The organism is Streptomyces montanus (assembly GCF_005786655.1).
GTDB classification, from domain to species: Bacteria; Actinomycetota; Actinomycetes; order Streptomycetales; family Streptomycetaceae; genus Streptomyces; species Streptomyces sporangiiformans.
This window is the reverse complement of record NZ_VBZC01000046.1, coordinates 31,152-81,849: the sequence shown is the minus strand read 5'-3', so window position 1 is coordinate 81,849 and position 50,698 is coordinate 31,152. Positions and strand designations below refer to the sequence as shown.

Annotated in this window: 45 protein-coding genes and 2 pseudogenes; 16 read left to right on the top strand and 31 right to left on the bottom strand. The window is 70.0% G+C overall.

The genetic code is table 11. From position 1 onward, the window contains the following. The 8 genes from FE633_RS33160 to hemL all read right to left on the bottom strand — a co-directional run. The coding region (locus FE633_RS33160; protein WP_281291304.1) for an RNA polymerase sigma factor at positions 1–295 on the bottom strand (295 nt) is incomplete at its 3' end. A 132-nt stretch (positions 296–427) separates the two neighbouring features. Then, entirely contained in the window at positions 428–1,510 is a 1,083-nt protein-coding gene (gene ccsB / locus FE633_RS33155; protein ID WP_138048872.1) for a c-type cytochrome biogenesis protein CcsB, read from the bottom strand. Continuing rightward, on the bottom strand, positions 1,507–3,489 hold the full coding sequence (resB, locus tag FE633_RS33150; protein WP_138048871.1) for a cytochrome c biogenesis protein ResB: 1,983 nt from the start codon (positions 3,487–3,489) through the stop codon (positions 1,507–1,509). The genes ccsB and resB overlap by 4 nt, the downstream gene beginning before the upstream one ends. A gap of 3 nt (positions 3,490–3,492) precedes the next feature. Then, the gene (locus FE633_RS33145; RefSeq protein ID WP_138048870.1) at positions 3,493–4,254 is read right to left on the bottom strand and encodes a cytochrome c biogenesis CcdA family protein; all 762 of its coding nucleotides are present in this window, start codon (positions 4,252–4,254) and stop codon (positions 3,493–3,495) included. A 6-nt stretch (positions 4,255–4,260) separates the two neighbouring features. Continuing rightward, on the bottom strand, positions 4,261–4,902 hold the full coding sequence (locus tag FE633_RS33140; protein ID WP_138048869.1) for a TlpA family protein disulfide reductase: 642 nt from the start codon (positions 4,900–4,902) through the stop codon (positions 4,261–4,263). Between the two features lie 66 nt (positions 4,903–4,968). Further along, positions 4,969–6,294, bottom strand: coding sequence for a polysaccharide deacetylase family protein (locus FE633_RS33135; RefSeq protein ID WP_138048878.1), 1,326 nt, complete (start codon positions 6,292–6,294; stop codon positions 4,969–4,971). Positions 6,295–6,900: 606 nt separating this feature from the next. Next, entirely contained in the window at positions 6,901–7,575 is a 675-nt protein-coding gene (locus FE633_RS33130) for a histidine phosphatase family protein (protein WP_138048868.1), read from the bottom strand. Then, positions 7,572–8,882 carry a glutamate-1-semialdehyde 2,1-aminomutase gene (gene hemL, locus FE633_RS33125; RefSeq protein WP_138048867.1) on the bottom strand — a complete coding sequence of 437 codons (1,311 nt, stop codon included), beginning with the start codon at positions 8,880–8,882 and terminating at the stop codon, positions 7,572–7,574. The genes FE633_RS33130 and hemL overlap by 4 nt, the downstream gene beginning before the upstream one ends. A gap of 348 nt (positions 8,883–9,230) precedes the next feature. Here hemL and FE633_RS33115 point away from each other — a divergent pair, with 348 nt between their 5' ends. Next, entirely contained in the window at positions 9,231–9,668 is a 438-nt protein-coding gene (locus tag FE633_RS33115; RefSeq protein WP_138048865.1) for a hypothetical protein, read from the top strand. A gap of 76 nt (positions 9,669–9,744) precedes the next feature. On the opposite strand, the pseudogene FE633_RS48810 reads toward FE633_RS33115, so the two are convergent. Continuing rightward, a pseudogene (locus tag FE633_RS48810) lies at positions 9,745–9,923 on the bottom strand (flavoprotein); the annotation flags it as partial. 38 nt (positions 9,924–9,961) lie between these two features. Beyond that, positions 9,962–10,558, bottom strand: coding sequence for a helix-turn-helix domain-containing protein (locus FE633_RS33105; RefSeq protein WP_119100103.1), 597 nt, complete (start codon positions 10,556–10,558; stop codon positions 9,962–9,964). 117 nt (positions 10,559–10,675) lie between these two features. Between FE633_RS33105 and FE633_RS33100 the strand changes: the two genes are divergently transcribed. Next, on the top strand, positions 10,676–11,311 hold the full coding sequence (locus FE633_RS33100) for a class I SAM-dependent methyltransferase (protein ID WP_138048864.1): 636 nt from the start codon (positions 10,676–10,678) through the stop codon (positions 11,309–11,311). Positions 11,312–11,554: 243 nt separating this feature from the next. Here FE633_RS33100 and FE633_RS33095 read toward each other — a convergent pair whose 3' ends face one another. Beyond that, a complete protein-coding gene (locus tag FE633_RS33095; protein WP_138048863.1) occupies positions 11,555–13,492 on the bottom strand; it encodes a CocE/NonD family hydrolase in 1,938 nt (645 codons plus the stop codon). A gap of 242 nt (positions 13,493–13,734) precedes the next feature. Here FE633_RS33095 and FE633_RS33090 point away from each other — a divergent pair, with 242 nt between their 5' ends. Beyond that, positions 13,735–15,309 carry an AbgT family transporter gene (locus FE633_RS33090; RefSeq protein ID WP_138048862.1) on the top strand — a complete coding sequence of 525 codons (1,575 nt, stop codon included), beginning with the start codon at positions 13,735–13,737 and terminating at the stop codon, positions 15,307–15,309. A 21-nt stretch (positions 15,310–15,330) separates the two neighbouring features. Further along, the gene (locus FE633_RS49345) at positions 15,331–16,515 is read left to right on the top strand and encodes an ArsR/SmtB family transcription factor (protein ID WP_138048861.1); all 1,185 of its coding nucleotides are present in this window, start codon (positions 15,331–15,333) and stop codon (positions 16,513–16,515) included. A 50-nt stretch (positions 16,516–16,565) separates the two neighbouring features. On the opposite strand, the gene gdhA is transcribed toward FE633_RS49345, so the two are convergent. The 3 genes and pseudogenes from gdhA to FE633_RS33070 form a co-directional block, all read right to left on the bottom strand. Further along, complete coding sequence (gdhA, locus tag FE633_RS33080) at positions 16,566–17,930, bottom strand: NADP-specific glutamate dehydrogenase (RefSeq protein ID WP_138048860.1); 1,365 nt, start codon at positions 17,928–17,930, stop codon at positions 16,566–16,568. Between the two features lie 149 nt (positions 17,931–18,079). Further along, positions 18,080–18,687, bottom strand: a pseudogene (locus tag FE633_RS47480) (SDR family NAD(P)-dependent oxidoreductase); the annotation flags it as partial. A gap of 37 nt (positions 18,688–18,724) precedes the next feature. After that, positions 18,725–19,489, bottom strand: coding sequence for an SDR family NAD(P)-dependent oxidoreductase (locus tag FE633_RS33070; protein ID WP_246113949.1), 765 nt, complete (start codon positions 19,487–19,489; stop codon positions 18,725–18,727). A 292-nt stretch (positions 19,490–19,781) separates the two neighbouring features. Here FE633_RS33070 and FE633_RS33065 point away from each other — a divergent pair, with 292 nt between their 5' ends. Both FE633_RS33065 and FE633_RS33060 read left to right on the top strand, forming a co-directional pair. Further along, complete coding sequence (locus FE633_RS33065) at positions 19,782–20,696, top strand: LysR family transcriptional regulator (RefSeq protein WP_138048858.1); 915 nt, start codon at positions 19,782–19,784, stop codon at positions 20,694–20,696. A gap of 212 nt (positions 20,697–20,908) precedes the next feature. After that, positions 20,909–22,225 carry a flavin-containing monooxygenase gene (locus FE633_RS33060; RefSeq protein WP_138048857.1) on the top strand — a complete coding sequence of 439 codons (1,317 nt, stop codon included), beginning with the start codon at positions 20,909–20,911 and terminating at the stop codon, positions 22,223–22,225. A 28-nt stretch (positions 22,226–22,253) separates the two neighbouring features. Here FE633_RS33060 and FE633_RS33055 read toward each other — a convergent pair whose 3' ends face one another. From FE633_RS33055 to FE633_RS33020, 8 genes are all read right to left on the bottom strand, one after another. Next, complete coding sequence (locus tag FE633_RS33055) at positions 22,254–22,697, bottom strand: ArsI/CadI family heavy metal resistance metalloenzyme (protein ID WP_138048856.1); 444 nt, start codon at positions 22,695–22,697, stop codon at positions 22,254–22,256. A 27-nt stretch (positions 22,698–22,724) separates the two neighbouring features. After that, a complete protein-coding gene (locus tag FE633_RS33050; RefSeq protein ID WP_138048855.1) occupies positions 22,725–24,107 on the bottom strand; it encodes an NAD(P)-binding domain-containing protein in 1,383 nt (460 codons plus the stop codon). 140 nt (positions 24,108–24,247) lie between these two features. After that, complete coding sequence (locus FE633_RS33045; protein WP_138048854.1) at positions 24,248–24,691, bottom strand: cupin domain-containing protein; 444 nt, start codon at positions 24,689–24,691, stop codon at positions 24,248–24,250. A 24-nt stretch (positions 24,692–24,715) separates the two neighbouring features. Beyond that, a complete protein-coding gene (locus FE633_RS33040) occupies positions 24,716–25,018 on the bottom strand; it encodes a putative quinol monooxygenase (protein WP_138048853.1) in 303 nt (100 codons plus the stop codon). Continuing rightward, positions 25,015–26,106, bottom strand: a complete 1,092-nt coding sequence (locus FE633_RS33035; RefSeq protein ID WP_138048852.1) for an Ldh family oxidoreductase — start codon at positions 26,104–26,106, stop codon at positions 25,015–25,017. Before FE633_RS33035 ends, FE633_RS33040 begins: the two co-directional genes overlap by 4 nt. A 105-nt stretch (positions 26,107–26,211) precedes the next feature. After that, a complete protein-coding gene (locus FE633_RS33030) occupies positions 26,212–26,937 on the bottom strand; it encodes a GntR family transcriptional regulator (protein WP_138048851.1) in 726 nt (241 codons plus the stop codon). Positions 26,938–27,185: 248 nt separating this feature from the next. Continuing rightward, positions 27,186–28,280, bottom strand: a complete 1,095-nt coding sequence (locus FE633_RS33025) for a tartrate dehydrogenase (protein WP_138048850.1) — start codon at positions 28,278–28,280, stop codon at positions 27,186–27,188. Positions 28,281–28,391: 111 nt separating this feature from the next. Beyond that, the gene (locus tag FE633_RS33020; protein ID WP_246113948.1) at positions 28,392–28,574 is read right to left on the bottom strand and encodes a hypothetical protein; all 183 of its coding nucleotides are present in this window, start codon (positions 28,572–28,574) and stop codon (positions 28,392–28,394) included. A 437-nt stretch (positions 28,575–29,011) separates the two neighbouring features. Between FE633_RS33020 and FE633_RS33015 the strand changes: the two genes are divergently transcribed. After that, entirely contained in the window at positions 29,012–31,975 is a 2,964-nt protein-coding gene (locus FE633_RS33015; protein ID WP_246113947.1) for an MGH1-like glycoside hydrolase domain-containing protein, read from the top strand. 235 nt (positions 31,976–32,210) lie between these two features. Further along, positions 32,211–33,005, top strand: coding sequence for a transglutaminase domain-containing protein (locus tag FE633_RS33010; protein ID WP_425473258.1), 795 nt, complete (start codon positions 32,211–32,213; stop codon positions 33,003–33,005). Positions 33,006–33,127: 122 nt separating this feature from the next. Here the strand turns inward: FE633_RS33010 and FE633_RS33005 are convergent, their stop codons facing one another. The 4 genes from FE633_RS33005 to FE633_RS32990 form a co-directional block, all read right to left on the bottom strand. Next, a complete protein-coding gene (locus FE633_RS33005) occupies positions 33,128–34,438 on the bottom strand; it encodes an ABC transporter permease (RefSeq protein WP_138048848.1) in 1,311 nt (436 codons plus the stop codon). A gap of 3 nt (positions 34,439–34,441) precedes the next feature. Then, the gene (locus FE633_RS33000) at positions 34,442–35,236 is read right to left on the bottom strand and encodes an ABC transporter ATP-binding protein (RefSeq protein ID WP_171060211.1); all 795 of its coding nucleotides are present in this window, start codon (positions 35,234–35,236) and stop codon (positions 34,442–34,444) included. Between the two features lie 188 nt (positions 35,237–35,424). Then, the gene (locus FE633_RS32995; protein WP_246113946.1) at positions 35,425–36,888 is read right to left on the bottom strand and encodes a HAMP domain-containing sensor histidine kinase; all 1,464 of its coding nucleotides are present in this window, start codon (positions 36,886–36,888) and stop codon (positions 35,425–35,427) included. 15 nt (positions 36,889–36,903) lie between these two features. Continuing rightward, on the bottom strand, positions 36,904–37,611 hold the full coding sequence (locus FE633_RS32990) for a response regulator transcription factor (protein WP_171060210.1): 708 nt from the start codon (positions 37,609–37,611) through the stop codon (positions 36,904–36,906). A gap of 200 nt (positions 37,612–37,811) precedes the next feature. Here FE633_RS32990 and FE633_RS32985 point away from each other — a divergent pair, with 200 nt between their 5' ends. Then, complete coding sequence (locus FE633_RS32985) at positions 37,812–39,251, top strand: glycosyltransferase family 4 protein (protein ID WP_212747312.1); 1,440 nt, start codon at positions 37,812–37,814, stop codon at positions 39,249–39,251. A gap of 291 nt (positions 39,252–39,542) precedes the next feature. Here FE633_RS32985 and FE633_RS32980 read toward each other — a convergent pair whose 3' ends face one another. After that, positions 39,543–40,172, bottom strand: coding sequence for a TIGR03086 family metal-binding protein (locus FE633_RS32980; RefSeq protein ID WP_246113944.1), 630 nt, complete (start codon positions 40,170–40,172; stop codon positions 39,543–39,545). A gap of 84 nt (positions 40,173–40,256) precedes the next feature. Between FE633_RS32980 and FE633_RS32975 the strand changes: the two genes are divergently transcribed. Next, positions 40,257–41,162, top strand: coding sequence for a helix-turn-helix domain-containing protein (locus FE633_RS32975; protein ID WP_138048846.1), 906 nt, complete (start codon positions 40,257–40,259; stop codon positions 41,160–41,162). A gap of 44 nt (positions 41,163–41,206) precedes the next feature. On the opposite strand, the gene FE633_RS32970 is transcribed toward FE633_RS32975, so the two are convergent. Further along, on the bottom strand, positions 41,207–41,737 hold the full coding sequence (locus FE633_RS32970) for a MarR family winged helix-turn-helix transcriptional regulator (protein ID WP_138048845.1): 531 nt from the start codon (positions 41,735–41,737) through the stop codon (positions 41,207–41,209). 69 nt (positions 41,738–41,806) lie between these two features. Then, positions 41,807–42,268, bottom strand: coding sequence for a hypothetical protein (locus tag FE633_RS32965; RefSeq protein ID WP_138048844.1), 462 nt, complete (start codon positions 42,266–42,268; stop codon positions 41,807–41,809). A 138-nt stretch (positions 42,269–42,406) separates the two neighbouring features. On the opposite strand from FE633_RS32965, the gene FE633_RS32960 reads away from it, so the two are divergent. From FE633_RS32960 to FE633_RS32950, 3 genes are all read left to right on the top strand, one after another. Next, positions 42,407–42,745: a YnfA family protein gene (locus FE633_RS32960; protein ID WP_119101992.1), complete on the top strand. Its 339-nt coding sequence runs from the start codon at positions 42,407–42,409 to the stop codon at positions 42,743–42,745. Positions 42,746–42,882: 137 nt separating this feature from the next. Then, entirely contained in the window at positions 42,883–43,662 is a 780-nt protein-coding gene (locus tag FE633_RS32955; protein WP_138048843.1) for an SDR family NAD(P)-dependent oxidoreductase, read from the top strand. Then, the gene (locus tag FE633_RS32950) at positions 43,662–43,850 is read left to right on the top strand and encodes a hypothetical protein (protein ID WP_138048842.1); all 189 of its coding nucleotides are present in this window, start codon (positions 43,662–43,664) and stop codon (positions 43,848–43,850) included. The genes FE633_RS32955 and FE633_RS32950 overlap by 1 nt, the downstream gene beginning before the upstream one ends. 60 nt (positions 43,851–43,910) lie before the next feature. Here the strand turns inward: FE633_RS32950 and FE633_RS32945 are convergent, their stop codons facing one another. Beyond that, positions 43,911–45,104: an RtcB family protein gene (locus tag FE633_RS32945; protein ID WP_138048841.1), complete on the bottom strand. Its 1,194-nt coding sequence runs from the start codon at positions 45,102–45,104 to the stop codon at positions 43,911–43,913. 181 nt (positions 45,105–45,285) lie between these two features. On the opposite strand from FE633_RS32945, the gene FE633_RS32940 reads away from it, so the two are divergent. From FE633_RS32940 to FE633_RS32930, 3 genes are all read left to right on the top strand, one after another. Then, positions 45,286–46,206, top strand: coding sequence for a DUF3558 domain-containing protein (locus FE633_RS32940; RefSeq protein WP_138048840.1), 921 nt, complete (start codon positions 45,286–45,288; stop codon positions 46,204–46,206). Between the two features lie 159 nt (positions 46,207–46,365). Then, a complete protein-coding gene (locus tag FE633_RS32935; RefSeq protein ID WP_138048839.1) occupies positions 46,366–47,196 on the top strand; it encodes a DUF3558 family protein in 831 nt (276 codons plus the stop codon). Between the two features lie 144 nt (positions 47,197–47,340). Further along, entirely contained in the window at positions 47,341–48,762 is a 1,422-nt protein-coding gene (locus FE633_RS32930; protein WP_138048838.1) for a DUF2637 domain-containing protein, read from the top strand. Between the two features lie 100 nt (positions 48,763–48,862). Here FE633_RS32930 and lysS read toward each other — a convergent pair whose 3' ends face one another. Continuing rightward, positions 48,863–50,608: a lysine--tRNA ligase gene (gene lysS / locus FE633_RS32925; protein ID WP_138048873.1), complete on the bottom strand. Its 1,746-nt coding sequence runs from the start codon at positions 50,606–50,608 to the stop codon at positions 48,863–48,865. Positions 50,609–50,698 lie beyond the last annotated feature (90 nt).

Genomic DNA, 50,698 nt, shown 5'->3' with positions numbered 1-50,698 from the left:
GGCGCGCCACGGCCGCCGCGTGCCGCCGGGCGGCCCGGCGCGTGTTGCGGGCCACGTTCGTGGCGATGCCGAGCAGCCACGGCCGCGGCGAACCGCCCTCCGCGTCGAGGCGCTCCCGCAGCCGCCACGCCTCCAGGAACGTCAGCGACACGATGTCCTCGGCCGCCGACCAGTCGGCCGTGAGCCGGAACGCGTGGTTGTAGACGGAGCGTGCGTACGCGTCGAAGAGCGCGCCGAACGCCTCCGCGTCCCCGGCCCGTATACGCGCCCGGAGTTCCCCCCTGTTTGTCTCCACGTCCCCCACCTGTCCGTACGACGAAGGCCGGTTCCCGTGACGCATGTCACATGGAACCGGCCTCGGGCCGTACGAGGGTGGCAGGCCTCGGTGAACAGGAGGGGTGAGCCCCGTTGCCGCAGACCCGTGGCTTCAGACCCCGGCGTAGGAGTGCTTGCCGGAGACGAAGATGTTGACGCCGTAGTAGTTGAACAGCCAGCAGCCGAAGGCGATGAGCGCGATGTACGCGGCCTTGCGGCCCTTCCAGCCGGCCGTGGCGCGGGCGTGCAGGTAGCAGGCGTACGCGACCCAGGTGATGAACGCCCAGACCTCCTTCGGGTCCCAGCCCCAGTAGCGTCCCCATGCGTCGCCCGCCCAGATCGCGCCGGCGATGATCGTGAAGGTCCACAGCGGGAAGACGGCGGCGTTGACGCGGTACGCGAACTTGTCGAGGGAGGCCGAGGCGGGCAGCCGCTCCTGGACCGAGGTCGCGAAACGGCCGGGCGTGCCGCCGCTCGCCAGCTTGTTCTCGTACGAGTCCTTGAAGAGGTACAGGATCGTGGCGACGGCGCCCACATAGAAGACGGCGCCGCAGAAGATCGCGGTGGAGACGTGGATGTACAACCAGTACGAGTGAAGGGCGGGAACCAACTGGTCGCTGGCGGTGTACAAGACAGTGACGGCGAGACCGAGATCGAGGAGGACCGTGGTCACCAGGAAGAGGCCCATCCAGCGGACGTTCTTCTTCAGCGCGAGCAGCGTGAGGTACACGCCTACGGCGACGGTGGAGAAGGTGATGTTGAACTCGTACATGTTGCCCCACGGCGCCCGCTCCACCGAGAGCGCCCGGGCGAGCACGCCGCCGAACTCCACGAGGAAGGCGAGCACGGTGAGGGACACGGCGATACGGCCGTAGAGGTCCCCCTGCTCGTCGCCACCATGAGCCCCGGGCCCGTCCGGCACGTCCCGCGCGCCGGCGACGGCCCGCGTCACCACCTTGGGCCGTTCCAGCACGGTGGTACCACCCGCCGTCTTCGCGGTGACCGCGGGGCCCTTCGCGCTCGCGTCGCCCTGGGCGGTCAGCGCCGCGGCCGTGCGGGCGACCTTGCTGCGGCTCCCGAAGAGCCATTCGGCGATGTACGCGAAGAAGGCCAGCGTGTACACGGCCATCGCGGAGTAGATCAGCGTGTTGCTGATGTTCGCGAGGTTTTCGTTGGTTGCGGCGGCGAGAGTCACGTCGTCTCAGCCCCTTCGGCAGGTACGGCTTGGGGGTCGGGGGTGGGGTGTTCCACACCCGGCGCGGGGGTGGGGCCGGCATCGGAGTCAGTGCCGGGGTCGGAGTCGGGGTCCTTGCTTTCGGCGTCGGCGGCTTCGCTCTCGGCGTCGGCGCCCTTGCTTTCGCCGTCGGCGTCCTTGCTTTCGCCGTCCGGCTCGTCTTGGTCCGGATCAGGAGCGCCGGCAGCCGTGTCGTACAGCAGCCCCGCCAACTCGCCCAGTTCCTCGGGGACCTTCGCGGACTCGCTGCGGCCCAGGCCGGCCATCTCGACGACCGTGACACCGTCCGCACCCGTGGTCGCGCGCACCCATACGCGGCGGCGCTGGATGAAGAGGGAGGCGGCGAGGCCGAAGATGGCGGCCAGGGATCCGATCAGGGCCCAGCCGCTGCCGGGCTGCTGGGCGATCTGGAAGCCGCCCCACTCCTTGATGCCCTTCTCGAAGGTGATCGAGCCGGCGCCGTTCGGGAGTTTCATGGTCTCGCCGGGCAGGAGCCGCTGCTTGAGCAGGTTGCCCTGGGAGTCCTTGAACTCCTTCATGTTGGTCTTGTCGAGCTGGTACACGCTCTGCGGGAGGCCCGAGTCGACGCCCAGGTCTCCGTGGTACGCGGAGAGCGCCAGCACCGGGAAGTCCAGCGACGGGAACTGGGAGAGCATCTGCCCCTTGCCCGCGCCGGCGAAGGTCGGGACGAAGAAGGCGTTGAAGCCGAGCTGTTCCTTGACGCCCTTGGCGTTCTTGTAACCGTCGAGGACCTTGATCGCACCGGTGGAGGTGACGTTGGAGTCGAGCGGCAGCATCGGCACGGGCTGGCGGAAGACCACGTTGCCCTTGCCGTCCCGGACGGTGACGACGGGGGCGTACCCGTGGCTGACGAGGTAGACCTTCGAGCCGTCGACCTCCAGCGGCTCGTTGGGCTTGATCTTGGTCGACTGCTCCTTGCCGTCGGCACCCGCGCTGTAGGTGACGGCGGCCTCGTAGATGCGCGGCGTGCCCCGGTTGGGCCCGGTCCGCTCGTACGTGCCCTTGAAGTCCTTCAGGGTGAAGCTGAACGGCGCCAGATCGTCGGGTTCGAAGAGGCTGCCGGACTTGAAGTCGTCGTACTGCGTGAGGGTGTTGGCGAACCCGTCACCCTCGATGATCAGCTTGTTGCCCTCGGACTTGAAGAGCTGGCCCCAGGCGAAGGCGACCAGCATCACGATCAGCGCGATGTGGAAGGCGAGGTTGCCGATTTCGCGGAGGTAGCCCTTCTCGGCGGCGACGGCGTCACCCGCGGTGTGCGCGCGGAAGCGCCGCTTCTTCAGCAGCGCGAGCGCGGCCCCGCGGACCTCCTCGGGCTGGGCCTCGGTACGCCACGTCGTGTACGCGGGCAGCCGGGTCAGTCGCCTGGGCGCGCCCGGCGGGCGGCTGCGCAGCTGGCCGACGAACTGCCAGGTGCGGGGCACGATGCAGCCGATGAGCGAGACGAACAGGAGGATGTAGATCGCCGAGAACCACACGGAGCTGTAGACGTGGAACAGCCCGAGCTTCTCGTAGACCGGGGCGAGCGTGGTGTGGTCCTTCGCGAACTGCTCGACCTTCATGTCGTCGACCCCGCTCTGCGGGATCAGCGACCCGGGGATCGCGCCGAGCGAGAGCAGGAAGAGCAGGATCAGCGCGACCCGCATGGAGGTGAGCTGCCGCCAGAACCAGCGGGCCCAGCCGATGACCTCGCGGCCGGTCCACGCCAGCCACCCGGCGGCGCCGGGGGCGCGGGTACCGCCGAAGGAGCCGGGCACCGCCGTCTCCACGGGCGCGGTGGACAACTGCGCCCCGGCTTCGCCGAGATCGCGCGCGTCCCGCGCCTGGGCGGACTCGTTCTCGTCGTACCGCACGTCGTCGTTCCGCAGATCGGTGTTCGGCACTTCGGTGTTCGGCACGTCAGTGTCCCGTGTCGTGCTCATGGATCAGACCCCTACGGTGAAGCCGTCGGACCAGACCTGCATCTCCTGCACGATGCGGTCCCACGCGCCGGTCAGCAGCAGCAGCCCGGTCACGATCATCATGGCGCCGCCGATCCGCATCACCCACACGTAGTGCCGCTTGATCCAGCCGAAGGTACCGAGCGCCTTGCGGAAGGCGACCGCGGCGAGGACGAACGGCACGCCCAGACCGACGCAGTACGCGACCGTCAGCAGGGCGCCGCGCCCCGCGCTGCCCTCGTTGAAGGCAAGCGCCTGCACGGAGGCGAGGGTGGGGCCGATGCACGGCGTCCAGCCGATCCCGAAGAGCGCGCCGAGGAAGGGGGCGCCCACGAGCCCGGCGACCGGCCGCTTGTGGAAGCGGAACTCGCGCTGGGTGAGCCGGGGCACTAGGCCCATGAAGAAGACACCCATGAGGATCATGAGCACGCCGAGCACCTTGGACAGGGTGTCCTGGTGCTCGCGCAGCGTCTGGCCGAAGTACCCGAACAGCGCCCCGCCGGAGACGAACACGGCGCTGAAGCCGACCACGAAGAGCGAGGCACCCGCGACCATCCGCCCGCGCCGGGCTTCGGCGAGGTCGGTGCCGCTGACCCCGGTGACGTACGAGAGATAGCCGGGAACGAGGGGCAGGACGCACGGCGAGAAGAAGGACACGAGCCCGCCGAGCACGGCGATCGGCAGGGCGAGCAACAGGGCCCCGCTGAGGACCGTCTGGTTCGGGTCGGTGGCTGCGGCGAGTTGCACGTCAGGTCACTTCTCCGCGAGGACCGGCTTGAGCATGTCGCGCAGCTTCTGCTCGCTGAGCGCCTGCAGTGCCCGCGCCGCGACCTTGCCCTCCCGGTCGATGATGAGCGTGGAGGGGATCAGCTGCGGATTGAGCGTGCCCTTCTTGAAGCGGAGCATGAGCTTGCCCGTCGGGTCGTACAGACTCGGGTAGGTGACCCCGTGCGCCTTCTCGAACGCGACCGCGGGGGTGGTGCTGGTGTCGCGGGTGTTGATGCCGACGAACTGTACGCCCTGGTCCTTGACGTCCTCGGAGACCTTGACGAAGTTCTTCGCCTCCAGGCGGCACGGACCGCACCAGGAGCCCCAGACGTTGAGCACGACGACCTTGCCCTTGTAGTCGGCGACGTCGAGCTGCTTGCCGTCGATGGTCTTCCCGGACAGGTCGGGGGCCTGCGTCCGGTCGCCCTTCGTGACCGTGGCGATGCCGTCGGAGCCGGTGACGAAGCCCGTGTTGCCCGACCCGCCGGACTTGCCCCCTGAGCCGCACGCGGACAGGACCAGAGCCGCGACGACGGCGCCGCCGGTGAACAGGGCGGCGCGACTACGCGTACGGATATGGGCAGGGGTGCGGTTCGAGCGCTGGGGGGCATGGCTGGCGGCACTCATGTGAAAAGTTTCGCATGTCCGTTCCGGGGATCTCGCGCACCCCCCTCACGGGCGGAAAACCGCATTTCAGGCGGCGTTTCCGGCGCTCTCCGAAGAGCCCGTCCCGGAGTCCGCGGGGTCCGTGGCGGAGTCCGTGGCGGCACCCTGGAGGAACTGCTTCCAGCCACCCACCGGTTGCTGCCCGACGTCCAGCGTCCGCAGCTTGTCCAGGACGGCCGGATCCTGGACATCCAGCCAGTCCACGAACTGACGGAACGACACCAGGCGTACGTCCTTCTTGCCCGCGATGCGCTTCAGCGCCTCCTCGACGGCGTCCATGTAGATGCCGCCGTTCCACTGTTCGAAGTGGTTGCCTATGAAGAAGGGTGCGCGATTTGTCTCGTATGCCCGGTTGAATCCGCTGATGTACGCCTCGGTGGCCTGCCTGCGCCAGCCCGGGTAGTTGGCGGGGGGCGCCTGGGTGGAGTTCTGCGACTGGTTGGCGAGGATGTTGTAGTCCATCGAGAGGACCTCGAAGGTGTGGCCGGGGAAGGGGATCGCCTGCAGCGGCAGGTCCCACACGCCCCGGCTCTTCTCGGGCCAGATCTGCCGGCCGCCCGGCGAGGAGGCGTCGTAGCGCCAGCCGAGTTCGCGGGCCGTGGGCAGCAGGTTGCTCTGGCCGAGCAGACACGGCGTGCGGCCGCCTATGAGCTCCTTGTCGTAGTCGAAGGGCAGCGCGGGTATGTCGGTCCAGCCCGTGTTCGTACGCCACTCCTTGACGAAGGACTTCGCCTGCTCGATCTCGCTGCGCCACTGCACGGACGTCCAGTTGGCGACCGTGCCCGTGCCGGCGCAGAAGTGACCGTTGAAATGCGTGCCGATCTCGTGGCCGTCCAGCCAGGCCTGCCGGACGTACTTGAGGGTCGACTTGATGTGTTCGTCGGTCAGATAACCGATGTCGGAGGCGCCCGGCACATTGTTCGGCGGAAGATACTTGCGCTTTTTCGACTCGGGCAACAGATAAAGCCCGGAGAGAAAGAACGTCATATGCGCGCCGTGGTCCTCGGCGGCCTTCAGAAAACGCGGGAAGACACCGTTCCCGACATCCCCCGCACCGTCCCAGGAAAAGATCACGAACTGCGGCGGGGTCTCGCCGGGTTCGAGGGGTATGGGCTTGTCAGGCTGGTTGGGCTGCTTGCCGGTGTGGGCGGTGGAGCCGTCACCGATGGGACGCTCGGTCTTCTTGTTACCACCGTTACCGCTCCCGGCTCCCTTTCCGGAGTCTCCGGAACTCCCGGAACCTCCGGCCTCGCTGGAACCGTCTCCCAGTGTGGTACCGCACCCCGCCAGCCCTATGGCCGCCACAGCACCGGCCCCGAGCCCCAGCATTCCCCTTCGACTGATGTCGCGCATTCCAACCCCGATCGTCGCGCGCCCCGTACTCATGCCGGATGGACACCGAGTTAGAGGGCACGACGAACATGGGGGTTCCAGCGAACTCACATGTATTTCAGAGATTGCAAGGAAATACGCTCAGATAACCCCCCACATACGCTTTGTAACGGGGCGCACGCCCAGAGCTCGCCGTACCCACACCGGGGGCCCGCGCCCCGCAAGGGGCGCGGGGAGCCGGGACGCGGGGGATGGGGCGCAGGGCTGGGAGGGACCGGAACGCTCAGGCTTGGCGCGCGGGAGGACGAGCGCGCGAAGGTCCGGAACTCAGAACCAGGCCGCGGGGAAACCACGCCCCCACCCAAGCCCCGCAAGGGGCGCGGGGAACTGCGCGCCCAGCCACACCCGACCCGCAGCCCCACCACAACCGAAACCAACACCCCCCAGGGGCGCGAGGGCACTCAGGCGCAGAGAACTGGGGCACACAGAACCAGGCCGCCAAGAAACCACGCCCCCACCCAAGCCCCGCAAGGGGCGCGGGGAACTGCGCGCCCAGCCACACCCAACCCGCAGCCCCAACCCCACCCCAACCTCAACCCCACCAAGACCCCAAACCCAGCGGAGCGCCTACGCTCCGAAGGCCTTGTCCTTCCCCTTGACCCCCTTGGCCCCCGCCAGCAAATGAACCGGCACAAGATCCCGAGCCGGCTCGGTGTAACCGACCGACACGATCTTGTCGCCCTGGTACGTGAACGTCGTCAGCGAAGCGAGCGTGCACTGCCTCTTGCGCGGGTCGTGCCACAGCCGCCGCCGCTCCACGAAGCTGCGCACGATCCAGATCGGCAACTGGTGGCTCACACACACGGCCTCATGCCCACGCGCCGCGTCCTTGGCCGCGTCCAGCGCCCCCATCATCCGTACGACCTGCTCCAGGTACGGCTCGCCCCAGGACGGCTTGAACGGGTTGACGAGGTGCTTCCAGTTCTCGGGTCTGCGCAGCGCGCCGTCGCCGACGCCGAAGGTCTTGCCCTGGAAGACGTTGTCGGCCTCGATCAGCCGAGGGTCGGTCGCGAGATCCAGCCCGTGCAGCTCCGCTATGGGCGCGGCGGTCTCACGGGCCCGCTCCAGCGGCGAGGAGACGACATGGGTGACATCCCGCGAGGCGAGGTGCTCGGCGACCCGATCGGCCATCCGGCGCCCCAACTCGGACAGGTGGTAGCCGGGCAGACGCCCGTACAGAATCCCGTCCGGGTTGGCGACCTCGCCGTGCCGCATCACATGTACGACGGTGATGTCACTCATACTGCCGTGGCCTCCGCTGCTGCCCGTGCCGCCGCCGGAAGGGCGTCGGCGATCCGCTGGATCGCCCGCTCGTCGTGTGCCGTCGAGACGAACCATGACTCGAAGGACGACGGGGGCAGATAGACGCCCTGCGCCAGCATCGAGTGGAAGAAGGCGGTGAAGCGGTACGACTCCTGCGCCTTCGCGTCCTCGTAGTTCCGTACGTCCCTGTCCGTGAAGAAGACGGAGAACATGTTGGAGGCGTTCTGCAGCCGGTGCGCCACGCCTTCCTTGGTGAGCGCGTCCGTCACCAGCGTACGGACCTGCTCGGACACCGCGTCGACCCTGTCGTACGCGGCGTCGTCGAGCAGCCGCAGCTGCGCGAGCCCGGCGGCGGTCGCGACGGGGTTCCCGGACAGGGTGCCCGCCTGGTAGACGGGCCCGGCGGGGGCGAGGTGCGCCATGACATCCGCCCGGCCACCGAACGCGGCGGCCGGGAAGCCGCCGCCCATGACCTTGCCGAAGGTCATGAGATCGGGACGTACGCCGTCGATCCCGAACCATCCGGCCTTGCTGGTCCGGAACCCGGTCATGACCTCGTCGGAGATGTAGAGGGCGCCGTTCTCGGCGCAGACGTCACTGAGCCCCTGGTTGAACCCGGGGCCGGGCGGCACGACGCCCATGTTCCCGGGCGAGGCCTCCGTGATCACGCAGGCGATCTCGCCGGGATGGGCGCGGAAGGCTTCGCGCACCGCCTCGAGATCGTTGTACGGGAGGACGATGGTGTCCCCGGCCTGGGCGCCGGTGACGCCGGGCGTATCGGGCAGCGCGAAGGTGGCGACCCCGCTCCCCGCGGCGGCCAGCAGGGCGTCCACGTGACCGTGGTAACAGCCGGCGAACTTGATCACCTTGGCGCGCCCGGTGAATCCGCGCGCGAGACGGATGGCGGACATGGTCGCCTCGGTGCCACTGGACACGAGACGGACCTGCTCGACGGGTTCGACCCGGGCGACGATCTCCTCGGCCAGCGCGACCTCGCCCTCGCCGGGCGTCCCGAACGACGTGCCGCGGGATACGGCTGCCTGGACGGCAGCGTTCACCTCGGGATGGGAATGGCCAAGGATCATCGGCCCCCATGAACAAACGAGGTCTACGTACTCCCTTCCGTCGGCATCCGTCAGGTACGGACCGGTGCCGGACACCATGAACCGGGGCGTACCGCCCACGGCGCGGAACGCTCGCACGGGAGAGTTCACGCCGCCCGGCGTGACGGCAGCCGCACGGTCGAAAAGAGTCTGCGAAACTGGTGCTTCGTACGGATAGCTCACACAAGCATGGTGTCAGAGGCTTCGAAGATCCTGCGGAGAGGTGTTTCAACGCACGTTTCGGCGGGCGGCCGTGGGGGAGGTCACTGACACGATGATCGGGTTGCGTCGCGGGGGTCGCGCGCCTTAGAAAAGCATTCGGGTGGAGATATGCATCGCGGTGGCGGACTGGGCGAGGGGACCGATGACCTCGGTCCTCGGCGTGCCCGGCGGGGAAGGCACCGGCGCGAGGCGGAGGCGGCCGAGGCACGGCAGACAGAGAGTGAGCTCGAGCGGAGCGATCGGATCGATGGGATCAACCGGATCCATCAGATCGATGCCCCCCGGGCCGGGAGCAGGAATGGTGGCCGGGTGGGGGTGACGTACAAATACTTCGGGGCCCCGGACGGCGCGACAGCCGCTCGCGTCCCGATCTCCATGCGCCCAGAGGAACTCGGCGGCGACGAGCTCGGCATGAACGGCATGTTCACGAAGATCAAGCCGGAGACGATGGCCGCGATGGTCCTCACCGGCATCGAGGGCATACCGCTGAACAAGGTCCCCCCTCTCGAACTCGTCGTCCTCCACCCCGACTACGCCGTCGTCAGGCTCCCCATGACCGTCGTCGACCCCCTCCGCGGAATCGGCGAGGAAGCGGTCGGCGCGGCGGCCTTCATCTGGTCCACGGTCCCGGACCGCGGCGGCCCGCGCGACGCGTTCAACGTGTACCAACTGCTCCACGAATGGCAGGACTTCAGCCACCGCCTGCACGAGGCGGGGCATCAGCCGTACTGCCTTGTGTGGCCGTGACCCGGAGTTTTATGGCATGCGGGCGGGGTTTCAGGACCCCGCGCTCGTCATGTGCGCCGGGGGGCCGATAGGCGGCTGTGGCCGGCGCGACCGATCGCGTCCGCAGACCGAGCGGGCGCGGTTCTCCCGGTGATCGCAAGGCCGAGCAGATGGGGCGGCCGGTCTGGGCCTCGACCGCCTCCGCGTCAAGGAAGCCGAGTCCATGCGGGGTTGCGATGACGGGGACGTCCAGTGCCGCGCCTGTGCTGCAGTGATCTGTGCGAGGAAGAAGGAGCAGCGGTCCCTGAGCTTTCCTACTCTGCCGGGCCTTGTCTCGGTGCTGCACGGACGTGCGCGCGTTCGCCTTGTTTCCCGATGAGACTCAGGTACTCAACGGGGCCGGCGCTGGTGGCCCCGAACCAGTGCGGGGTGCGTGTGTCGAACTCCGCGGCCTCCCCGGACTTGAGGATGAGGTCGTGTTCCCCGAGGACAAGGCGGAGCGTTCCGTTGAGGACATAGACCCAGTCATAGCCCTCGTGTGTGCGCAGGTCGGGTTCGGCATCATCCTTTCCGGTCGGGAGGACGAACTTGTAGGCCTGGATTCCCCCGGGCCTACGGGTCAGCGGCAGGATGACCGAGCCGTCGCTGCAGGGGATGGGACGCAGATTGATACGGGGGTCGCCCGTCGGCGGCGCATCGACGAGCTCGTCGAGTGTGACCCCGTAGGCGCGAGCAAGCGGAAGCAGCTGCTCGAGCGTGGGACGCCGCAGGCCCGCCTCGAGCCGGGACAAGGTGCTGGTGGAGATGCCGGTCTCCGCCGCTAGGTCGGCGAGCGTGACGTCCCGATGCAGCCGAAGGCGTTTCAACCTCGGTCCGACGGCGTCAAGAGTGCGGTCAATGGCTTCATCCATCCCGCCATTTTGCCATTCAGCAACAAGGTTTGCGCATCCGCCCTCTCTCTCGGCACCGTGAAGAACGAACCGAGGAACGCACCCGCAGAGGGGTGTCGCGAACGAGGAGGGCGGTCTATGACGCACGGCTTCGACAAGGACTTCTGGGAGCGGCACTGGCAACAGGGGCGTGCTGGGGGCCCCGGGTCCATGGGCGGCAACCCGCCGAACCCGTACCTCGCTCGTGAGACCAGCGGCCTGACACCGGGCACGGTGCTGGATGCTGGGTGCGGCGGCGGTGCCGAGGCGATCTGGCTTGCCTCCCACGGCTGGCACGTCACCGCAGCCGACATCTCCTCCGAGGCCCTTGCTCGCGCTGCCGAGCGGGCGGCGACGAGCGGGGCTCCCGAGCGCCTGCAGTGGGTTGAGGCGGATCTGGGCGTCTGGAGCCCGGGCACGCAGTTCGACCTGGTCATGACGCACTACGCCCACCCGGCGATGCCCCAGCTGGAGTTCTACGACCGCATCGCCGGATGGGTGGCCCCCGGCGGCACGCTGCTCATCGTGGGGCACCTGCACACCTCGGGCTCTACCGGCCGTGGGCACCACCCTCCTGCCGAAGCGTCAGCCACCTCCGCGGCCATCACCGCGCGCCTGGACAGCATGGAGTGGGAGATCGTCACCGCCGAAGAGCACCTCCGCACGCTCACCGGCCACGGGGGCCGAGCGGTCCCCCTCCACGACGTCGTCGTGCGCGCCACCCGACGCCGGTAACCACACCACCCGTCCTACAGCGCCAGGGCCCGCGCTGCTCCGGCGCCGATTCCCCCTGCCTGAAAGGAATCCCATGGCGCCGCGATCCATCCCGAACTCGCGCGAGGCGTCAAAGCACGGGTTCGACGCCGTCGGTTCGCTGTCGTCCGTGGTCGCGACGGTCCGCGGGGTTTTCGAACCCCACCCTCGTCATGTCATGACCGGCTCCCGGCTGCCGGCTGTCGGCTGTCGGCTACGTGTCGGCTATGCGAGCGCGTCCGCTCCTCCTTCCAGCCACACTCGCAGGTGGGAGGGGTGCTCGGCATCCATGTGCACGGTGTTCACGGCTATGGCGGTGCGGCGGGCGGCGGCCTCCGGTTCGCCGGTGTTGGTGTTGACGTCGAAGCGGGGGAAGTTGCTGGACGAGACGTCGAGCCGGATGCGGTGGCCGGCGGCGAAGCGGTTTGCCGTGTCGGGGGCGGTGACCTCGATCTCGTACACCTCGCCCGGGATGAGCAACTCCGGCCTCTCGTAGGAGCGGTGGAAGCGGCAGCGGACTATGCCGTCGGTGAGGTTCATGGCGAAGCCGTGCGGGTAGTCGGCGTTGGGCGGGTGGACGTCGATCATCTTGATGGTGAAGTCGGTGTCCGGGGCCGTGGTCGAGATGTAGAGCCGTGCCGACACCGGGCCGGCCAGCACCACGTCCCGCTCTAGTGGCGGGGTGCTCAGACTGATCACGTCCGGTCGGGAGTCCAGCGGCAGGTACGGCTCACGCGCCCCGTACACCCGGGCGTCCGGGGCGTTCTGGTCGTATGCCCCGCCCGTCATCACCGGCTCGCCCGAGGTGACTTGGCCTCCCATGGTGGGTACCGGTCGGTGCGGGTCGAAGTCGTAGGTCACCGACGCGACGGCCGCGGTGGGCGGGGCCGCGGTGAGGGCGCCGTCGGTGGTGAGGTACAGGGCGACGGGGGCCGTCGACGCCGGCGGCCACTGGGTGTCGGTGCGCCATGCGCCGCCGTGCCGCATCCGCCCTGCCGCGTCCCGTCGGCCGTCGCCTCCGCCCATCAGGAAGTACTGGACGGCGGGGAGGTCTCCGTTCTCCGGATGTCCGCTCTCCGAATGCCCCGGATTCCCCTCGTCCTTCCGGCCCAGCGCCCGGTCGAACCAGCGGCGGCGGAACTCCAGGTACGACGGGGCGAGGTTGCCGTCCAGTGTCGCCCGCGGACCGAAGTCCACGTCTCCGGCGTACGTCTCGCAGCGGTGCCCGTGTGTCCATGGGCCCATGACCAGGTAGGAGGGTGCCGACTTCAGCTCCCGCAGGGCGGTGAAGTTCTCGATGGTGGAGCGGACGTACGGGTCGTACCAGCTGCCCATGTGCAGGCTCGGCGCGTCCGGGAAGCGCTCGTAGAAGCCTCGCCCGTAGATGGCCGGGTTGCGGTAGTAGTCCCCGAAGGTGTCCTGCCGCCACTGCTCCAGCAGAAAGTCCTCGTACGCCGACAGGTGCCGCAGCGGCGTGCAGCCCGGCCGCCACGGCATCGCACCGAACCAGCCCGTCACGTCCACCCGCAGCAGTTCCTCGGCCAGTAACGAGTCCGCCGCCGCCTCCGGGCTCTGCAACGCATGCCGCAGTGCCCAGGTCACCTGCTTCAGCTCGAAGGCGCCGCCCATCCGCATCCCCGCGTCGTACGCGCAGGAGAAACCGCCCGAGTCCTGGAACATGGCGGCCAGCCCCGTCGCCCCTTCGGCGGCCGCGGCTGCCTGGACGTGGGCGGAGTAGGACACTCCCGTCATCACGACCCTGCCGTCACACCACGGCTGGTTCCTGAGCCAGGCGATCGTGTCCGCCCCGTCCGGGCCCTCGCCGAGGTACTTCACGAACGTTCCCTCGGAGTCGCCGCGGCCCCGGCAGTCCTGCCGTACGACGTGGTAGCCGGCTCCGGTGAAGTGCCGGGCGATGTCCTGCGGTTGCGGGACCGGAGCGTCGCTGCGGTCCTGGTCCGAACCGCGCTGCGCGCGCCGGCCGTACGGGGTGCGTTCGAGGAGCACGGGAAGCGCGGTTGACTCCGGCTCGGGTGAGGCGGAGTACAGGTCGGCGGCGAGATGGACACCGTCCCGCATGGGGATGCGCAGGGTTCGGCGCCACAGGGCGCCGCCCTGGAGGGGTTCGGGTCGGCAGGTGTGGGAGGTGTCGTACCAGGTCATTCCCGTGACGCTAAGCACTGGCCGACGTCATGGCGATCACTTGACGCCATCAGGTCAACTGTTCCGCCGGACGGTGACGCGACCGGACACGGGACCTACTGTGCAGCGCAACCCAGGAACGCCCCGCGTCCCATCGCGACGGATCGTGTGCGGCTCTGGGTCCCGTTTCGCACTGCTCGCGGCGCAGCCGCGCCATGCCCTCGTCTCCCTCTCCCCGTCACCCGTCCTCACAGGAGGCCGCCATGAGCACACCCGACAGCCGCGCCAAGGAGGTGCAGGCCACCGAGCCCGACGAGGGGGGTCGTGGCTCCCGGTTCCTCGACCTGGTCGAGCGCGCGGGAAACGCACTGCCGCATCCGTTCTGGCTGTTCTGGATCCTGTGCGGGGTCGTCGCCCTCGTCAGCTGGGTGCTGAACGCCTCCGGCCTGCGGGTCGAGGACCCCTCCTCGGGTGACCTGGTCGGCGTACGCAGCGCCCTGTCGGCGGACGCCGTACGGGACTTGATCACCGGTGCCGAGGAGTCCTTCGTCACCTTCGGTCCGCTCGGCATCGTGCTGATGGTGATGCTCGGCGTCGCGGTCGCCGAGCGTTCGGGACTCTTCGAAGCACTGGCCCGCCGCATGCTGTCGGGCCTGTCCCCCCGCACGGTCGTCGTGGGCGTGGCTCTGGGCGGCGTGCTGGGCAAGTTCCTTTCCGACTCCGCGTACGTGGTCCTGATCCCGCTCGGTGCGGTGGCCTTTCGTGCCGTGGGCCGCTCCCCCATGCTCGGCATGATCGTCGCGTTCGTCTCCATCAACGCCGCGGGCGACGCCAACCCGCTGATCGCCCCCGGTGACGCGCTGTTCGCCTCCGTGGCCACCGAGGCCGCGCATCTCGTCGACAAGGACGTGGTGATCCGCGCGACGGACAACATGTACTTCACCACCGTCTCGGCGTTCGTGCTGGCCGGCACCATCGCCCTGGTCGTGGACAAGATCCTCGCCAGGCGCGAGCACCACCTGACCCCCGACGCGGATCTGGAGGCCGCCGCGGCACAGCAGGTGGTCGCCGCCGGTGTCGACGACGCCACCGAGCTGCGGGCCCTGAAGCTGACCGGGCTGGCCGTGCTCGGCTACGCCACGCTGATCGTGCTCGCTTTGCTGCCTGCCTCGTCACCGCTCCGCGGCGAGGGGGGCGCGATCGTGGAGTCCACCTTCATGAACGCCATCGCCGTCTTCCTCACCGTCTTCTTCCTGCTGATCGGCGCCGTGTACGGGCGGCTCACCGGGCGGATCAGCGGGAGCCGCGCGATACCGGAGTTCATGGCGGACGGAGTGCGCTCCATCGCACCGCTGCTGGTGCTCTTCTTCGCCGTGTCCCAGTTCCTCGCCCTGTTCAAGTGGACCAACATCGCCACGGTCGTCGCGGTCGAAGGCGCGGACTTCCTCGAGCGGTTGGGCGCGCCCACGCTGGTGCTGTTCACCCTGCTGATCGTCGCGGTCGCGCTGATGAACCTCGTCATCACCTCCGGCTCCGCCCTGTGGACCCTGGTCGCCCCGGCACTGGTGCCGATGCTGCTGCTGCTCGGCACCAACCCGGCCACCACCATGGCGCTCTACCGCATCGCCGATTCCTGCACGAACTCCATCACCCCGATGAGCACCTCGTTCATGCTCTGTGTCGGCTACCTGCAGACCCTCCGCCGCAAGGCCGGCATCGGCACCCTGGTCTCCTTCACCCTGCCCATCGCCATGATCATGCTGGTGGTCTGGGTGTCGCTGTTCTTCGTCTGGTACCTGCTGGGCATCCCGCTCGGTCCGGGAGCCCCGGTGCGGTGAGCTCCGCCGTACGCTGACGGCGTGAGCATCGTCCTCGACCTCGGAGGGCTTGGCCCCGCGGACCTCGCGGCCGGGCCCTCCGCGCTGTCGGAACTGATGGCGAGCCTGCATGTGCTCGCCGAACCCGAACACCACCCGGAGGCCGTCGGCTGGACGGCCCGCGCCGCCGCGGCGGGACCCGAGCTGCGCGACGAGCTGTCCGTCTTCGCTCCTCTGTGGGCCCGCTTCCGCTGCCGCCTGTTCTTTCCCCTCACGTTGCCGCTCGCGGCGAGCCTGGACGAGGAGCTGGCGGCGATCGCGGCGCTGCCGGCCGAGGACTTCCTCGAGCTGGTGGCGCCCGGAGTCCTCGGCACCAACGCGCAGCCCGTGCCGCCGGCCCGCGAGCTGCGCGCCGACACCGCCGCCGCGGAGGACTACGCACGCCGCTGCCTGCGCCGCTCCTACGCCCGCGGTGAGCTGGCCCGGCAGTTGGTGGCGGCACCGCTGGAACTGCGGGACCGGCTGCTGGCGGTGCTGCGGGCGGCCGACACCGCGTTCTTCGCCGAGGACTGGCGCACCCTGCGGCCGCATCTGGAGGACCACGCTCGGGAGGTACGTCACCGGCTGGCGGCCCTCCCCCTGGGGGCACCCCCGGCCGAAGTCCCCCAGCCTCCGGCCTGGGGTGCCCCCAGGGGGACTTCGGCCGGGGGGACCCCCATCTCGCTTCGCTCGCCCGCGGATGTGCTCGCCGAGCTGCTGCCGACCGCGGCCCGGGTGGGGCCGGGAGAACGGATACGGCTGGACAAGCTGCAGATCGACGAGGTGAAGGTGGCCCCGCGTCCCCTCGTCCTCGTCCCGTCCGCCCGGGTGTGGCCGCATCTGACGGTCAAGAACGAGCACCCGTCGTGCGTGGTGGTGCAGTACGCGACGCGCGGCACCACCCCGGCCGGAGAGTTGACCCTGCGGGATCTGCACCACCGGCTGATGGCGCTGACCTCGCCCGCCCGGATGGAACTGTGCCGCCATCTGCTGGGCGAGCCCATCACCACCTCGGAGCTCGCCGCCCGGCTCGGCTCCAGCGAACCACAGGTCTCCCACGCCCTGCGGACCCTGCGCGACGCGGGCCTGGTCCGCTCCACCCGGGACGGCAAGCTGGTGCGGCACCGGCTGGCCACGGATGTCATCCGGCGACTGGGCCACGACGTCCTCGCCACCATGGCGCGGTGAACCGACGAGGGAAGCTTGGGGTTACGGAAGGGCGTTCGGGCTCTGAAGCGTCAGACCACCCCGAGGTCGAGCATGGTGTCGGCCACCTTCACAAAGCCCGCGATGTTCGCCCCGACGACGTAGTTGCCCGGGACTCCGTACTCCTCCGCGGTCGCGCGGCAGGTGGTGTGGATGCCGGCCATGATGGCCGCGAGTCGCCGGTCGGTGTCCTCGAAGGACCACGCGTCGCGGGTGGCGTTCTGCCGCATCTCCAGCGCCGAGGTGGCCACGCCGCCGGCGTTGACCGCCTTCCCCGGGCCGAACGCGACGCCCGCCTCCTGCAGCAGGCGCACGGCGGGCGGGGTGGTGGGCATGTTGGCGCCCTCGGCGACCGCCACCACTCCCCCGGCCAGCAGCGTCCGCGCCGCGTTCTCGTCGAGTTCGTTCTGGGTGGCACAGGGAAGCGCGATCGAGCACGGTACGTCCCAGACGGACCCGCCCTCGATGTACCGGGCTCCGGTCACGGTCTGGGTGTACTCCTTGATCCGGCCGCGGCGGACTTCCTTGATGTCCTTGACCAGTTCGACGTCGATGCCTGCCGTGTCGACCACGTAGCCGTCGGAGTCCGACATCGCGACGACCCTGGCGCCGAGTTGGTGCGCCTTCTGCGCGGCGTAGATGGCGACGTTGCCGGAGCCGGACACGACGACCTGCCTGCCGTCGAGGTCCTGGCCGCGTTCGGCCAGCATCTCGGAGACGAAGTAGACGGTGCCGTAGCCCGTGGCCTCGGTACGTACATGGGAGCCGCCCCAGCTCAGGCCCTTGCCGGTGAGCACCCCGGACTCGTAGCGGTTGGTGATGCGCTTGTACTGGCCGAAGAGGTAGCCGATCTCGCGGGTGCCGACGCCGATGTCACCGGCCGGCACGTCGGTGTGCTCGCCGAGGTGGCGGTGGAGTTCGGTCATGAACGACTGGCAGAACCGCATCACCTCGCCGTCGGAGCGCCCTTTGGGATCGAAGTCGGAGCCGCCCTTGCCGCCGCCGATGGGCAGCCCGGTCAGCGCGTTCTTGAAGATCTGCTCGAAGCCGAGGAACTTCACGATGCCGAGGTCGACCGAGGGATGGAAGCGCAGACCGCCCTTGTACGGCCCCAGCGCGGAGTTGAACTCCACCCGGAAGCCCCGGTTGACCCGAACCTGCCCGGCGTCGTCGACCCAGGGGACGCGGAAGACGAGCTGCCGCTCCGGTTCGCAGAGGCGCTCCAGGATCCGGTGGCGCGTGTATGCGGGGTGGCGGGCCAGTACGGGCTCCAGGGACTCCAGCACCTCGCGCGCGGCCTGGTGGAACTCGGACTGTGCGGGATCCCGCGCCTGGAGGGCGGCGTGGACCCCGGCGGTCAGGCGCAGGTCCTCGGCCGGCGTGTGCTGGACGGTCATGGACGTACCTCCGTTGTGTGGCGGGTGCTCGGCCGGCGGCGGGCGGGGCGTACGCGGTCGGTGATGCCCTCCACCGGGGTCAGCGGACGGTCATACCGCCGCTGACCACCAGCGTTTCGCCGGTCATGTAGGTACCGTGGCACAGCTTTTCAGACCCAGTCGGCGATCTCCTCGGGCTGGGCGGCCCGGCCCGACGGGATGCCGGACACGGCCTGTTCCATGCGGCCCCCCGCGCGGGTGCCCGGGGTGTCGACCCAGCCGGGGGCCACCGCGTTGACGGTGATGCCGTCGGCCCCGAGTTCCTGGGCGAGGGAGCGGGTCAGGCAGACCACGGCCGCTTTCGAGGCGCTGTAGAGGAGTTGGCCGGGGGAGACGGCGAAGGCGTCGATGGAGGCGAAGTTGACGACCGATCCGCCTCCGGCGGCGCGCAGCGCGGGGCCGGCTTCGGCGGTGACGTTGAGGGTGCCGAGGACGTTCACGTCGAAGATGCGCCGGTATGTGGCCTCGTCGTAGGTGACCAGGAGGGTGGGTGGATAGATGCCTGCGGCGTTGACGACGGCGCGCAGGTGTTCGGGGGAGCCGAGTGCCGTGGCGACGGCGGCGCGGTCGGTGATGTCCACCGGCACGGGGCGAAAGGCGCGCCCAGCTCCGCGGCCGCCTTGTCGAGGGCGGTGGTGTCGCGGTCGAGGGCGAGGACGGACCAGCCCTCGGCGAGGAAGCGTTCCGCGACGGCCCGGCCCATGCCGCTGGCGGCGCCGGTCACCAGGGCAGTGGACCCGACGGTCGTAGAGGGCTCAGTGGGCGAGGAAGCCGCCATCGATGATCATCTCCGTTCCGGTGGTGAAGCTGGAGTCGTCGGATGCGAGGAAGGCGACGGCACCGGAGATCTCCCGGACATGGGCGCGGCGGCCCATCGGGGTCTGCGGGATCACGCCGCCTTCCTTCTCGTGTGCGTTCATGGGGGTGCTGACCCCGCCGGGGCAGATGGCGTTGACGCGGATGCCGTCGGCGGCCAGTGCGAGGGCGGCGGTCTTGGTGAGCGCGATCAGGGCGGCCTTGCTGGCGCAGTAGGCGGCGTAACCGGCGGCGCCGACCACACCGAAGATCGAGGCGACGTTGACGATCGAGCCGCCGCCGACGGCACGCATCAGTGGTACGGCCGCCTGTATGCCGAGAAGCGGGCCGGTGGTGTTGACGGAAAGGGTGGCGTTCCAGTCCTCGACGCGCTCTTCGAGGAGTGGGTTGACGTGGATGATCCCGGCGTTGTTGACCAGCACGTCCAGGCGTCCGGTGACCGTCCGGGCGTGCTCGACGGCGTGGGTCCAGTCGCCGGGTGATGTGACGTCGAGGTGCAGGTACTCCACGTCGAGCCCGGCTTCCTGGAGGCGGGCGGCGGTGGCTTTGCCTTCGTTGTCGAGGACGTCGCAGGCCAGGACCCGGGCGCCTTCGGAGGCGAGCCGTTCGGCGTGCGAGGCCCCCTGGCCGCGTGCCGCGCCGGTGATCAGAACGGTCCTGCCGGACAGGCGCGGACCGGCCGGTGAGGTGGGAAGCGTGTTCAACAGGGCCTCCTGTGGCGGGTGTCCGTGGGGTTTCTCAGATCGCTGTGCGGGGCCCGGGATGCTCACCGGCAAGGGCCTGAGCCGGGGCGAGACTCTTGGCGGCATGGGAAGAGAAGGCCGGGGAACGGCGCTGCGCGGGCGGCCGTTGACCGCCTCGGCACTTGCGGAGAGTATGAAGAGCCCCGGATCGATCGGTAAACCCTCGAAGTCCGAGAGCTCCTCAAGGCTCAGCCTTTGGCAAGGCTCGGCCGTCGGCAGGCGCTCCTCGGGCAGGCGCTCCCTGGCAGGCGGAATGACTCTGCAGCAGCTGACCTATTTCCTCGCCGCCGTCGAGCACGGCTCGTTCTCCGCGGCGGCCGAGGCGCTGTACATCGCCCAGCCGAGCCTGTCCGAGCAGATCCGGCGCCTGGAGCACTCGCTCGGAGTCCCGCTCTTCGTCCGCACCAACCGGAAACTGGTGCTCACCGAGGCCGGACAGTTGCTGTTGCCCCGCGCCCAGAACGCACTGGCCGCCGCGAAGGAGGCGGAGGAGTCGGTGCGCGGGGTGCGGACGCTCACGGGTGGCACCGTCTCCTTCGGCACGTTCAGCAGCGCACAGCACCTGCTGCTGGGCGATCTGATCGCCGGCTTCCGCGACCGTCACCCCCAAGTGCGGGTCCGTGTCGTCGGGCTCAACTCCTCGGAGGTCGCCGACGCCGTCCGGGACGGCACCCTGGAGGCAGGGCTCGTATCCCTGCCCGTGGACGACCGCGGACTGGACGTGAGCAACGCGGTGTGGACATGCGAGGCCGTCTACCTCAGCACCGACCCGTCGCGCGTCACCGAGCCGCTCACGGCCGAGCGGCTGGCCAAGGCGCCCCTCATCCTCCCCGAGGCACGCTGGGGCAACGCCGACCCCACCCGGCGCCGCCTCCTGGAGCGGGCTCAGAAGGCAGGCTTCACCCTGACCCCCGCGGTCGAGGTCGAGTCACCCGCTCTGGCCATCGCCCTCGCCGCCCGTGGAGTCGGCGACACCGTCAGCTCCCTGCCCCTCGCCCGGTGCCTCGGGTACATGGAGCGCCTGCTCTCGGTCCCGCTGGACCCGCCGCTGCACGAGACCTTCGCGTTCATCACCCGGCGCGAGGCGCACCTGTCCCCCGCCACGCGCGTGCTGATGGAGATGGTCACGAAGCACCTGGGGCGGCTGGGCACCTCCGCGCAGCCATAGGCAAGCCCTATGGGGATGCCGGAAATCGCGCATTCACCTGGAGCGGTCCCGCCGTCAATACTTTGGGCATCCCGACGGGCCGACCACTCGTCCCTGACCGCGTCTGGATACGCCGAAGCCTCCGCCGCCCGCAAGGATCCCCGTCCACGTCGAACCGCCGCGTGACGAGACGGCTTCGGAATTCCCCGCCCCGGACCACGAAGGGAATCCACATGCCCCGCTACTGCGTCATCGGCGCCGGCGCCGCAGGTGTCTCCGCCCTCCAGCAGCTCCGCCGACTCGGCCACGACGTCGACTGCTTCGAGAGGACCGACCGCGTCGGCGGCCACTGGCACACCGACTACGACGCCCTCCACCTCATCACGGCGCGCGACATGACGGCGTTCGAGGACTTCCCGATGCCGGCCGACTATCCGCACTTCCCGCGCCGCGACCAGGTGCGCGCCTACATCGAGTCCTACGCGCGCGAGCACGGCCTCTACGACGTCATCCGGTTCGGCACCGCCGTGACCGGCGTCGAGCCGGCCGAGGCACCCGAGGGGGCCACCGGCGCGCGTACGGGCTCGTACGGCTGGCGGGTGACCACCTCCGCCGGCGATGACGAGGCCTACGACGGCGTCCTGGTGGCCAACGGCCATCTGTGGGACCCCAGGATCCCGGACGTCCCCGGCGAGTTCACCGGCCGGACGATCCACTCGGGCGTCTACCGCAACGTCTCCGACCTGGAGGGCGACCGCATCCTCGTCGTCGGCGCGGGCAACTCCGGCTGCGATCTGGCCGTGGACGTCGCCCAGCACCGTCTGGACGCCGACATCGTCATCCGGCACGGATCATGGTTCCAGCCGAAAACCTACTTCGGTGTCCCCCGCCAGCAGGTGCCGTTCCTGGCCGACTTCTCCCCCACGGAGCAGGATCTGATCAGCCGGCTCATGGCCCGCCTGTCGATCGGCGAGTGGCACGCCTACCCGGGCCTGCCCGAGCCCGAGGGAGCCACGCTCGCCGAGGGCCGCGCCGTCGTCAACGACCTCCTGCTGTACTGGATCCACCACGGCCGCGTCACCGTCCGCCCGGGCATCGAGCGGTTCGACGGCGCCACCGTCAGCTTCTCCGACGGCACGGCCCGCGACTACGACACCATCCTGTGGGCCACCGGCTTCAACGTCCGGCTCCCGTTCCTCGATGACTCCCTGTTCCCCTGGACCGCCGGGGCGCCGGTTCGCTACGCGGGCGGCATCGTGACCGAGTCGGTCGAGAAGCTGTACTTCATCGGCCTCATCGCCCCGCGCGGCCCTCAGATCCCGATCTACGGCATGCAGGCCAAGCTCGTGGCCAAGATGATCGAACTGCACGAGCAGGCCGGCCAGGGAGGCGCCCCGATCGCCCAGTACCTGGCGTCCCTTCAGGAGCCCGAGACCGGCATCGACGTGGTCCGCGACGGCTGGCTGCGGCAGATGGCCGACACCGAGCGCCTGCTCGCCGCCTACGCGATGTCCTCGGGCAACGCGGCGCCCTCGCTCCAGACGGTGTAGGCGCCGCGGTTCCGGTTCAGGGCTTCCGTCACGCGTGAGGCGGGGTGTCGGCCGAGGACGGGCCGGCGCAGCAGGTGCTGCCCTGTTGCCTGGCGAGGGTGTCCGCGTCGGCCTTGACGACGTACACCTCCCAGGGTTCCTGGCCGGGTCCGTGGACCCAGACCTTGTCCTGGAGGGCGTAACAGCAGGCGGTGTCGCTCTCCTCGGTCGTGGCCAGGCCCACCTCGCTCAGGCGGGTCGTGGCCGCGCGGACCGCTTCGGTGCTCTCGACCTCGACGCCGAGGTGGTCCATGCGCGTCGTCTCACCCGCGGTGCCTTCGATCAGGACGAGCTTGAGCGGGGGCTCGGCGATGGCGAAGTTGGCGTAGCCGTCGCGGAGTTTGGCGGGCTCGGTGCCGAAGAGCTTCGTGTAGAAGGCCACGGACCCGGCGAGGTCGGGGACGCGGAGGGCGAGCTGTACACGGGATGACATGGCGAACCTCCTTGGGTGGTGGGGAGTTCAGCAGCCGCCGGAGGCGGTGACCGGGGCGCCGATGCCGATCTGGAGGGTGGTGGGGGCGGCGGCGCAGCAGCCGCCACCGGACTGATCCGCGTTCTGTTCCGCGTGCTGTTCGGGCTCGTCGAAGAGGCCCGCGCCGCCGCAGACCCCGGTCTCCGGGAGGGTGAGTTCGACGCGCTCGGCGGCCTCCTGGTCACCTGCGATCGCGGCGGCGATGGAGCGGACCTGCTCGTAGCCGGTCATGGCGAGGAACGTCGGGGCGCGGCCGTAGGACTTCATCCCGACCAGATAGACGCCCTGCTCCGGGTGGGAGAGCTCGTTCACGCCGTGCGGGTAGACGGTGCCGCAGGAGTGGACGTTCGGGTCGATGAGCGGGGCGAGTGCGGCCGGGGCCTGGAGGCGCCCGTCGAGGCCGAGGCGGACCTCCGAGAGGAAGGACAGATCCGGGCGGAAACCCGTCAGGACGATCACCTCGTCCACCGCGTCGAGGCGGCGGCCGTCCTCCGCGACCAGGACGAGCCGGTCGCCGTCCCGCTCGACGGCCTCCGTGCGGAAGCCGGTGACGGCGGAGGCGTGTCCGCTCTCCACGGCGGCCTTGGCCCGCAGCCCGAGAGCGCCCCGGGCGGGAAGCTGGTCCGCTTCGCCACCGCCGTAGGTCTGAGCGCCGATACCGCGGCGCAGGATCCACACCGCGTGCGTACCGTCCTCCTCCTGGGCCAGGTCGGCGAGGTACGCGAGGGCGGTGAAGGCCGAAGCGCCGGAGCCGACGACGGCGGTGCGCCTGCCCGCGTAACGGGCGCGGACGGACGGATCCCTCAGGTCCGGGACGCGGTAGGAGATGCGGTCGGCCCCCGTCTTCTCGCCGAGGGCGGGCAGACCGTTCGCGCCCAGCGGGCCGGGGGTCGACCAGGTGCCGGAGGCGTCGATGACCGCGCGGGCGGTGATGCGCTCCTCGCGGCCGCGCGCCGTGCGGAGGTGCACCGTGAAGGGCTGCTCCTCACGTCCGGAGTCGACGACGCGGTCCCGGCCGGCGCGGGCTACGCCCGTGACCGTCGCTCCGTAGCGGACCCTGTCCGCGAGGACATCGGCGAGCGGCTGGAGGTAACCCTCGGCCCAGTCGCCGCCGGTCGGGTACGTCGCGCCCTCGGGACGCACCCAGCCGGTCGGGGCCAGGAGCTTCTCGGCCGCCGGGTCGGTGACCTCCGCCCACGTCGAGAACAGGCGCACATGCGTCCAGTCCCGCACGGCCGTGCCGGCGGACGGGCCGGCCTCCAGGACCAGCGGTTCCACGCCGCGTGCGACGAGGTGGGCCGCTGCGGCCAGCCCGATCGGGCCGGCTCCGACGACCACGACGGGCAGCTGGTCGGTGGTGGGAGCACTCACGACGGTTCCCCTTCACTTCCCTGTATCGACATCCGTCGATCTCTCGGCGCTGCCCAGCATCCCACCTGTTTCGACAAGCGTCAACATAGACATTCATCAAATTCATGCGTCGGCGGCGGCCGGTGCGCGGGCCGTGCCGCTCATGCGGTGGGCGCCCCTCCCTTGTCGTGCTCGGAGAGGTGCTCGAAGGTCTCGCCGGTGGCGGTGATGGTGCGGGTGACGTCCCGGCCGCCGTACACCCAGTAGATGCGCATGACCCCCTCGCCCCGGTTGAAGAACCGGTGCGGGACGCCGGCCGGGACCCAGGTCGCCTGGCCGGCCTCCAGGTCGAAGAACTCGCCGTCGATCTCCGCGGTCGCCCGGCCTTCGAGGACCAGGACCGACTCCTCGACGTTGTGGCTGTGCAGGGGCAGGCCGGTGCCGGGCTGGAACACCGTCTGACCGGTCGTGATGACGGCCTGCTCCGAGTTCCACTTGCCGACGTAGGGGATGGTGGCGACACCGCCGCCGCGGTCGAAGCGTTCGACCTCGTCGGGGTGGATGAGCAGGTTCGGCTGGGCGGGCTGGGCGGGCTTGGCGCACATGGGAGGTGAGCTCCGATCGGTCCGTCAGGAGTGGTGGAACAGGCGGCGGGAGAGGGTGTTGACCTGGCTGCCGGGGACCACGTACTTGGCCGCCGCCTCGCGCCAGACCTTGAAGTGCGGTGCGGCGCGGTGGGCCTCGACGGCGGCCTCGTCGTCGTAGATCTCGTGGAAGACGAAGTGGTGGTCGTCCGCCAGGTCGCAGACGACGTCGAAGAAGCGGCAGCCGGGCTCGTCGGTGAAGGAGCGCTCGGCGTTCTCCTCGATGGCCTTGAGGAAGTCGTCACGGCGGCCGGGGACGACCTGGAGGGACACGGTCAGCGCGATCATGCGGAAAGCTCCTCGGGGGAGGACTTGGGGACGGACCCGGGGGTGGGGGTGGGCAGGGGTACGACGGTGGCGTCGGCGATGCGCGCGAGGGAGGCCCAGGTGTCGTCGACGACCGTGATGCCCTCGGTGCGCAGGCGCTCGGCGGTACGGATCTCCGGCTCGCCGGGGACGAAGATCTCGGCCGTGCCGGGGGCGACGGGGGTGGACTTGGTCTCCTCGATCAGGTCCTCCATCCTCCGCTCGAACTCGGCCGGGTCGGCCATCGACCGGATGTCGACGCAGATCAGCAGGTGACCGACGCCGCTGCGGCCGGTGGGGCGGTAGGGGCCGACGACGGAAGAGCCGAAGGCACTGCCGGTCAGCACGCCCGCCAGCACGTCGAACATGAAGGAGATGGCGTAGCCCTTGTGGCCGGCCATGGGCAGGATCAGGCCCTCGACGGCGCGGCGCGGGTCGGTGGTCGGCACACCGTCCGCGTCGGCGGCCCAGCCCTCCGGAATCGGCTCGCCGCGCTCCTGGGCGTGGTAGATCTTGCCGCGTGCGACGGCGGTGTTGGCGATGTCCATCACGACCGTGCCGTAGCGGCCTCCCGGGGCGGCGATCGACCACGGGTTGGTGCCGATGCGCTTCTCCCGGCCGCCCCACGGGGCCATCGCCGGACTGGCGTTGGTGGCCAGCAGCGCCACGCAGCCCTGCTCGGCGGCCTTGCGGGTGAAGTACGCGGCCGTTCCGAAGTGACCGGAGTCGCGCACCGCGACCGCGCTGATCCCGTGGCGACGGGCACGCTCCACGCCCCACGCCACCGCACGGTCGGCCAGCACCTGACCGAGACCGTCGCGGCCGTCCACGACGAGTACGGCGCCGTTGTCGGTCACGATCTCCGGGGAGGCGACCGCGGCGGTCGCTCCGCTCTCGATGCGGCTGAGGTACCACGGCAGGCGCAGCATCCCGTGGGACGGATGCCCCCACAACTCCGCGGTGACCAGGGTGTCCGCGAGCAGGCGGGCGTCCGCGGGCGGAACGCCGTGGGCTTCGGTGGTGGCGGCGGCGAAATCCAGCAGGTCGGCGGCGCCGACGGTATACGGCATGAGACGGCCTTCGCATCGAGCAGACGGGAGGCGGTTAGCCTGTTGTATGCACTCCTGTATACATCACGTGATGCACGAAAACCAAGGTACGGGGAGCAGGACGACTCAGCGGGCCACGTCCACCTGGATGTCCACGCCGATCGCGAGGTCCTGGCCGGTCAGGCTGTCGATGAGTGCCTGCGACGTCTGCGCCAGGTGGTGCCGGGAGGCCGCCTCCGCCGCCTGGGCGTCTCCCTGCGTGATCGCCTTCAGCATCGCGCGGTGCTCCTCCAGCGACGTCAGCATGCGGCGCGGCCCGCTGTGCGAGAGGTGCCGCAGGCGTACGGTCTGGCTGCGCAGGTCACGAATCGTGCGGGCGAGGTAGGGATTGCGGCAGGCGGCGATGACCTCCTGGTCGAAGCCCTCGGTCACCTCGTAGAACCGCTGGAACGACCGCGCCTGCGCGGCGGCGTCCAGCGCGCGGAACGACTCGTCGAACTCCTCCAGCCGGCCCAGCAGTTCACGGAACGGCACCAGCACGCGCTCGTCGGCCGCCCCTGCCGTGGCGACCGACGCGGCGGCCCGGGGCTCCAGCAGCATCCGGAACTCGAACAGGGCACGCACACCGCCCAGCGAGATCGCGGCCACCCGGGCCACCTCACCCGGCACGAAGTCGACCAGCCCCTCCCCGGCAAGCCGTCGGATGGCCTCCCGCACCGGCGTCCGCGAGGCGCCCAGTTCCTCACCCAGCTGGACCTCGCTCAGCTTGGCCCCCGGGCGCAGCCGCAGCGACTCGATGTCACCCTTCAGCCGCTCGTAGACCGCTTCGCTCTTACCAGTCGCCCGGGCCATGAAACTCCCTGTCCATCCCGCCGCACACTCACCTGTATACAGGTTACGGCGTGCGCGACGTCCGGCGTGCGACGTCCGGCGTGCGGCGTGCGGCGGCGTACGTGCCGGGCCCCGACCCGTCATGGCTCGGAGCCCGGCACGAAGTGGCCGCCCGGTCGGCGGGCGGCCTGTCCCGGTCTGCCGGCGCGACGTGTGGGACAGGCCGGGACGTTCGAGTGCGCCACCGGGGGCGCAGGCGCGGGGAATGGTCAGGCGTTCAGAGCGTCGATGAGGGCCTTGGTGACGTCCTCGGTGGAGGCGGTGCCGCCGACGTCGCGGGTGAGGATTCCGGCGCCCGTGGTCGCCTCGATCGCCTTCTGCAGGCGGGCCGCCTGGTCGGGAAGACCGAAGTGCTCCAGCATCAGGGCGGCGCTGCCGACCGCGCCGATCGGGTTGGCCAGACCCTGGCCGGCGATGTCCGGGGCGGAACCGTGGACGGGCTCGAACATGCTGGGGAAGCGGCGCTCGGGGTTGAGGTTGGCGCTGGCGGCCAGGCCCAGGCTGCCTGCGAGCGCGCTGCCCAGGTCGGAGAGGATGTCGGCGTTGAGGTTGGAGGCGACGACGACGGAGAGGTCCTCGGGGCGGAGGACGAACTTCGCGGACATGGCGTCGACCAGCACGCTCTCGGTCTCCACGTCGGGGTAGTCGGCGGCGACGCGCTTGAAGACGTCGTCCCACAGGACCATGCCGTACTGCTGCGCGTTGCTCTTGGTGACGGAGGAGACCTTGCGGCGGGTTCGGGTGCGGGCCAGGTCGAAGGCGAAGCGCATGATGCGCTCGCAGCCCACCTCGGTGAACAGGGCCGACTGGACGGCGACTTCGCCGCCCTGTCCGCGCGCGGCGAGGTTGCGGCCGCCCAGGCCGGCGTACTCGCCCTCGCTGTTCTCCCGGACGACGACCCAGTCCAGTTCGGTGTCGTCCGCCTTGCGCAGCGGGCTCTGGACGCCGGGCAGGAAGTGCACGGGGCGGACGTTGGCCCACTGGTCGAAGTTCTGACAGATCTTCAGCCGCAGTCCCCACAGGCTGACGTGGTCGGGGACGGTGGGCCAGCCGACGGCTCCGAAATAGATGGCGTCGAAGTCCTTGAGCCGGTCCAGGCCGTCGTCGTCCATCATCTTGCCGGTCCGCTCGTAGTAGCCGCAGCCCCAGGGGAACTCCTGCCAGTCGAAGGCGAAGCCTCCCTGTGAGTCTCCCCGGGAGTCCGCGGCCAGCGCGTCCAGCACGGCGCGGCCCGCGGCGACGACCTCGGCGCCGACACCGTCGGCGGGGATGGCGGCGATACGGAAGGTGCGGGTTGTGGTCACTGGGAGCCTCCGGTGGTGGGTTCGACGTATTCGAGTCAACCCAGTGGGGCCGTGCCCCGTCCAAGACGCGCTTCCGATACGGCATATAGGCGCAACCGATCGATGCGGCGGCTACGACGTCCCGGTGCCCTTCCGCCGGGCGTACGAACGCGTCAGCTCCAGGAACGCGCGGGCGCCCGGGGTGAGGTGGGCGGGCAGGCTGATCATGGCGACGTGGAGATGCGCCGTGGGCTCGATGGACGCCACGGCGGCACCGCAGCGGCGGGCGAGCCGGGTCCATGAGGCGGGCAGCACCAGAGCAGGATCAGCGAGCCGAGGCTGGTCAGCGTCGACAGCCCGAACTTCCTGTTCCTGTTCAACCTCGTTGTCGCCACCGTCGCCCCCTTCGCCGTCGACGGCACACAGGGCCTCCTGACCAGCGTCGGCATGGGCGTCGTCTCACTCGGCGCCGGCCTCAGCCTCCTCAAGGGCCGCGCCCAGCGAGCCTGACGCGATGCACGATGGCGTGCCGGGGGACCAACTTCCCCCCGGCGCTGTCCGATCCATTGACTTTGATTTCGTCCTGTCACTACCGTCGCTCGACTTTCGAACAACGTTCGATATTACGAACGACTGGTGCGCCCCGTGGAGGACGACTCATGCGCCGCAGAACCGGTCCCAGACCAAGACCAAGACCCAGCCCCAGACGCCGTCACCGCACGACGACCGCGCTGTTCGGCTCTTTCCTGTCCGTGACGCTGGCCGCGACGGGCACGGTGGCGAGTCCGGCCCAGGCGGCGGACGACCCCAACGCGGTCGCCCTCGACAAGGACGCGATCCTCGCCGCGAATCAACTCGACGAGCGGCAGTGGTACAAGGACAACATCCCGTTCCTCGACACCCCCGACAACGACATCGACGACGTCTACTACTACCGGTGGAGCACCTTCAAGCGTGCGCTCCGCTACACCGTGCCGGGCACGGGCTACGTCTCGACCGAGTACGACGTGCCGATCGGCTACGCGGGAAATCCGTACACCGCGCTCCCGGACGCCGCCGGCTATCACCTGCTCGACGGGCGCTGGCTGCGCAACCGCGACTACGCGGGTGACTACCTGGACTTCTGGCTGCGCGGGGCGGGCAACTCGGGCGCACGGAACTTCAGCGAGTGGATCACCAGCGCCGCGTACCAGCGCTATCTCGTCACCGGGGACGCCGCGCAGATCAAGTCCGCGCTCCCCCATCTCATCGCGCTGTACAAGCGGTGGGACTCGAACTTCACCAACGACATCACGGTGAACGGCACCGCCTCGACCAGCGACCTGTACCACCAGACGCCGCTGTCCGACGCCACCGAGTACACCGAGACGTCGATGCACAGCAGCAACTGGTTCAGCGGCGGCCCCGGTTACCGGCCCACGATCAACGCGTACATGTTCAGCGCCGCCCAGGCGATCAGCAAGATCGCCACCATGAACGGGGACACGGCGACCGCGAACGAGTACGGCGACAAGGCCGCGGCGCTCAAGGCGGGCGTGCAGAACTCCCTCTGGGACCCGCAGCGCAATTTCTTCATGCAGGTCTACAACACGCACAGCACCAACGGCACCCTGAAGCAGACCAGGACAACCTGGCGGGAGGCGATGGGCTTCGCCCCCTGGGCGTTCAACCTGCCCGACGCGCAGTACTCGTCGGCATGGAAGTACCTGACCGACTCGAAGCGGTTCAAGGCGCCGTTCGGGCCCACGACGCTGGAGCGGGTGCACGACTTCGAGGCCGAGCAGGCCACCCGCAACCACGCGAACGTCTTCAACTCGTCGACGGCGTCGAACGGTTCGTACGTCGGCCAGATGGACTTCGACGACAGCTACGTCACCTTCACCGTGGACGCGCCCGGCGCCGGCACGTACCCGGTGACCGTGCACTACGCCAACGGCACCAGCGGCACGTCGACCCACAAGCTCATCGTCAACGACAACACCGCCAACCCGATCACCGTCAACTACGCGCCCACCGGCGCCTGGCAGAAGTTCTCCGAGTCGCAGGCAGTCACCGTGCAGGTCCCCATGAAGGCCGGGGCCAACACGCTGAAGTTCGCCAAGGGCACGAGCTTCGCCGAGCTCGACCGGATCACGGCGAACCCGTACTTCAACTACGAGGCGATCCCCGCCGAGCAGAAGCGCGACGACGCCAACTGCTGCCACTGGAACGGCCCGAGCTGGCCGTACCAGACGAGCCAGATCCTGACCGGCATGGCGAACCTGCTCCAGGACTATCCGGCGCAGAGCTACGTCACCAAGGCCGACTACCAGTCCATGCTGGCCCAGTTCGCCGACCTCCAGCACAAGGACGGCAAGCCCTACGTCGCCGAGGCCGCCAACGGTGACACCGGCGAATGGATCTACGACGGCTTCAACTTCAGCGAGCACTACAACCACTCCAGCTTCAACGACCTGGTGCTCACCGGTCTGCTGGGCATCAAGCCGCAGGCCGGCAACACGCTGGTGCTGAGGCCGCTGATCCCGTCCAACTGGGACTACTTCGCGGTGGAAAGCCTCCCCTACCACGGACACACCTACTCGATCCGCTGGGACCGTGACGGCTCGCACTACGGCAAGGGCAGCGGCCTGCAGATCTTCCAGGACGGCCAGCGCATCCACCAGTCCTCGACCATCGGCAACACCACCGTGAACGTGGCCGCCCCGGTCACCCCGGCGCCGGCCACACGGATGATGAACGTGGCGGCCAATCCGCTGACCGCCGAGCAGGACTGGCTCGGGCGCACCATCACCCAGCCCTACCCGAAGGCCTTCGCCTCCTACACCAACACCGTCTCCAACGGCCCGCACTGTCACAGCGGCCAGACCTGCAAACCGACCACCTTCGACGCCCCGCTGCGGGCCACCGACGGCTGGATCCGCTACGACAAGATCCCCGACGACCGGTGGACCAACTCCGGCTCACCGAACGCGACCGACCATCTCGGTGTGGACTTCGGGGCGCCGCGGAAGATCAACGAGGTCAAGTTCTACACGTACGACGACGGCGCCAACATCCGGGTCCCGGCGAGCTACACCGTCCAGTACCTCAAGGACGGGGCGTGGGCGAACGTCCCGAGCCAGACCAAGAGCCCCGCAACGCCCGTCGCCAACAACGCCAACGAGGTGACCTTCCCGACCGTCACCACCTCCCAGTTCCGGGTCGTCCTCACCCCTCAGGCGGGCAAGTTCGTCGGCGTCACCGAGCTGGAGTCCTGGTACCCGGAGACACCGGCCCTGAAGATCATCAACAAGAACAGCAACCTGGAACTCGGCATCTCCGGTACCTCGATCGCCGCCGGAGGCGCGGTCCAGCAGCAGACGGCCGACACCACGGCCAACCACAAGTGGAAGCTCGTTCCCGCCGAGAACGGCTACTACAAGATCTTCAACGCCAACAGCGGCCAGGTACTGGGCATCAAGGACGCCTCCAAGACAGCCGGTGCCACCGCACTGCAGTGGGGCGACACGCTCACCGCCGACCACCTCTGGTCCGTGGTGGACGCCGGTGGCGGCTACTGCAAACTCGTCAACAAGAACAGCGGCATGGTGCTGGGGATCGACGGGATGTCCACGTCATCCGGGGCCCAGGCCCTGCAGTGGGACGACAACGGCACCGCCGACCATCTGTGGCGCATCGTCACCGATGACGGCGGCACCCCGTTCAACGGCTCCTGAGCCACGGGAGGGTACCCGTCTGTACAGACGGGTACCCTCCCGGTCCCTCTCGGGGCCCGGCCCGACACCGACGCCGCGTTCGACCCCTCGGGCCGGCTGCTCGCCGTCGTCGGGGACGCGGCGCTGTACCTCTTCGCCGTGCACGAACCCGGATGACGTATGGGGGGATGGGGGGATCGGGGAGGGGGATGAAGGATGATGAACGGGTTCGGCCAGGCCGAGGAGGGGGTGCGTCGTGACCAGTCGCTGGCTGATGCCGCGCCGGGGTGCGGAGGTGCGGCCGGAAGGTTCGGAAGGTCCGGGGAGCGTAGTCGGTTCGACGCGAGCCACAGCCATCCTCGACGTGGAACATCCGATCGTGGCGGCCCTCGTGGAGCGCGTACGGCGGGAGGCGGGGCCGGAGGGCGGTGCTCGCGCGGCGCTGCGGTTGGCACACGGGATCATCGCGCGCGAGGTGCGGCCGGTGTACTCGGTGGAGGACCGGCACCCCGCCTCACGGACCCTGCGGCTCGGCCGGGGATCCTGCAGCCAGCGGATGGCCGTGCTGGAGTCGGTGGCCCGCGCGCTGGAGGTGCCGACGAGGGTGCGTGGGCTGCTCGTCGACGGATCCTTCTGGTATCCGCGGTTCCCGCGGCTCAAGCCCCTCGTCCCCGAGCACGTGCTGCTCGCCTGGCCCGAGTTCCTGTTGGACGGCGAGTGGGTGCCGATCGCCGAGCTGTTCGGGAGCCTGAGCGAGCTGCGTGCGTCCGGGGGCGCGGAGTTCACCAACAGGGGCGGCGAGACCCTCTTCGACGCCGTGTCGCGTACAGCCGTGGACTGGGGCGGGAACGGGAACGGGGCCGGTACGTGTGACAGCACCGGCACCGCGTGCGACCTGTCCGCCCATGTCGTCCTCGAACTCGGCCGTTTCGACTCCCGCGACGAACTCTTCGCACGCCACGGTCAGACCTTGTGCTGGACGGCACGCCACATCTCGGAACCCGTACTCGGCCGCTGGAGCGCGGGCGCCCGCACCACGTCGCGGGCCTGAGCCGCCAGCCGCCCGGATTCTGAAGTTCTCCCCGGTGGCGGACAGCGGTACGCGGCCGTGGGGCCGGAGCCTGGTGACGGCTCCGGCAATCCGGGCGCGTACCCGAAACCTCGAACGCTCGCTCACGCGGCCAGCGCCACCGCTCCCACCGCCGGTGTCCGCAGGGTTCGCCGGGTCGTGACGAGGCTGGTCACGAAGGTCGCCGCCGTCGCCGCCGCGACGATGCCCAGCCAGATGCCCAGGCCCTGGCCCGGCAGGACGCCGTCCGTGCGGACCATGGTGAAGGGGAGGATCCCCGCCAGCCCGGCCGCCGTGCCGAAGAACACGCCCGTCGCCGTGACGACGAGGGACTCGACGCCGACCATGCCGAGGACCTGGCCCGGAGTCGCGCCCGCCAGGCGCTGCCGGCCGAACTCCCGGCCGCGGTACGTGGTCGCCGCGTACAGGGAGTTGATCAGCATGATCAGGGAGAAGACCACGATGATGCCGACGACCGTGAGGTTGAGGGTCTCCAGGTTCTTGTCCTCGACCGACTTGGCAAGGCCGGAGGCCTTGATCGCGTCGCTCTCTACGGCCTGCATGTAGAGGGTGGCCGTCGCCATGCCGGTGAAGAGGATCAACGGCATGAGGACACCGGACAGTTGGGCCGCGCGCTCCCGCATGTTGCGTACGGCGAGCCAGCCGCTCGGGCCCGACAACGGGAGCCGGTCGAGCAGTCCCTTCAGCAGCCTCGGCGACAGCAGCGCGCAGCCGACCGAGAGCAGGATCGCGCCGTAGGCGGGCGGCGCCATCAGCGCGGCGTCGGAGGCGGAGAACGCGAAGGTGGAGCAGGTCGAAAGACCGCCGAGCACCAGGGCCGCGTACGCGAAGAACTTCCGCCCCCGGCCACGGGACCGGCGCCGGTGCGTCGCACGCCGCACCGCGAGGAACGCCGCCCCCGCCGAGGCGAGCAGGGTGATGTCGATGCCCGACATCAGCGCGACGGGCCCGAAGGAGTAGTCGACGGACCGGGCGACCTGACCGCTGTCCTGGAAGAGGTCCAGCAGTGCCTGCCCGCCGAGCATCGCCGGCCCGATCGCGAGCAGCGCGCCCACCAGGGCGACGACCACCGACTCCCCCACGACCATCCGCTTGATCTGCGCCGGAGTCGCGCCGGAGCAGCGCAACAGTTCGATCTCGGAGGCGCGTTGACGGACGTTCACCGTCAGGGTGGAGGCGACGGCGAAGAACACCAGCAGGGTGCCGTAGCCGCCGACAACGCCGGCAGCGGTGGACAGGGTCTCGGCACTGACGGAGTCGACACCCTTCGCGCCGGCCGTGTCGTGCATCGAGTTGAACGTCATGATGATCGCCGCGCCCAGGAAGGCGGACAGCAGCGTCGCGGTGAAGCGCCCGGGGCGCCGCCGGATGGAACGCAGGGCCAGAGCGAACATGACTCACACCTCCATCGGAACGTCGGAGACGGAATCGCCCAGGTGCGCCAGGCGTTCGGCGACCGCGTCGACCGTCGGCCGGTGCATCTCGCCCGCGAGCCGCCCGTCCGCCAGGAAGAGGACCGAGTCGGCGTACGACGCCGCCACCGGGTCGTGGGTCACCATGACGACCGTACGGCCGTGCACCCGTACCGCCTCCTGCAGCAGTCGCAGGACGTCGCGGGCGCTGCGGGTGTCCAGGGCGCCGGTCGGCTCGTCGGCGAAGATCACGCGCGGCTCGGTGACCAGGGCGCGGGCGATGGCGACGCGCTGGCGCTGGCCGCCGGAGAGCTGGTCGGGCCGGTGGCCGAGTCGGTCGCCGAGGCCGACGGCCGTGAGGATCTCCTGCACACGGGCCCGGTTGACGCGCCGCCGGGCGAGCTTGAGCGGCAGGATCGTGTTCTGGGCGACGGTGAGCGTGTCCAGCAGGTTGTACTGCTGGAAGACGAAACCGATCCGGCTGCGGCGGAACTTCGTCAGCTCGGCCTCGCTGCCGCCGGTCATCTCCGCGCCGTCGACCACGACGATGCCGCTGTCGGGCCGGTCGAGTCCGGCCGCGCACTGCAGCAGGGTGGACTTGCCGGAGCCCGAGGGGCCCATGACCGCGGTGAACGTGCCGGGCGCCAGGGCCAGCGTCACCGCGTCCAGCGCGGTCACGGCGCTGTCGTCGCTCCCGTAGGTCTTGCTGACCTTGACCAGCCGCAGGGCCTCGGCGGCGGGTCGCGCATCGTGCGTACGTCGACTGGTTCGACGAAACATCGTCATCACCCTCCGTGGGGGCCCTCGTTGTGGCCCTTCCGTGGCGCTTCCGTGGCACTCCTTGTGCCTCGCGAAAGACGCTACGGAGAGTGCGGGGCCGGCACACTGGGCGCAGAACCCGTAACGGGGGGTGTACTCAGCGACACCTCACCCTCCGGGAAACCCGTGGCCCCGCGCCTCGGCGTCCCTCAGCCGCGCAAGCCGCCGAGCGTGAACCCGATCACCGAGCCGCCGCCCTCCCGCCGTCGGGCGAACGGCGCTCCCCCGTGGGCCGTCGCGACCTCCCGCACGATCGACAGCCCGAGCCCCGAGCCGGGCAGGCTACGGGCGTCCGGCGCGCGGTAGAACCGGTCGAAGACGCGGACGAGATCCTCCTCCGCGATACCGGGGCCGCGGTCGAGGACCTCGACACGCACGGTGCCGGCGCCGCCGGTGTCGGCACCACCGGCGCGCGCGTCGGCTTCGGGGACCTCACCCCCCGTCACGACGACCTCGATCGGCGCCGCCCCGCCCCGATCGAACTTCGCCGCGTTCTCCACCAGGTTGGACATCGCCCGCTGCAGCGCCGCGGGCCGCCCGTCCACCACCGTGGTGGCGCCGGTCACCCGCACGGTGACCGGCCGCCCGGTCCGCCGCCGCGTCGCCACCGCCGCGTCCTCGGCGATATCGGCGACGTCCACGCGCTGGACCGGCTCGGCGTCCGGCTGACCGGCCGCGAGGTCGACCAACTCGTTGACCAGGTCCGTGAGTTCGCGGGACTCCTGGGCGAGGTCGGCGACGAGTTCACCGCGGGCGTCGGGCGGGAGTTCGTCGATGCGCCGGAGCATCGAGATGTTCGTACGCAGGGAGGTCAGCGGCGTACGCAGTTCATGGCCCGCGTCCTGGACGAGGCGCCGCTGGTCCTCCTCGGACTGGGCGAGGCGGCCGAGCATGCGGTCGAAGGAGCGGCCGAGGCGGGCGACCTCGTCGCGCCCGGCGACCGGCACCTGGATGCCGAGCCGCCCGGTGCGCGCCACGTCCTCGGCGGCGCCCGCGAGCCGGACCAGCCGCGAGGTGATCCGCCGGGCCAGCCACCAGCCGAAAAGCCCGGCGGCGACCACGACCGCGCTCACCAGCAGCACGGTCCGCTGCTGGAGTTCACGCAGCAGATCCTCCGTGTCGCTGAACTCCTGAGCGACCTGCACCGCGCCCCGGCCACCGCCGAGCGCGACGGTCGCGACCCGGTACACCTCGTCGTGGACCTCCACACCGCGGTGCTCCACCAGCCGCCCGGCGGCCTGTGCGGCCGCGGCCCGCCGGTCGTCGGCGTCGGCCGGCAGCGCCGGACTGCCCCGGTCGACGACCGTGCCGCCCGGACCGAGCACCTGCACGACCGTGCCGCTCGGCCGGATCAGGTCGCCGCGCGGGCCGGCCGAGCGGGATGCGGCGAAGTCGTCCGGCGCCAGGGCGTGCTGGCGCACCTGGTCGCGCAGGTCCTGGACGACGTCCTCGAACACGGTCTGCTGGTCCACGCGGACGAGCCGGGATGCGGCGTCGTACGACAGAAACCCGACGAGTACGGTCACGACCGCGGCGACGGCCGCGAAGGACACCGTGAACGTCGTCCGCAGCGAGGACAGCCGCGGTCGCGCGAGCAGTCTCCGCCGCGTCACGCGCGGCCGCCGCACTCAGTCCTCCCTCAGCACATACCCCACGCCACGCACCGTGTGGATCAGCGCGGGTGCGCCCGGCTCGTCGAGTTTGCGGCGCAGATAACCGACGTACACGGCGAGGTTCTTGGAGCCGGGCCCGAAGTCGTAGCCCCAGATGCGGTCGTAGATCGTGGTGTGGTCGAGGACGATGCCGGCGTTGCGGACGAGGAGTTCCAGAAGGTCGAACTCGGTGCGGGTGAGGTCGATCTCACGTGTTCCTCGCCATACGCGCCGGGCCTGCGGTTCGAGGTGCAGGCCGGCTGCGGAGAGTGGGCTCTCGGGCATGGGCTGTTGTTCCCTGGGTACGCCGACGGGAGCGTCCGTACGCCTCAGCAGGGCCCGCAGCCTGGCGAAGACCTCCTCGACCTCGAAGGGCTTGACGACGTAGTCGTCGGCTCCGGCGTCCAGGCCGGCGATGCGGTCCGCGGTCTCCACGAGCGCGGTGAGCATGAGAATCGGGGTGCGGTCGCCCTCCGCACGCAGGACGCGACACACTTGGAGGCCGTCGATGCCCGGCATCATCACATCGAGCACCAGCACGTCGGGTGGGGTGCGATGGGCCTGCGCGAGCGCCTCGACGCCGTCGGCGACCGCGTTGACCTCGTACCCCTCCAGCTTCAGAGCGCGCTCCAGCGCATGGCGGATGGCTCGGTCGTCCTCGGCAAGCAGCAAAGTGTGGGGCACGACACCAGTCTGCCAAGGCCTGAATTACGTATCACCTGATGAGCAGGGCCACGGCCGGGTCTCTTACCCGGCTCTCACCCTGCCGGGACCAGTGGCTTACCTCGCCCGGCCACTGTGTGCCCTATGGCAGGGGCGGAGGTCCGCGACGGGGAAGGCACACACGTATGAAGGGTAGGAAGGGCACGAAGGCCGCGAAGCGCATGAGGATCGTGTTCCTGCTGCACAACGCGTACGCCATCGGGGGCACCGTCCGCACCACACTCAACCTGGCCGCGGCGCTCGCCGAGCGGCACGACGTCGAGGTCGTGTCGATGAGGCGGCACCGGGACGCACCGCGTTTCGCCGTCGATCCGCGGATCGGGCTCGTGCCGCTGGTCGACCTGCGGGAGGGCAGCGCGGATCTCGCGGATCCCGCGCAGGCGCTGCCGGCGGCCGACTTCCCGTCCTCCGACAAAAGACACAAGCAGTACAGCCGCCTGACCGACATCCGGGCACGCGAGTACCTGGAGAACTGCGACGCGGACGTGGTGATCGGCACCCGCCCCGGCATCAACGTCTACGTCGCCCGCTTCGCGCGCCGCCGCGCTCTGCGCATCGGGCAGGAGCACCTGCGGCACGACGCCCACAGCAAGGAGCTGCGGACCGCTCTGGCCCGCCACTACCGCGCGTTGGACGCGGTGGTGACGACGACGGAGGCGGACGCGAAGGTGTACCGGAAGCGGATGCCGATGCCGGGCGTACGGGTGTCGGCGGTGCCGAACATCGTGCCGGCCGTACCGGACCTGACCCCTTCCAGCGGCACCACGAAGGTGATCGCGGCGGCCGGTCGCCTGGTCCGGGGCAAGCGTTTCGACCTGCTGATCGAGGCATTCGCGGCGGTCGCCGCGAAGGAGCCGGACTGGGAACTGCGCATCTACGGCGGCGGCCCCAAACGGGAGAGCCTCCAGTCCTTGATCGACGGGCTGGGGCTGGCCGACCGCGCCCGGATCATGGGCCCGCGCACCCCGATCGAGACCGAGTTCGCCCGGTCCTCGCTCGTGGTCAGTGCCTCGGACGCCGAGTCCTTCGGCATGACGCTCGTCGAGGCGATGCGCTGCGGCGTGCCCGTGATCAGCACGGACTGCCCGCTCGGCCCCTCCGAGATCATCACGGAGGGCGTCAACGGCCGCCTGGTCCCCGTGGGCGACGCCCGCGCCCTCGCCGACGCGATGCTCGACCTGATACCGGCCGAGTCCCGGCGGCGCGAGATGGGGCGAGCGGCACGGGAGAGCGCCCACCGCTTCGACCCCGAGCCGATCATGGCTCACTACGAGACCCTGTTCGAAGAACTCCGATCCACCCGAAGGCGCCGGGCCCTGGAGCGGGCGCGGGTCCGGGCCGCGCGCTGGAAGCGCCGGATGCGCCGACGCGTACGCACGGCTCGCCGCCGGGTCCGGGAATGGGGCGGCCGCTCCGGGTTGGTCGAGGTTCTCGGTCTGAGGCTCGCTTCACAGGGGCAGCGGGAGGAGCAGGGGAAGCAGGGGAATGACGCAGGCCGTGGTTCCGGACCTCGGACAGACCTGGAAGGCGCTGGTGCCGGTGCTGGTGCTCGGGCAGGTGCCCGGCCCGGGGCTCGGTCTGGGTCTGGGTCTGTGAAGTAGGAGGGTGCCGGATCCCGTACGCCGGGCGGCTCGGTCAGTTCCCAGTCCAGCCGAGACGCCTGGTACCCGCGCCGACCCGACCGGCCACTGGGCCGGCGCGACGGGCCGCCCGCTCGGCACGGCGGGCGGCCCTCCCCGCACCACCCGGGCCGTCGGGGACGTCGGCCCGGGTCCCGGTCCCGCACGGCCGACCCGAGGACTCCCCCAGCTCGGGTCCGGCCGTGCGGGCCTGAGGAGGCCGGAGAGAAACGACGACGGCCCCACCCCCGGGCATCGTGGCTCCTCCGTCGCTCAGGCCCGCACCCAGTGCGGATCGCGCCCGGTCGCCGCGAGCAGCCGCTCGAACGGCGACGCGTCCTCCGCCACCGGCACCGGTTCCGCGAACACCCCCATCGCCCGGGCCGTCGGCGCCATCTCCGCCACCGCCCCGGCGAGCTGCTCGACCACCGGCTCCGCGTCACCGTCCGCCCGGTACTCCTGACCCGTGGCGCGCGCCAGGTCCCACACGTGCACGATCAGGTCGAGCAGCACCATCGACCCGACGATCCGCGCGGGCATGTTCATCGCGCCGGTCGTGCCGTCCTCGGCGCCGGGCGCGGACCAGGCCGCCGCGAGCCTGCCGGTCTCCTCCGCGAACCGCTCCCTCCAGCCGGTATCCGTACCGATGTAGTCCGGTGTCACGGTGAAGTCCGAGTCCTTCTTGGCGGCCAGCTTCTGGAACTCCACGATCACATGGAGCAGGTGGTTGGCCAGGCCCTTCACGTCGTAGTCGGTGCACGGCGTGGGGTCGGCGAGCCGCTCGTCGGGCAGCGCCCGCACCACCGGCACGGCCCGCGCGCCCGCGACCGCCAGAAGCTCCCCGATGCCGTACTCCGGCTGGTCCACGTTCTGGTTCATGTCCACACCCTGGTTCGTGTCCATACGACGACCGTACGGACGCGCCGCCGCATCCCTCTTGAAGAAACGCGACGGCATCCGACCCGGACGACGGCATACGATCCGAACATGGCCGCACCCCGCCGCGACCCGCGCACGTCCGACGCTCGCGGTACGTCCGATCCCCGTGGTACGACGCCCGACCCGCGCCGTACGCCCGGCACCCAGGGGATCCGCGACACCCGCGGAATCGTCGACCCCGCCGGGCTGCTGACCCGCGTACGGTTGCGCCGCCACCAGCCCGCCGAACCGCTCCGGCACCACGTCGAGACGTACTGGTTCATCGACTGGGACCTGCCCGAGCCGTACGCCTCGCACATCGTCCCTCACCCGTCCGTCAACGTCACCTTCCAGTGGAACGAGGACGAGGGCCCGCCCTTCGGCGAGGTGACCGGCGTCGCGCTCGGCCTGTTCACCAGGAAGCTGACCGGCCGGGGCCGGGTGTGCGGGGCGAAGTTCTGGCCCGGCGGCTTCCGCCCGTTCGTGCCCGAGGCACCGGTGTCGCGGTGGACGGGCCGGGTGCTGCCCGTCCAGGACGTGTTCGCGCAGGCCACGGGCGACACCGCCCGCACGGTCGTGAGCCACACCGACGACCACGACCGGATCGCCGCGCTCGACGCCTTCCTGCTCTCCCTCACCCCGGCCCCGGACCCGCAGGCCGACCTCGCCATGGACCTCGTCGACCGCATCCGCGCGAACCGCGACGTACGCCGCGTCGGCGACTTCGCCGACGCCGAGGGCATCCCGGTACGGGCACTGCAGCGGCTCTTCTCGACGTACGTCGGCGTCAGCCCGAAGTGGATCATCCTGCGCTACCGGATCCACGAGGCCCTGGAACGCGCCGGCACCCAGCGGGACGTCGACTGGGCCGCCCTCGCCGCCGACCTCGGCTACGCCGACCAGGCTCACCTCGTACGCGACTTCACGACGACCGTCGGGATGCCTCCCACGACGTACGCACAGGAGACGCACTGAAGCCAGGCCCGCGCTCAAGCGCCTACGGGGCTGGGAGGTGGGGGCTAGGGGCTAACCCCGGCCTCCGGCTCCGGCTCGGTCGCCGGGGAGTCGAGTTCACCACCCCGTATACGAGCGATCTGTGCCGCCGCGAACTCCACCGTCCGCCTCATGTGGCCGATGAGCAGGGCGAGTTCGTCGTCCTCCAGCTCCTCGAAGAGGGCGTACCAGCCACCGCTCAGCTTCCCCCACATCCGGCCGAACTCCTCGATCCGCTCGGGCACGGTCGCCACGAGCACACGCCGCCGGTCGACCGCGTCCCGCTCCCGTACGACGTACCCCGCCCTCTCCAGCCGGTCCACGAGCCGCGTCGCCGACCCGGTCGTCAGCCCCGTCAGCTGGGCGATCCGCCCTGTCGTGACCGGCCCTTCCTCCAGGCTGAGCAGGTTCAGGCACTGCAGGTCCGTGGGGTGCAGCTTCAGGTGGTCGGCGACGGCCTGGTTGAAGAGGGCGTACGAGGCCATGTAGCGGCGCGACTCGGTGGACAGCTCGGAGAGCAGCCCATTGCGCCGGTCGCCTGCCGCTTCGCTGGACATGACGAGCCGCCTCCTCTTCTGGTCGATCTGCAGTACCCGTACCCGAGCTGACCATCTGGAAGCAGGGACCTAGAAGGCGTACGCGTCCCCCGTGTCCAGAGCCAGCACGCGCCGGCGGTCGTTCTCGCGATTGCGGTCCACGAAGCCGCCGCTCCACACCGTGTCGATCTCGACGGTCACCTCGGACGGCGCGCCGTCGAGCCGCACTCGTACGTCGATCGGCTCGCCCCGCCAGTCCGCCGGGAGCTCGCCCGTACGGCACAGCACGGTCCGCACCCCGGAGCGCGCGCATCGGAGGGGCAGCCGCTGCCGGTCGGCGAGCGGGACCGACCAGCGCAGCCGCACCGTCGCGTCGGGGACGTCGGACGGCCCGTGGTTCTGCGGGACCAGCCGCACCGCGACCCGACCCCACGCCATGGACACGGACCCGTGATAGGCGAGATCGGCTTCGGGGGCGAGCGCGACGGCAGGCGAGACCGCGCCCACCGCCAGGAGCACGCCGCCCACGCCCCACGCACAGAGTTTCCGCATACGTCTCTTCCTTCACCTCGGCCCACCGGTCACGGGATGTATCCCACTCGGGGCCCGGGACAGGCGCCGCCCAACAGGTGAGGAAGCACGAGGAAGCCGCCCAACAGGTGAGGGAAACGGCCGTGCGACAGTGAGCGCATGCTCGTCCTCCGCTCCGCGGCCCTCTTCGTCCTCGCCGGGCTCTTCGAGATCGGCGGCGCCTGGCTGGTCTGGCAGGGAGTGCGCGAACACCGCGGCTGGCTGTGGATCGGCGCCGGCGTCATGGCCCTCGGGGCGTACGGCTTCGTCGCCACACTCCAGCCCGACGCGAACTTCGGCCGCATCCTCGCCGCGTACGGCGGAGTCTTCGTCGCCGGCTCCCTCGCCTGGGGCATGGTCGCGGACGGTTACCGCCCCGACCGCTGGGACGTGCTCGGCGCCCTGATCTGCCTCACGGGCATGGCCGTGATCATGTACGCGCCCCGGGGCGGCAACTGAGACCACGTCCAAGGCCGGAACGGCCCCAGGGGCATTCGTGGTCCGTACCCGCCACCGGCCTATCCTGGCGGGGATTCGAACCCACCGGCTCGCGTGAGCGAGCGCCCCCGTACGCCGCCCCGCCCGAGGAGCAGACCATGACCGCCCCCGCCGCGCCCGCAGCCGCCTCCCGCATCGCCGTCGTCACCGGCGCGAGCAGTGGTATCGGTGCAGCGACGGCCCGGCAACTCGCCACGGCCGGCTACCGCGTCGTCCTCACCGCCCGCCGCAAGGACCGTATCGAGGAACTGGCGGAGGAGCTCAACGCGGCGGGCCATCAGGCGACGGCGTACACGCTCGACGTGACCGACCGCGCGGCCGTGGACGAGTTCGCGACCGCCTTCCGCACCATCGGTGTGCTGGTCAACAACGCGGGCGGCGCGCTCGGCGCCGACCCGGTCGCGACGGGCGACCCGGCGGACTGGCGCCAGATGTACGAGACGAACGTCATCGGCACGCTCAACGTCACCCAGGCCCTGCTCCCCGCGCTCACCGCGAGCGGCGACGGCACGGTGGTCGTCCTGTCCTCCACCGCGGGCCACGGCACGTACGAGGGCGGCGCCGGCTACGTCGCCGCCAAGCACGGCGCCCACGTCCTCGCCGAAACCCTCCGCCTGGAGATCGTCGGCACCCCGGTCCGCGTCATCGAGATCGCCCCCGGCATGGTCAAGACGGACGAGTTCGCCCTCACCCGCTTCGGCGGCGACGCCGACAAGGCGGCCCAGGTCTACGAGGGCGTGGCGAACCCCCTGACCGCCGACGACGTGGCCGACACGATCACCTGGGCGGTCACCCGCCCCTCCCACGTCAACATCGACCTCATGCTCATCCGCCCCCGGGCCCAGGCCTCCAACACCAAGGTGCACAGGGACCTCTGATGCCCGACACACAGAACACCGCGGCCGATTCCCCGGAGTCTCCCGACTCTCCCGAATCCCGCGAACAACGCCACCTGGCCCAGGAGAAGAAGAACGAACGCTACGCCTGGTGGTACCTGGCGTACTTCCTCTTCGGCATCCACATCGTCGCGTTCGTCATGATCTACGCGGTGACCCACGCGAAGTAGCCCTCGGCGGCACTGAACAGTGGGGCTCCGCCCGACAACGGCACGAGCCCCACGCACAGTTCACCCCTTCACGCAGACAACCTGCTTCAGCTTCGCCACGACCTCCACGAGGTCGCGCTGCTGGTCGATGACCTTCTCGATCGGCTTGTACGCGCCCGGGATCTCGTCCACGACACCGGAGTCCTTGCGGCATTCGACGCCCCGCGTCTGCTCCTCAAGGTCCTTGGCCGAGAAGCGGCGCTTCGCCGCGTTGCGGCTCATGCGCCGGCCCGCCCCGTGCGAGGCCGAGTTGAAGGCCTTCTCGTTGCCAAGGCCCTTCACGATGTACGAACCCGTGCCCATCGAGCCGGGGATGATCCCGTACTCGCCGGAGCCCGCGCGGATCGCACCTTTGCGGGTCACGAGCAGGTCCATGCCGTCGTAGCGTTCCTCGGCGACGTAGTTGTGGTGCGCGCTGATCTCGGGCTCGAAGGCGGGCTTCGCCTTCTTGAACTCCTTGCGGATCACGTCCTTCATGAGCGCCATCATGAGCGTGCGATTGTGCTTCGCGTACTCCTGTGCCCAGAACAGGTCGTTGCGGTACGCCGCCATCTGCGGAGTGTCCGCGACGAAGACGGCGAGGTCACGGTCGACAAGGCCCTGGTTGTGCGGGAGCTTCTGGGCGACACCGATGTGATGCTCGGCCAGCTCCTTGCCGATGTTCCGGGATCCGGAGTGGAGCATGAGCCACACCGAATCGGATGTATCTACGCAGACTTCCACAAAGTGGTTTCCTCCACCAAGTGTTCCCATCTGCAAAGTTGCCCGCTCCTGGCGGAACTTCACAGCGTCGGCAACGCCATTGAACCGCCCCCAGAAGTCGTCCCACCCCGCAGTGGCGAGCCCATGAAACCGCCCAGGCTCGACCGGGCTGTCATGCATCCCCCGCCCCACCGGAATGGCCTGCTCGATCTTCGAGCGCAGGCGGGACAGGTCACCCGGCAGGTCATTGGCGGTGAGCGACGTCTTGACGGCGGACATCCCGCAGCCGATGTCGACACCAACCGCCGCAGGACACACGGCATCCCGCATCGCGATCACGGATCCGACCGTCGCGCCCTTGCCGTAATGGACGTCCGGCATCACGGCCAGGCCCTTGATCCACGGCAGCGTGGCGACGTTCTGGAGCTGGCGCAGTGCCACGTCCTCCACGGAGGCCGGGTCCGTCCACATCCGAATCGGAACCCGCGCCCCCGGTACCTCTACATACGACATAACTTCCTCGTTCCCCCGAAAAGCAACAAAAGCCTGGCATCGCAAATACCGGCGCCAAGGTCGACGAAAGGGATGGCAGACCGGCGTCCACGGCCGTGCGTGCGATAGACATTGTGGTCATCGGCCGTCGTCAGGCGGCAAGCGATTAACAGGGCACAACACCGTCGAGAGGAGCCCCACCGTGCAGCGGAAGGCGTACGTATCCGGTGTCGCCGCGCTCCTCGCGGCGCTGCTGGCCGGCTGCACCGGTTCGGGAAGCGACGACGAGACGGACGACCCGAAGCCCGGCGACGCCAGCACGACGGCCTCCACGGCACAGCCCGGCAGGTATCGCACACTTCCGGAGCCGTGCGGCACGGTCGAGCAGGGCACGCTCAACTCGCTGCTGCCAGGCCTCAAGCAGATGACGGACAAGGAGCAGCGCGAGGAGGCGTACGCGGGGACGGCGACACTGACGTACGACACGGACCGGAAGGTCGGCTGCCGTTGGAAGGTGGAGTCGCCGAGCGCGACCGATCACCTGTGGGTCGATTTCGAGCGCGTGGTGTCGTACGACAACTCCGTCAGTGACGACAGTCGTGCCGAGCAGATCTTCGCGGTGAAGCAGGTGGCGGCGAATCTTCCCGCGCCGTCGGCTTCGTCGCCGGAGTCGTCGCCGGACGACTCGGAAGACTCGAATGACTCGAACAACTCTGACGAGTCGGGCAATTCGGAGGAATCGGGTGGCGATGGCGCCGGGGGTGCGGCCAGTTCGAGCCCTACACCCGACAAGTCCGGCACATCGGACGGAAAGGGTGGCGGCAGCGGCGACAGCTCCGCTTCGCCCACCGATGAGGAAAGCGTCACGTCGAGCCCCACGTCCACCCCCTCCGGCCTCCAGCCCCGCACCCTCGACGACCTGGGCGATGAAGCGTTCCTGGACGATGCGCTGGGCAGCTCGCAGCGGCGCACGGTGACTGTGGTGTTCCGCACGTCCAATGTGATCGTGACGATCCAGTACGTCGAGCAGCCGGCGAGTACGACAGAGGTCCCGAGCAGCGAGGAAATGCAGGACAGGGCACAGAAGTTGGCGGATCAGCTCGCCGGGGCGTTCGACGAGTAGCGGTCGATCGGGGGGTTTTCGGGCTCGGCGGAACGGGAGTCACGGTTGTCGCGTTCGGCGTACCGTGTCCCCTCGGACCCGACCGAGTGCGGTCCGGCCGAGAAGCCGCAGCACCACAGAGCCGACCGCACGCACACCCGCGTCTTGAGTGAAGGAACCATGCACCGACCCGCACAGCGACTCACCCGCATCCTCGTCTGCGCAGCCGTCGCCCCGGTGATGCTCGTCGCCGCCGGCTGCTCCTCGGACTCCAGCTCCGGTGACGACGCGAAGAAGGACTCCGGCGCACAGTCCTCCCCCTCCGCCACGAAGGCGGGGACAGTGGTGAAAGAGGCCGCGTACGCGAAGCTGCCCGAGCCCTGCAAGGTGTTGTCTTCGAAGACTCTGGGCGAACTGGTCCCGAAGGCCGGCAAGGCCGGCAAGGAGGGCAAGTCGGACGACACGGGGACGCGTGGCAGCTGCTCCTGGGACAGCCTCGACGACAACGGCGTGAAGGGCTCCCAGTTCCGCTGGCTGAGCGTGTCCCTGCTGCGTTTCGAGTCGGACGCCTCGCGCGGTACGGGCGAGAAGCTGGCGGCGACGTACTACACCGACCACGTCGACGACGCGAAGGCGGTGAACGACGCGAAGAACGTCAAGTCCGAGCCGGTGTCCGGTACGGGCAACGAGGCGACGTCGGTGAGCTACGAACTGAAGAAGAAGGAAGGCACCTTCAAGCAGCAGACGATCGTGGCCCGCGCGGAGAACATCGTCCTGACGCTCGACTACAACGGCGCCGGCCTCGCGGGCGACAAGTCGCCGAGCGCGGAGGACCTGTCGAAGGCGGCGCTGAAGGCCGCGAAGGAGGCCGTGCAGGCGGTGGTGACCGCGAACCAGGCCGCCGGCTCCGGCGACTCCGGCGCGAGCCCGAGCAAGAGCGCGAGCAAGAGCCCGGCCAAGGACGCCGAGCCCTCCGCCTCCCCCAGCAAGTCCGCGGCGAAGAAGGACTGAACCGACTGAGCCGCAGCTCAGCCCGGCATTTCTCAGGAGCCCGGCCCCCACGAAGGCCGGGCTCCCGCCGTACCGGCCACCCGTAGCCCGCACACATGTGCCACCCTGTTGCGCGCACACAGCTCGCAAGGGAGGGAAGTACGGGTGGCCGCGCCAATGGAACTCACCAAGACGCACCGGATACTCATCGGGGTCGTCGTCTTCGGGGCGGTCGTCATCGCCGGTATCGGCTTCGCCGGTTCGTATGCGGCGGTGCGCGAACTCGCCCTCCAGAAGGGCTTCGGAAACTTCAGCTACGTCTTCCCGATCGGCATCGACGCGGGCATCTGCGTCCTGCTGGCCCTGGACCTGCTGCTGACCTGGATCCGTATCCCCTTTCCTCTCCTGCGCCAGACGGCGTGGCTGCTGACGGCGGCGACGATCGCGTTCAACGGCGCGGCCGCCTGGCCGGACCCGCTGGGCGTCGGCATGCACGCGGTCATCCCGATCCTGTTCGTCGTCTCGGTCGAGGCGGCCCGGCACGCGATCGGCCGGATCGCGGACATCACTGCCGACAAGCACATGGAGGGCGTACGCCTCACCCGTTGGCTCCTCTCCCCGATCCCGACGTTCCTCCTGTGGCGCCGTATGAAGCTGTGGGAACTCCGTTCCTACGACGCCGTGATCAAGCTGGAGCAGGAACGACTCGTCTACCGGGCCCGGCTCCGCTCCCGCTATGGCCGCGCCTGGCGCCGCAAGGCCCCGGTGGAGTCCCTGATGCCACTGCGCCTGGCCCGCTACGGTGTCCCGCTGGCCGAGACCGCCCCGTCCGGTCTCGCGGCGGCGGGCATCGAGCCGGTGCTGCTGCCTCCGGCCCCGCGCCAGCAGGAGCTGGAGCTGGAGCGGGCCGACAGGGCGGCGGGTACGCGCCCGGCGGCGGGAAAGGCCGCGGGCTCAGCGGCGCCTCCTCGCGAGCAGCGCCCCGACGTCGAGAGTGGCCCCGTTCCGGAGCAGCTGGAGTACGTACAGGAGCCCCAGCCCGACCTCAACAGCCCTTGGTTCGAACCCCCGCACCAGGATGTCGTCTACGAGGGCGGCTACGACCCGTCGTTCGATCTCGACGAGCAGTGGTACGAGGAGCAGCGGCGGGCCGCCCAGCAACGGGATCTGGAGTCGGACCTACAGCCGCGCCAACAGCCGGAGCTGCGGCAGGAGCTGCAGCAAGACCTGCGGTACGAGCCCGGCCCGGAGGACACGGGCAGCTTCCCCATCCCGGCCGGCCCGGGCGGCCGGACGCGGCAGCTGGGTGAGGGCGGCGGTGTCGGCGGTGTTCCGGAGCCGGAGCAACTGCCCATCCCGGGGCCGCGCGAGGAGCTCGGGCTGCCGGACGACATGTCCCGCGAGGACGCGTACTACCAGGTGTTCCGTCAGTCGATAAACGGTCAGGGTCTGCCCACCAAGCAGGAGTTCGGCGCGAACATCGAGGCCGCGTACGGCGTCTCGCTCAGCGACAGCTCCCTCAAGCGCTACCTGAGCCGTTTCCAGAACCGTCTGAACGCGGAGCTGGAGGAGGACCACATCGCCTAGCGCGCGTACGTACCCGCACGTGTCATACGTAAAAGGGGGGCGCCCGGTGAACACCGGGCGCCCCCCTTTTACGTACTGCCGTACTCCGTACTGCCGAAAACTACGCGCCGAGCAGCTTCCGTACCCGGTCCGCGCCCACGGCGAGCAGCAGCGTGGGCAGTCGCGGGCCGGTGTCGCGTCCGACGAGGAGGTGGTAGAGCAGCGCGAAGAACGACCGCTGGGCGGCCTTGATCTCCGCCGGCAGCTCCTTCGGGGTGGCGTCGGGGGCGAATCCGGCCTGGACCTTGGGCACGCCGTACACGAGGTGCGTCAGCCCGTCGAGGGACCAGTTCGCGTCGAGACCTTCCAGCAGCAGCCGGAGCGATTCCCGCGCCTGGTCGTCGAGCGACTTCAGCAGCTCGACGTCGGCTTCCTCCCGGACGACGGTCCGCTGCTCGGCCGGTACGTACGTGTTGATCCACGCCTCGGCCTTGTCGTAGCGGGGCCGTACCTCGTCGAGCGAGGCGAGGGCATTCGCGGGGTCGAGGTCGCTGAGGATGCGCAGGGCCTGGTCCTCGTGGCCGGCGGTGATGTCGGCGACGGAGGCGAGCGTGCGGTAGGGCATCGGTCGCGGGGTACGGGGCAGCTCGCCGGCGGCGGTCCGTACGGCCCGGGAGTGGGCGGCGATGTCGGCGGGCAGGGCGGTGCCGTCGGTGACCTTGGCGTCGAGCTTGTCCCACTCGTCGTAGAGCCGCTGGATCTCCTGGTCGAAGGCGATCTTGAAGGACTGGTTGGGCCGGCGGCGGGCGTACAGCCAGCGCAGCAGCGGCCCCTCCATGATCTTCAGGGCGTCGCCCGGGGTGGGCACGCCGCCCTTCGACGACGACATCTTCGCCATCCCCGAGATCCCGACGAACGCGTACATGGGACCGATGGGCTGCTTGCCGCCGAAGATGCCGACGATCTGTCCGCCGACCTGGAAGCTGGAGCCGGGAGACGAGTGATCCACGCCGGAGGGCTCGAAGACGACCCCTTCGTACGCCCACCGCATCGGCCAGTCGACCTTCCACACCAGCTTGCCGCGGTTGAACTCGGTCAGCCGGACGGTCTCCGAGAAGCCGCACGCGCCGCAGGTGTACGTCAGCTCGGTGCTGTCGTCGTCGTACGCAGTGACCGTGGTGAGGTCCTTGTCGCAGCCGCCGCAGTAGGGCTTGTACGGGAAGTACCCGGCGGAGCCGGTGCCGTCGTCCTCGGCGGCGGCGCCCGACCCTTCGGCGGCCTCGAGCTCGGCCGCGTCGACGGGCTTCTGCCCCTGCTGCTGCTTCTTGGGCGGGGCCTTCTTGGTGCGGTACTGGGCGAGGATCGCGTCGATGTCTCCCCGGTGCTTCATCGCGTGCAGGATCTGCTCGCGATAGACCCCGCTCGTGTACTGCTCGGTCTGGCTGATGCCGTCGAACTCGACGCCCAGCCCGGCGAGCGCCTCGATCATGTCGGCCTTGAAGTGCTCGGCCCAGTTCGGGTGGGCGGAGCCCTTCGGGGCGGGGACGGAGGTGAGCGGGCGGCCGATGTGCTCGGCCCACGACTCGTCGATCCCGGCGACGCCGGCCGGCACCTTGCGGTAGCGGTCGTAGTCGTCCCAGGAGATGAGATGCCGGACCTGATGTCCCCGGCGCCGGATCTCGTCCGCGACGAGGTGCGGCGTCATGACCTCGCGGAGATTTCCCAGGTGGATGGGGCCGGAGGGCGACAGCCCGGACGCGACGACGACCGGTTTCCCAGGCGCCCGACGCTCCGACTCCTCGATGACCTCATCCGCGTAACGGGAGACCCAGTCGGTGGTCTCGGTGCTCTGAGCCACGATCGGCACGTCCTTCTTTCTCAAGGATTCGTCATGGGCCGGCGGTACGGTTCGCACGGCTGACGGCCCCATTCTCCCAGCTCCGCACGGATCCACGAA

Coding starts and splice junctions, on each gene's coding strand:
- resB (WP_138048871.1), bottom strand. CDS start 3,489: ATGAGCACGACACGGGACACTGACGTGCCGAACACCGAAGTGCCGAAC.
- FE633_RS33140 (WP_138048869.1), bottom strand. CDS start 4,902: ATGAGTGCCGCCAGCCATGCCCCCCAGCGCTCGAACCGCACCCCTGCC.
- FE633_RS33135 (WP_138048878.1), bottom strand. CDS start 6,294: ATGCGCGACATCAGTCGAAGGGGAATGCTGGGGCTCGGGGCCGGTGCT.
- FE633_RS33130 (WP_138048868.1), bottom strand. CDS start 7,575: ATGAGTGACATCACCGTCGTACATGTGATGCGGCACGGCGAGGTCGCC.
- FE633_RS33105 (WP_119100103.1), bottom strand. CDS start 10,558: ATGGATGAAGCCATTGACCGCACTCTTGACGCCGTCGGACCGAGGTTG.
- FE633_RS33100 (WP_138048864.1), top strand. CDS start 10,676: ATGACGCACGGCTTCGACAAGGACTTCTGGGAGCGGCACTGGCAACAG.
- FE633_RS33095 (WP_138048863.1), bottom strand. CDS start 13,492: ATGACCTGGTACGACACCTCCCACACCTGCCGACCCGAACCCCTCCAG.
- FE633_RS33090 (WP_138048862.1), top strand. CDS start 13,735: ATGAGCACACCCGACAGCCGCGCCAAGGAGGTGCAGGCCACCGAGCCC.
- gdhA (WP_138048860.1), bottom strand. CDS start 17,930: ATGACCGTCCAGCACACGCCGGCCGAGGACCTGCGCCTGACCGCCGGG.
- FE633_RS33065 (WP_138048858.1), top strand. CDS start 19,782: ATGACTCTGCAGCAGCTGACCTATTTCCTCGCCGCCGTCGAGCACGGC.
- FE633_RS33060 (WP_138048857.1), top strand. CDS start 20,909: ATGCCCCGCTACTGCGTCATCGGCGCCGGCGCCGCAGGTGTCTCCGCC.
- FE633_RS33055 (WP_138048856.1), bottom strand. CDS start 22,697: ATGTCATCCCGTGTACAGCTCGCCCTCCGCGTCCCCGACCTCGCCGGG.
- FE633_RS33045 (WP_138048854.1), bottom strand. CDS start 24,691: ATGTGCGCCAAGCCCGCCCAGCCCGCCCAGCCGAACCTGCTCATCCAC.
- FE633_RS33040 (WP_138048853.1), bottom strand. CDS start 25,018: ATGATCGCGCTGACCGTGTCCCTCCAGGTCGTCCCCGGCCGCCGTGAC.
- FE633_RS33035 (WP_138048852.1), bottom strand. CDS start 26,106: ATGCCGTATACCGTCGGCGCCGCCGACCTGCTGGATTTCGCCGCCGCC.
- FE633_RS33030 (WP_138048851.1), bottom strand. CDS start 26,937: ATGGCCCGGGCGACTGGTAAGAGCGAAGCGGTCTACGAGCGGCTGAAG.
- FE633_RS33005 (WP_138048848.1), bottom strand. CDS start 34,438: ATGTTCGCTCTGGCCCTGCGTTCCATCCGGCGGCGCCCCGGGCGCTTC.
- FE633_RS33000 (WP_171060211.1), bottom strand. CDS start 35,236: ATGTTTCGTCGAACCAGTCGACGTACGCACGATGCGCGACCCGCCGCC.
- FE633_RS32985 (WP_212747312.1), top strand. CDS start 37,812: ATGAGGATCGTGTTCCTGCTGCACAACGCGTACGCCATCGGGGGCACC.
- FE633_RS32980 (WP_246113944.1), bottom strand. CDS start 40,172: ATGGACACGAACCAGGGTGTGGACATGAACCAGAACGTGGACCAGCCG.
- FE633_RS32975 (WP_138048846.1), top strand. CDS start 40,257: ATGGCCGCACCCCGCCGCGACCCGCGCACGTCCGACGCTCGCGGTACG.
- FE633_RS32970 (WP_138048845.1), bottom strand. CDS start 41,737: ATGTCCAGCGAAGCGGCAGGCGACCGGCGCAATGGGCTGCTCTCCGAG.
- FE633_RS32965 (WP_138048844.1), bottom strand. CDS start 42,268: ATGCGGAAACTCTGTGCGTGGGGCGTGGGCGGCGTGCTCCTGGCGGTG.
- FE633_RS32960 (WP_119101992.1), top strand. CDS start 42,407: ATGCTCGTCCTCCGCTCCGCGGCCCTCTTCGTCCTCGCCGGGCTCTTC.
- FE633_RS32955 (WP_138048843.1), top strand. CDS start 42,883: ATGACCGCCCCCGCCGCGCCCGCAGCCGCCTCCCGCATCGCCGTCGTC.
- FE633_RS32950 (WP_138048842.1), top strand. CDS start 43,662: ATGCCCGACACACAGAACACCGCGGCCGATTCCCCGGAGTCTCCCGAC.
- FE633_RS32945 (WP_138048841.1), bottom strand. CDS start 45,104: ATGTCGTATGTAGAGGTACCGGGGGCGCGGGTTCCGATTCGGATGTGG.
- FE633_RS32935 (WP_138048839.1), top strand. CDS start 46,366: ATGCACCGACCCGCACAGCGACTCACCCGCATCCTCGTCTGCGCAGCC.